We start from the raw sequence: 48,851 nt of genomic DNA on the forward strand, positions 1-48,851 counted from the left end.
TTTAATTTCCATACGAATCTCAAAAGTGATCATAAGCTCCCCTGTATTCAGAGGAGCAGATTAACCCCTGGATCAATTTTCAACCGCTGGGGTGGATCAGTTTTGCACCGTTGGTAACAGGCACGGGTAAAAGCACCATATCACGTGCCATTTTGCACAGTGTTTCTCGTGATGTCGCTGGTCTTAACAGTCTGCTACCTTTTAAGTTTCGAGCAGCGAATCCCGACGAATTTCAGCCCAGTGTAACGGGTACAGAGCAAATTCAGGATGTAATGTGCTTTGATGAAAAGTACGTATCTCAGTTCACATTTCAGCCAGATGAACTGATTAGTAACAGCTTTGACATCTTTATCAAAACAGAAGCCTACAACCAAACGGAGCGAGAGATCGACTCGATGGTAATGGCAATCCGGCAGGAATTCAGTGGTAATGATGAGCTTGAGCTATTTATTACACATCTTCAGGAGCTTAGTGGTGCGTTCAAGCTGACAAGCAAGGGCTTATCTAAAGCCTCTACGGGGATGAAGGGGTTGGCAGGGGGTAACAAGCTTCAGCATATTCCCTCCGGGCTAGAGCCTTATCAGCCATTTATTCAGAGTCCTCGTAATGTAGAGTGGATCGAGTGGCAGACCAAAGGGTATGAAAATTTCTGCTCACTCTCTGAGGGATGCTGTCCTTTCTGCACAGGTGATTCTCACGAAAAAGCAGAACAAATTAGCAAAGTAAGCGCTGAATATGACAAAGCAGTGATCAAAAATCTGGTTGGTATCATCACAGTACTTGATAAATTAGGCGAGTATTTTTCCGAAGCCGCACGCTCCCGTCTGAGGGAAATAACGACGTTACAGGGAGGATTGGAGAAGAAGCATGAAGACTATCTTGTTACCGTAAAGCAGCAGACAGAAAATCTTCTGGCCATGCTCTTAACATTAAAAACCCTGAACAGTTTTACTTTTAACGACGCCGGAAATATTCGTGCCTCTTTAGCCTCTTTTCGTTTGGATGTGAAGTATTTTTCCGAGCTGCAATCTGATAAAACTCTTGCAACAATTGGGCGACTGAACGCCTCGTTAGATAGCCTCATTTCCCAGGCTGGTTTGCTGCAGGGGCAAATCAACAAGCAGCGCGCTGGCATGCAGCGGCTCATTCAGAAACACAAGAAGGATATCAACACTTTTCTGGCATATGCGGGTTACCGCTATCAGGTAGATATATCTGGCGATGGAGAACAGTGCCGTCTTAAGCTTCGCCATGTCGACTATACCGACTATCTCAGTGGAGGTAGCCAACATTTGAGCTACGGCGAGCGTAATGCCTTTTCGATCGTTCTTTTTATGTACGAATGCCTGGCTCGTAAGCCCAACCTGATTATTCTCGATGATCCTATCTCTTCGTTTGATAAAAACAAAAAATTTGCCATCCTAGAAATGTTGTTCCGCCGTGACTCATCTGAGTGTTTGAAAAACCAGACGGTACTGATGCTTACACATGACGTTGAGCCAATCATCGATACTCTGAAGTCGGTGAAGAAGTTGTTTAGTAACCAGGTTACTGCATCCTATTTACGTTATAGCACTGGCACGATAACTGAATTACCTATCCGCGAAAGCGATATTCTGACGTTTGCCCAAATCTGCAAAGTGGTTCTCGAATCCGACTGTGATGACCTGATCAAGCTCATTTATCTTCGCAGGCATTATGAAATCATGGACAATCGAGGTGATGTTTATCAGGTACTTTCTAACTTGTTTCACCGCCGAGAGGAACCAATCGACACACGCCTACCTCTGATTGAAGGAACAGGGTACCCGATGATGGACCCGGAGAGCTTCCTTAATGGATGCTGTTTAATCACTAAAAATATTTTTGGTTTTGATTACCCCCATATGCTGAGCTTGCTGAATGATCCTGACAAAATTCTGTCGTTATATCGAAGCTGCACGAATGGCTATGAAAAACTTCAGGTGTTCCGACTACTGGAACCTGAGGCCGATAACCGTGTCATTCGCAAGTTTGTGAATGAAACCTATCATATTGAAAACGAGTTTATCTGCCAACTAGACCCCACACGATTCGATCTTATCCCGGAATACGTTATTGTTGAATGTGACAGGCTGCTCCTTAATATCGGGGCGTCGAACGATGATGCTGAACTGGAAACGGCCTGAACGTATGGTCTAGATGTAACTCTTCTTAGCAGTGAAGGTGAGTAGTAATACTCACCTACCTGGATCTCCAATTCAATTGAGCCTGCTGATAAGCAGGCCTTTTTGGCGAGACACAGAAGCCTCTAAAGTTGGGACATGCGAGACATGGCGCTTTTTATGCCGCCAGATAGTATCTTTCTGGTCCAGTAATGACAAAAAGCTGATTTCCGTTAACAATAACCCTGTTTAGATATCCAGATAAAAACATTTCCTCTGGGTCAAATGAGTGATACAGTTTCACCCATAAGACCCAATGGAGGCAATATGTCTGAATTTGAATTACTGGCGCAGGATCTGCTTGAGAAAGCAGAGGCGGAAGAACAACTGCGACAGGAAAATGATAAAAAGCTGCTCGGGCAGGTGCTGGAAATCTATGACCAGAAGTACGTGGCTGAACTGCTTAGAAAAGTTGGTAAAAATGAGTGGAGTCGCGAGACTCTTAATCGCTGGATTAATGGTAAGTGCTCACCTAAGTCGCTGACGTTAGCCGAAGAGGAACTTCTACGAAAAATGCTTCCGGAAGCGCCTGCACATCACCCTGACTATGCCTTCCGGTTTATTGACCTGTTTGCTGGCATTGGAGGTATACGGAAGGGCTTCGAAACCATCGGTGGCCAGTGCGTTTTTACCAGTGAATGGAATAAAGAGGCTGTGCGCACATATAAAGCTAACTGGTTTAACGATGCTCAGGAACACACTTTCAATCTCGATATTCGGGAAGTCACGCTCAGTGATAAACCTGAAGTACCTGAAAACGATGCCTATGCTTACATTAATGAGCATGTGCCGGATCATGATGTACTTCTGGCAGGTTTCCCCTGTCAACCGTTCAGCCTTGCGGGTGTAAGCAAGAAAAACTCGCTCGGGCGCGCGCATGGTTTCGAATGTGAGGCTCAGGGAACGCTTTTCTTCGATGTGGCGCGTATTATCCGCGCAAAAAAACCTGCCATCTTTGTTCTTGAAAACGTTAAAAACCTGAAGAGCCATGACAAGGGTAAAACCTTTAAAGTCATCATGGATACCCTCGACGAACTGGGCTATGAAGTTGCGGATGCAGCTGAGATGGGCAAAAACGATCCTAAAGTTATCGACGGAAAGCACTTTTTACCTCAGCACCGAGAACGTATCGTTTTGGTCGGTTTCCGTCGTGATCTGAATATTCACCAGGGCTTTACCCTGCGCGATATTAGTCGTTTTTATCCGGAACAGCGTCCGTCATTTGGCGAACTGCTGGAACCCGTGGTTGACAGCAAATATATACTGACGCCGAAACTCTGGGAGTATCTCTATAACTACGCCAAAAAGCACGCAGCTAAGGGTAACGGATTCGGTTTTGGCCTCGTTAATCCTGAAAATAAAGAAAGCATTGCCCGTACGCTTTCTGCTCGCTATCACAAAGACGGGTCTGAAATTCTGATAGACCGTGGCTGGGATATGGCCACAGGTGAAACAGACTTCGCGAACGAAGAAAATCAGGCGCATCGGCCCCGCAGGCTGACTCCACGAGAGTGCGCGCGCCTTATGGGTTTTGAAAAAGTAGATGGCAGGCCTTTTCGCATTCCTGTGTCAGACACTCAGTCGTACAGGCAGTTCGGTAACTCCGTAGTGGTGCCCGTGTTTGAAGCCGTAGCCAAACTGCTTGAACCTTATATCCTGAAAGCGGTTTATGCCGATTCGTGCAAGGTTGAACGAATCTGATCGCTCCTCCCGGTATTTATGCCGGGAGATTATCTATGGAATATCTGCGTAAAGCCCTGTCAGCTCAGCAATAAACGCACCTAGCGTCATTAGCTCAGATCTCACCGCCTCCGGGTATTTTTTGTGCAGAGATGATGGCACGACCAGTCTGACACCCGACTCCCGCATCTCCCGATATTGAGCCAGAGAAACTCCCTCCTGGAGTGTAAACAGATGCACCTGATGAATTTTATCGGCCTCATTCAGTATCTGACGCCAGCGATCCTTACAGGTAGTCTTGACTGCCAGCATGCGCAGATTTTCTACGGGAAACTCAGTATCGTGGTAAGCCCCTGCGGAAGGGAAAAGGAAATCGGGTTTTTTATTACCTTCTGTGACGGCCTGCGTCGCAAAGTGTCGCAGGCCGTGCTCAATGAATAGATGCTCCAGGTGCAGTTCCAGCGACTTCCCGGCTCTGGATTTACGGCGATTGCTGACAGAATTGGCCAGCGCAATAAATTCATCCACAGAGCCAAATCCTTTCCGGATGATATCCAGAACATGCAGTTCCTCAACCAACAGAAATATGTCGTACTCCACGCGCCGGCGGTCAAGAAGTTGCTCATCCGGATCAAGGGAATTTTTCACATAATGGCTGGCTGCATACTGAATAATTTCACTTCCCGACGGAAAGCGCAGGTGCCAGTCTTCAGGTAGAATATATTTATGATTTACTGGCGCTTGCTGTAGAGATAGTCCGCCAAGAATCTGTCCTGCGGGGCCGGATATAAGCGCTCCGGGTATAACTTCACCAATAGCGGTCTCAATGACGTCCTCTTCATCAGTGCTGGCGCATACCCAAATATTTACTTCCTTACAGTCCCCCCCTTGCTCATCAAGCTTGAAAGCCAGGAGCGTCAGAGCCCCTGTATTTTCAGGATCCTGAAGTGGACTGCCTCTACCCCAGCGGGTAATCCTTTTTTCATTCCGGGTTTTACCAAAATGACGGCTGTTATAATAAATTGCCCGGGCTTCGCTGTCAGGGCAATCATGCGATGACACATGTGCGGTGAGAAAAACCGAAGGGTTCAGTTCACGGGTATGGTTGATAGACGGAAACAGTTTTTCAACGATACCTGAAGGGATATAAAGCCCTACCTGGTGACCACCTGTTGCGCCGGTATCGTTGGCGGAAAGGCGTTTGATGTAGACGAAGTAATTCTCACATGCGATCTCAAGTAGCCAGTTGTGGAAAACCGACATAAGCATCCCCTGTTACCCTGAAACTCTACTCACCATTTTTTCATAATTATATACAAACAGCCAGAAAGGCTGTTACAGGCGATTTGATCTGCAACCTATTGGTTAATATGCTCTGATGTGCGCAATCTTCGTTTTTTGCTCATATTGGTTCATTTTATCCTCCGGACTTACCGGTTAATTTTGCAAGAGCCTGTTCTACTTTTTTAATATCCTGCTCTACAATGGCTTTCTCATCAGGCGTGAGCGGGACCTCTTCGAGATAACGCCTGATAGATGTTTTACTCTCCAGCATCTGTCCGCGCGCACTGTCTTTCAGCAGATTAAAATCGCAACCAATGCAGGCCATTCTGTGCGGGCAACTGCTCCAGAATGGATTCATGCAGAAGGACTCACCAAGGTCATAATAGGTTGCCGGATCAGTGGGCGAGACCGCTTCCGGATCGTGATCGACCAGTACGCTTATCATATGGGCTATCCGATCGGCCTTCACAAATGACGCTGCCAGCTGTGTAGGGCGGATGCGAATGTAATGCAGGGTTGACTGTGGTGATGAATGACCTGACCACTGCATCAGTTCATACAGCGACATGCCCTGTGGTACGCTGGCAAGCGCAGTCAGGGCTGAAGCCCGTCCACGGTGGCTGGTTATGACGCCTCCGCTGTCTTCAACCGGCAGCCCCGCTCTAGCGCAGAGGACTGGGATGACCGTCCGGTTAATCACATCGCTGCCTGCCGGCTTGCCGCGATACTGGAAGAGATAACGGACTTTTTCTCCGGTGCGATCATCATTCAGTTTTGCCTGATCCACGGGACGGACGTTCAACCATATGTCTACATATTTTTTTACAATGACAGAGACGGGTTTAACAAATGCTTTCGATGTCTTTCCTGCCGGGACGTTTAGATAACATAGTGTTCCGGCAGGAACGACACTACCATCCTCCCTGATAATGTCTTCTGACTGAGGCGTGACGCATTCCGTAGTCAGGCGCAGGAGTTCATTCTGTCGTAAACCTGCATGGGTCCAGATAACAGCCATTGCCTGAAGCATGGAAAGGGGATAGTGAATTTCACTGAGCAGGTCTTCGTGGCGCAGGTTCAGACTGGCCCAGATGAGTTTGAGCCAGACGGGATCATCTATCACTCTCGGATTTACACCACGGCGAAAAAGTGGGGTATCCGGCGTGAAAAGGTGACGGAGGAAACGTTGCTCCGAACTGTGTCAGATTCACCACGACGCAAACCGGATATATCGCACCGGAAGGTGAACAGCGCTATAACATGGTTATTCCCGGTAATTACTTTGAAGCAGAGGTCAGTGCCGATGCTGCCGGAATTATTGCGACCCTGATGATCATGAACTGGTTGTCCTGGCAGGTTGCAGATATGGGGCCTGAATATTCGAAAGTCTGTAAACACCTCGTCGCTTGTCAGGATGCACTGAAAGACTACATCAGTATCATAAAACACCCTGAAGCAGATTTAATTTATCGGGCTATTGATTGACGACATAAATACTGGATGAATAAAAAGACCTCCTGTTGAGGTCTTTTTACTGTTTTGCAAGAGTCTGCGCTGCATTTTTATTATTCTTTATCGCCCGATATGTTACCTCAATTTTTCTGGCATAGACATATCTTCTCTGCGCCTGTTCTTCTGTTTTCCTGAAACCTGCATTATAAGCGCCCACGGCCTGCCAGCTGACTCCCCACTTTTTGAATGCAATTGCAAGATAGTAAGCCCCGGTGTAGATATTCATACACGGATCGGAAATAAGGTGCTCCGGTTTTATTCCATAACGAGCCAGTTCGTTAAAGTGCTGGGAGTCCACCTGCATAAGTCCGGAGCCAAAGCCCGAAACAGGATTGTAGCCTTTAACGTCTGTGCGGAAGTTCGATTCATTCCAGGAGATTGCCCGAAGCAGATCCGGATCTATATGATAATCCCTTCCTGCCAGATCAAAACAATCAGCAGCGTTCAACATTCCAGAAAAAGCCAACATTAAAAACGTAAGAGCAATCCGTTTCATTTCTTCCCTCCGGGCACCATGCCGGAAATACGTTAACCCATCCCATGCCCAGACTCAACTAATATGCACTCCTCACCACCAAAAGCACCACACCCCACGCAAAATTAAAATTTTGCTGATTGGCTCTTTAAATCATGCAGTTAGAGAAAAAGTAATGTGAAATAATTTATTTTAATGTGTGTAAACGACTCGGTAGTGAGTTTTATTCGACTCGGGAAAAACTCTACTCAGAGTCATTTGTGACTATTTTTAATAAATCCATTGAGTTATGACTACGGCGAGTCTATATTCGAGTCGTGAATTTTTACAGTGTGTGTCGGCATGCAAGTCGTCTGTTTTCTGGCAGAGTGTCTGTGCCGAGTCGTGCATTTTTAGCTTTTCAAAATATTCTGTTGTACAGAAGTTTTGGAAATATAAATAAGGAGAAAATTATGGCCAGAGTTCAGGTCTATGTAAGCGATGAAGTGTCAGAGAAAATAAGAGTAATCGCTGAAAAACGTCGCGCTGAAGGAGCGAGAGATAAAGATGTAAGTTTTTCAAGCATTGCATCAATGCTGGTCGAACTTGGTCTTCGGGTCTATGAAGCGCAAATGGAAAGAAAAGAGTCTTCCTTTAATCAGGCGCTCTATAATAAAACTATCCTTGAAAATGTAATGAAAACTCAATTTATTGTCAGCAAGCTGCTGGCGATGGAGTCGCTAAGTCCACATCTCGCAGGAAATGAAAAATTTGATTTCAGGGATATGGTTACGTGTATACGTGAAGATGTGCAACAGATTGTTGAAAAATTCTTCCCACAGGAGGAAGAGTCTCAAGATAATTAGCTGAAAATGTTTGATAAATAGGATTTAGATCTGCTGTTTTTGAGTGACTTTGTCGTCAGTAATTGATATATTTTATGCAGACATAAGTAAAATTTGATGCCCGCCATTCAATTTGGTGGGTCGCCGGTACACCGGGCTAGACCCCCGGGTGTACCGACTATACACAGAAACCTTCAGAGGAGGCTTCAATGCACCCGCGCGATCCTAGAGATCTCTCCGAACCAAGTCAATCATTAGATGATATTGTGAAGCGTTTTGATGCGCTTTATAAGTGCTCGCCTTTGCCTTTTTGCATTCGAGATCAATCCAGAAACACCATATATAAAAACGATGCATATTTAGATTTCTTCCACCCATTATCTAAGTGTTTTTCAGGTGTCAGTTTTGATCCTGATGAAGTTGAGCTTGATTTGTCGACAATTGAGTTAGAGGCCTTTGTTATGGGGCCGGACACAGCTATTTGTAGAACTTTTAATTTGAATGGTGAGTTTTACCAGTTACGTGTTGAAATTCGCATTCTAAATAAAGAATTATATGCTTTCTGGTTTATTAATTACTTCCCGGATTATCAAGCTTTATTCAATACTTCGAATAGGATAAAAAATGATGACTTTGATTTTGATATTTTCCTTTCGGGGTTGACAAATAAGAAAATGATTACGTTGTGTTTTTCAATTCTTGGCTTTCAACTTCATACAATGGCGCAATATTTAGGTGTTTCTGAAAAAGCAATTTCAAGCAGACTTTCTAGTGTGAAGAATGAACTTGCAAAATATTTTACTGATTATGATGACTTCAGATTCTACTGCATGAGAATGGACGTATACAGAAAGGTGAGAATGGTTGTCCTTAAAGTTTTGAATGTTAAATTTATGTAAAAAATATAGTGGAATTTTTCGCGTATTGAATAAATTGTATTCAATGTGTCACTATCCTGACGCAGGAATATGTTGAGAGGGAAAACATGATTAGACGTCACAGGCTTCGTGGCCCAACGGTAACTATGTCGATCTACCTTGACCCACAAACCGATCTTCTTATTTTGAAGGCGAAGGACAGAAGTGGTCGTTCTAAATCAGCTGAAGCGCTGATTCGGTTACGTGACCACCTGGAAAAATTCCCTGATTTCTATAACTCTGAAATGGCGGAGGTGATCCCAAACAATCTTGAACCCAAGTCACAAAACTAGTTTTTTAGGATTTTTATTTCAACAAATCTATCCGGTGTAATTAAAGGATTAATGAATATGACTGATGTGTCTGTTATTAACGCTGTACCCGCGACCTCTGCAAAGAAAAAATTCAGCAAAGTCGCGTTACTCAAAGCGCTGAAGTTTGCCCTGCCTGTCGCAGCCCTTGCTGCGTTTTTCCCTGAAACGGTTCTGGCCTCGACTGCGGGTAAAGATCTCATGTCCAGCGGCGATGCAACCGTTAAAGGTACATTTGGTAAAGATTCCAGCGTGGTTAAGTGGGTTATTCTTGCCGAAGTCCTGGTAGGGGCCGTGATGTATATGACGACCAAGAACCTCAAGTTCCTGGCGGGCTTTGCGATCCTGTCCGTATTCGTCACGGTAGGTATGTCTGTCGCAGGATACTGATATCCAGCGACAGCCGTTCAGAGCCACTTCCGACTATTAAATTCCGGTTTAATTCTGAATGCCCTTCACGAGCATTCACGGGAGGGCTTTGCCTGTAATCCGGCTGGCAGGTATTTCCATACTGCCAGCTGTACCGGAGACGGAACATATATGGCAGATGAATCTCTCAAAAAATATCGATTTCCCGAAACCCTGACGAATCAGAGCCGCTGGTTTGGCCTTCCTGTGGATGAACTTATTCCGGCCATTATCTGCCTGGGGTGGGGATTCTGGACCCAGCATTATATTCCCGGAATTATCGCTGCCGTACTGGCCTATCTCGGAATTAAAAAGCTCAAGAAAGGGCGGGGCAGTTCATGGCTGCGGGACCTGGTCTACTGGTATATGCCGACCTCACTGCTGAGGGGGATTTTTCATGATGTACCCGACTCATGCTACCGCCAGTGGATTAAATAGACAGGAATAATCAGATGGAACACGGAGCACGATTAAGTACACAGCGGGTTATTGCCATCGGCTTTATTGCCATGGGGGTGGTTATTCTGGGAAGTATCACCACCAATGTTATTCAGGCCGTCAACAACTACCGTCTTCAGAATGAGCAGAAGTCTATCGTCACGCCAATGCTTTTCAACGCGCCGTTTGCCGTGTCGCAGAACCAGGCGGATGCCTCCTACCTGCAGCAGATGGCCCTGTCGCTTATCGCCCTTCGCCTGAATGTTACCCCGGAAACCGTTGATGCCTCTCATGAGCAGCTGCTGGCCTATGTCAAACCCGCAGCGCAGAACGAGCTGAAAATCCGGCTTGCTGAGGATGCGAAGCGCATTAAGGACAACAACGTTAACTCGTCTTTCTATATGACCAGCGTGAAGGTTTATCCGGCAAGCAGCCGCGTGGACGTGCGGGGCCAGCTGAAGACCTGGATAGGCGACTCGAAACCGTATCCCGAGCTGAAACAGTACGTTCTCAAGTTCGAGCGTGAGGACGGCATCAGCTGGCTCAGTCACTTCGGAGAAATCACCGATGAACAAAAATAGTCGCCGTGCGCTGCTGGCGTTGCTGATGCTCGCTTCCGGTCAGACGGTCGCCGCACCCGCTGCGCTTTCTGCCACGATTGTTCCGCTGACGAACGGCGGACAGGCCAGTATCGCGGTCAGCAACACCGACCCGAACCTTTTTACGGTCGCAGGTGACCGCGTGACGGCCCTGACCAGCCTCGACGGTGAGCTGACGCGGCAGGAGCAGACGGCAAGCGGCGGTGTGATTGTCAGCACCCTCAACAAAAAGCCCTTCACGTTCATTCTGGAAACCGAACGCGGCCTCAACTTCTCGGTACAGGCCGTGCCGCGAGCGGGCGCGGGGCGAACCATCCAGCTGATCAGCGAGCTGTCCGGCACGGGCGAAGCGGCGCGCACCTGGGAAGAGTCTTCCCCCTACGAGGCCACGCTGGTTTCCCTGAGCCAGCATCTGCTGGGCGGGCAGCTTCCGTCCGGCTGGCAGGCTATCCCCGTTACGCATGAAGCCCTCAACGCGCCCGCCGGACTTTCTGCAGTCCCCGAGCGCGTCTGGGTGGGTAATCACCTTAAGGTGGTGCGCTATCGCGTCACCAACAATACCGGGATGGCCCGCAACATCGCGGAAAGCGACTTCTGGCAGAGCGGCATTCGCGGCGTGCTGTTTGGTGAAGCCTCGCGTCAGCTGATGGCGGGCGGCGCCCTGCAGGTCTTCATTATCAGCAGCGGAGGTGCGGCTGATGGCCAGCATTAATTCAGTGGTGAAGCGCAAGCAGTTTATCTGGCTGGGTATCGTGCTGGCGACCGTGGGCGTGGTGGGCGGCGGCGGCTGGTATCTGGCGGATGCACGCTACGAGGGCAGCAGCGATGCGGCAGCCGCCGGCGAGCCTGCGCCCGATATGACCGGCGTGGTGGACAGCACCTTTGACCAGAAGGTGCAGCAGCATGCCACGACCGAGATGCAGGCTACGGCCTCCGAGATGCAGAAGCAGTATGCCGAAATGCGCCGCGAGCTTGAGCTGCTCAGCAAGGGGCAGGCAGGCTATCAGCACCAGATTGACAAACTCAGTCAGGATAATGCGGCGCTTTCCGCTCAGGTCAGCGCGCTGGGGGCGAAACCCGTCACCGCATCGGGTGAGCCGGCCCCGCAGCCGCCAGCGCCTGCGCCGGGGCCTGAAGGTGAGCCGCAGCCGACCGGTTTCCCGCCGCAGACGGGGGCCGTCCCGCCGCCGACCGCGTTCTATCCGGGTAACGGCGTCACGCCGCCGGCGCAGGTACAGTACCAGCCCATCCCCGTGCCCAACCAGCTGCGCCGTCAGTCTTTTGCCCGCAGCGACGAGAGCAAAGGTCCGTCCCTGCCGTACATCCCGTCGGGCAGCTTCGCCAAATCGATGCTGATTGAGGGGGCTGACGCCAACGCCTCCGTGACCGGTAACGAGTCCACGGTGCCGATGCAGCTGCGCATTACCGGACACGTTGAGATGCCCAACAGCAAAAGCTACGACCTCACCGGCTGCTTTATCGGTCTTGAGGCCTGGGGCGACGTGTCCAGCGAGCGCGCCATCGTACGCACCCGCAACATCAGCTGCCTGAAGCACGGCGTCACTATCGACCAGCCCATTGCCGGACACGTGAGCTTCCGGGGTAAAAACGGCATCAAGGGTGAGGTGGTGATGCGAAACGGCAAAATCCTCGGCTGGGCATGGGGCGCGGGTTTTGTTGACGGCATCGGTCAGGGCGTGCAGACCGCGTCCCAGCCCTCGGTCGGACTCGGCGCCACGGCATCCCTCGGCGCGGGTGACGTGATGAAGATGGGGATTGGCGGAGGTGCCTCCAAAGCCGCTCAGACCCTCAGCGACTACTACATCAAACGCGCAGAGCAGTACCACCCCGTCATCCCGATTGGGGCGGGTAACGAAGTGACCGTTGTCTTTCAGGACGGTTTTCAGCTGAAAACCATTGAAGAGCTGGCGCACGAGAATGACAGAAGCAAAGCGGAGAGCGATGAACGCAGTCCGGTTCCGCCGCCGTCAGTCCCGCAGGGCGGCATGAACGGGTTCAGCACCGACCAGATGCTCAACCAGCTGGGTAGGCTTAACCAGAGCCAGTTTATGCCGAAGGCCGACTCACAGTAACCCCACGTAAAGGAACCGCAAATGAACAAGACAGTGCCTGTTGCGCTCACGCTGGCCAGTCTCCTGACGCTGTCGGGATGTGCCGGTACAACGAGCGATTTTGAGTGTAACGCGACGACATCCGATACCTGCATGACCATTGAGCAGGCCAATGAGAAAGCCAAGCGACTGGAGGAGGCCAGCACGGTAAAGCCGGGTGCGACATCGCTGCCACGCCTGGCTGAGGGAAATTTCCGGACCCGGTCCGTGCAGCCCCTGACGCTGCCGGCTGAACCGGTGCATGCCGTCGCATCCAGGAATACACCGCTGACGGGTACACCGACTCTCCCCCGCCCGCAGCCGCACGCAGTCTCACGGGCGCCGCTCTCCACGGTCACGCCGGTTACTGTGCCGCCGCCAGGGCGCGAGTCCATCGTGGACCCGAGGCCGCTTCGCGTCGGTGAAAAGACGGCCGGGCTGTGGATCGCGCCCTATATCGATACGCAGGACGTTTATCACCAGCCGACGCGGGTGTTTTTTGTTGTGAAACCCTCAGCGTGGGGAACCCCGCGCGTTAACTGAATCCTGAACCGCCACCGCGTGTGGCGCCCATTTTAACAATCTGTCGTTATCACGCGTGCCCTGAAACGTGAAAAGGGATGGGCGGTAGCGTGTCCGGACAGTGTGAGCAGGGAGCGTTGATGGCAGACGAACTCGATCTCCTGCAGGAGCAGGACGAATTGCTGAACCAGCTTCATATACAGGCCGCGAGGCAGTGGTCCTGCCTGGAGGGCAAAAGCCGTAAACGGTGCGAATGCTGTGGCAATCGCATCCCCCTCAGGCGGCAGCAGGCCATCCCGGGCGTACGTACCTGTACGGAATGCCAGCGGGTTCTGGAAATACGACAAAAACAGTATCTGAGGTGACCGATGGGAAGAAGAAAAACCAATGTGATGGTCGTGGGGAAAACTGGTAGCGGTAAGACAGCCATCAGCGTTGATGTTATGCGGACCTTTTTATCAGAACGACAACTCCGCGACTGGCGTGAATTGCGCAAAGACATTCAGAACGATGGCAAAAAACCAGGAGACGAACATCATGACAACCAGGGATAACGGTGGTCCGGGGAAAACCCGTCACCTTAACGATATTACGGCCTGCAGCGAGGCGCAGGGGATGCGTGTCATCTGTGTTAATGCTGTAGAGCGTGACTTCTGGCTTTCAGCGTCTCAGCAGAGCGCTCCCGCCCTCGACGGGAAGGCTGGGATTTCTCAACACATAATGCAACGCCAGCGTGGGCACTGTCTGTTCCTGGGTAAAGCAGGCTCAGGTATGAGCGTAACAAAACAGCAGATGACCCGGTTTTTCCTGGCGAAGTCTGACGTCAGCCGGATTAAAGCGCTGTACAGCGGAGAGGACGGGGAGAGGCTGGCGGAGGCTATCAGAAACAACTGCAGCGTCTGGTTTCCGCTGAATCCCGGAGGTGACGGGAATGATGCTTAAGCTTCTGTCCGTCCTGCTGTATTGCCTTCGATGGCTTGCCTGGGCTTTTCACTATCTGATTGTCTGGCCTGCCGCCACGCTGATGCTGCTGGTTGCCATGCTTTCGTGGATGGAGAACACCACGCCCGGAGAGGCGATGGCGCAGGAAATTATGGCCGTCACGCATAACGTCAGCAGTGGCGAGTTTCGTATTGCGGCCTGCCGCGATGAACCTTTAGACCCCTTTATACCTCCAGCCCCGCAGGGCAAGTCCTCCGGCCTCACGCCGCATGACGCTCCCTCAGCCGTCTGCCATGACCGGGGCAGCGTCGTCACCGATGCAAAAGGGTATGCCGCACATATTGACGGTTCCCTGCGGGTGTTTACGGGATTATGGGCAGTACTGGCCATCATATTTGCAGGGCTGGCCTGGTTTCTGGGGATCAGACCATATTTCCCCCGCTACGTGTTTGTCAAAGTTGCAAGTGACGAGGGGTATATCCGCTGTGCTTCATCCCGTCCGGAGCGGGGGATGGGGGTTCCGGCGATTTTTTCGATGAAAAAGCAGCCCGAAAAACACCAGGGATGCGATGTTTATGCATCTCCTGTGTCCTGCGTGACTTACGACAAAAACGCTAAATTCCCCAAAAAGGAGGATGACCGTGAGTAATCCACTGGATACCGTCACCCGCACGGTCAACTCGCTGCTGACGGCGCTGAAGATGCCCGATGCGTCCTCTGAGGCGAACGATGTCCTCGGGCAGATGCGCTTCCCGCAGTTCAGCCGCGTGCTGCCGTACCGCGACTACGATGCGGAAACCGGCCTCTTCATGAACGAGAAGACGATGGGCTTTATGCTTGAGGCGCAGCCCATCAACGGCGCGAACGAAACTATCGTGTCGTCACTGGAAAACCTGATGCGCACCAAGCTGCCCCGTGAGGTGCCGGTGGCCGTTCACCTGGTGTCCAGCCATCTGGTGGGTCAGGATATCGAGTATGGCCTGCGCGAGCTCTCCTGGACGGGGGAAAAGGCCGATACGTTCAACGCCATCACCCGCGCCTACTATCTCAGGGCCGCAGAAGAAGGGTTCCCGCTGCCCGATCACCTCAACCTGCCGCTGACGCTGCGCAACTACCGGGTGTACATCTCCTGCTGCGTCCCCCGTAAGCGCGGAAGTAAGGCCAGCGTGATGGAGATGGAGAACCAGGTCAAAATCATCCGCGCCTCGCTGCAGGGGGCGCAGATAGCCACCCGCAGCGTGGACGCGGACGCCTTTATCCGCATTGCGGGCGAAATGATTAACCACAACCCGGATGCGCTGTATCCCACCGAACGGGAACTGGACCCGCTCAAGGATCTGAACTACCAGTGCGTGGACGATACCTTTGACCTGAAGGTGAAGGCCGACTACATGACGCTGGGGCTGCGCGGTAACGGTCGCAACAGCACCGCGCGCATCATGAACTTCCAGCTGACCAAAAATCCGGAGCTGGCCTTCCTCTGGAATATGGCCGACAACTACAGCAACCTTCTCAACCCGGAACTGTCCGTTTCGTGCCCGTTTATCCTGACGCTGGTCCTTAGCGTGGAAGACCAGGTGAAGGCGCAGAACGAGGCCAACCTGAAGTTCATGGATCTTGAGAAGAAGTCCAAAACCAGCTACGCCAAGTTCTTCCCGGGCGTGGCGCAGGAGGCAAAAGAGTGGGGCGATCTGCGCCAGCGCCTGTCGTCCGGGCAGTCCTCGCTGGTGAGCTATTTTCTGAACGTGACCCTCTTCTGCCGCGATGACCAGGAAACTGCGCTGAAGGTCGAGCAGGACGTGCTGAACAGCTTCCGTAAAAATGGCTTCGAGCTGATTTCCCCACGCTTTAACCATATGCGCAATTTTCTCGTGAATCTGCCGTTTATGGCGGGCGGCGGCCTCTTTAAGCAGCTGCGCGAGTCCGGCGTGCTGCAGCGCGCCGAAAGCTTTAATGTCGCCAATCTGATGCCGGTGGTGGCGGACAGCCCGCTGGCCACTTCCGGCCTGCTGGCACCGACCTACCGCAACCAGCTGGCGTTTATCGACCTGTTCAGCCGCGGCATGGGTAACACCAACTTCAATATGGCGGTCTGTGGCACCTCCGGCGCGGGGAAAACCGGGCTTATCCAGCCCCTGATACGCAGCGTCATCGACTCCGGCGGCTTCGCCGTGGTGTTCGACATGGGCGACGGCTACAAGTCACTTTGCGAGAACATGGGCGGGGTCTACCTCGACGGCGAGACGCTGAAGTTTAACCCGTTCGCTAACGTCACCGACGATACCATCGATGAGATGGCCGAACGCCTGCGGGACCAGCTGTCCGTGATGGCCAGCCCCAACGGCAACCTGGACGAGGTGCACGAAGGTCTGCTGCTCAAGGCGGTGAAGGCCACCTGGCTTACGAAGAAAAACCAGGCGCGCATTGACGACGTGGTGGACTACCTGATGATGGCCCGCGACAGCGAGGAGTACAGCGGATCGCCAACCATCCGCAGCCGCCTCGATGAGATGGTGGTGTTGCTGACCCAGTACACCCGCGACGGGGTGTACGGCAGTTACTTTAACTCCGACGAACCGTCCCTGAAGGACGAAGCCCGGATGGTGGTGCTTGAGCTCGGCGGACTGGAGGACAGGCCGTCCCTTCTGGTGGCGGTGATGTTCTCGCTCATTCTCTACATTGAGAACCGCATGTACCGCACGCCGCGCAGCCTGAAGAAGCTCAACGTGATAGACGAAGGCTGGCGCCTGCTGGACTTCAAAAATAACAAGGTCGGGGCGTTTATCGAGAAGGGCTACCGTACCGCCCGTCGCCATACCGGGTCGTACATCACCATTACGCAGAACATCGTCGACTTTGACTCGGAAACGGCCTCTAGCGCCGCCCGCGCGGCATGGGGTAACTCGTCCTACAAAATTATCCTCAAGCAGTCGGCTAAAGAGTTCGCCAAGTACAACCAGCTGTACCCGGACCAGTATTCGCAGCTGCAGCGCGACATGATTAAGGGTTTTGGCAGCGCGAAGGACAACTGGTTCAGCAGCTTTATGCTGTCGGTTGAGCACCTGACGTCCTGGCACCGCCTGTTCGTCGATCCGCTCAGCCGGGCAATGTACTCCTCGGACGGTCCGGACTTTGAGTTTCTGCAGCAGCGACGCCGGGAGGGGCTGAGTATTCACGAAGCCGTCTGGGAGCTGGCGTGGAAAAAATCCGGGCCGGAAATGGCCGCGCTGGAGCGCTGGCTTCACGAGCATGAAGGGAAGACCATCTCATGAAAAAACACGTACTCATTAACGCCGCGCTGATTGCCGGCATGCTGGCTGCGAGCGCAGGCGTCATCTGGCTGGTCTGCCAGCTTAACCGTCCTGTGGTTGTGGCCTTCAACATGAAATCCACGGTGGATGCCTTCTTTGACAGCGCCGGTCGCCGTTCGCTGGACGAGGCGCAGACAAAAGCACTCTCAGACCGCTTTAACGCGTCACTGGAGGCCAGCCTCCGGGACTGGCAGATCCGCCATCGTGCCCTCATCCTTGTCGCACCTGCCGTGGTGCAGGGGGCGCCGGATATCACGCGTGAAATCCAGTCTGACGTGGCCCGCCGGATGAAGGAGGGGGCGTGATGCGCGCCCTTGCCCTGGGCCTGACGCTGCTGACCGGCAGCGTGACGGCCGCTGACCTCGGGACGTGGGGCGACCTCTGGCCGGTGGCGGAGCCGGATATGCTGACCGTTATCGAAAGCCGGCTGCAGACGCTGGCGCAGTCCGGCGAGATGGACAAAAAGATGGCGGAGTTTAAGGCACGCGTGGTGCGCAACAGCCAGCGCCCGCCTGCCGTTGAGGGAATAACCCGCGCGGTGCGCTACGAGCGGCGCTGGTTTGACCCGAGCGTGCGGGTGGACAAGGCGCTTGCCGACGACAGGGGCAACGTGTTTGCTCAGGCCGGGCAGGTCTTTAATCCGCTTGATGTGGTGCCGTTTAACGAAACCCTGCTGTTTATCAACGGCGACGATGCGGAGCAGCTCGCGTGGGTACAGCGACAGAAGCCTGACACCCTGATCACCCGCATCATTCTGGTTCAGGGCAACATTCCGCAGACGTCGGAGAAGCTCGACAGCCGCATTTTCTTCGACCAGAACGGGGTGCTGACCGCCCGGTTCGGCATAAGCCAGGTGCCGGCGCGGGTAACGGCGGCACCCAGCGGGAAGCGCCTTCTGGTGGAAATTATTCCGCCCGATATGGAGCAGTATGACGCAGGAGGTGCCCGGTGAAAATGCTGACTGCGTGTCTGTTCGGGCTGCTTCTGTTGGGCAACAGCCCCGTGGCTTCGGCGGACGCCGCCTGCGAAGGGCGTTTCGTCAATCCGATCACCGATATCTGCTGGCGCTGCATGTTTCCTCTGTCGCTCGGCAGCACAAAAGTCACGGGCGGAGATTTACCGGACACGTCCAATCCCGGGAGCCCGATACAGTTTTGTCCAATGCCGCCCCCGGTATTTCAGCGCATCGGCCTGGCAATAGGGTACTGGGAGCCCATGGCCATGACCGATGTGGCGCGTTCTCCAGGCTGCATGGTGAACCTCGGTGGATTCACCATTAACCTGGGGAAAATGGGGATGGGCACCGCAAAAAAGGATGAAAAACAGGTGAACGGCGCGTTCTACCACGTCCACTGGTACAAATATCCGCTGACGTACTGGCTCAACATCATCACCTCCCTCGGGTGCCTGCAGGGCGGCGATCTGGATATCGGATACCTGTCTGAAATCGACCCGACATGGGGGGACAGCGCCCTGACCTCCATTCTGAATCCGGAGGCGGTCATTTTTGCCAACCCCATCGCGCAGGGCGCATGTGCGGCCGACGCGGTGGCCAGTGCAGCAAAAACGTCGGTTGACGCGCTGTTCTGGTGCGCCGGATCGCAGGGGTCAATGTATCCCTTTAACGGCTGGGTGAGCAATGAGTCCAGCCCCCTGCAGTCTTCCGTTCTGGTCAGCGAGCGCATGGCGTTCAAGCTGCACCGTCAGGGGCAGATAATGGAGAGCATCGGGGAGGATAAAAAGGTCTGCTTCGAGTATCCGTCACCCATTATTCCCAAAACGCGCTGGCGCTATCAGATGGTGAATATGTATCCGGACGTGGCGCAGTGCCATCCCTTCGGCCGAACGGTCATGCGCTGGGAAACGGGGCGTAACCCGCCGAATACGAAGAAAAACTACGGCTATCTGCTCTGGCGCAAGCGCAACTGCGTCTTCCTCTGAGAAAAAGGAAACTTCCATGAAAACTCTGTCCGGTCTGACGGCGGCGCTGCTGCTGTCAGCATACTGTTGCACTGCGCTGGCGTCAGGGGCTGATGAGGCGAACCGCGAGTTTATTCGTCAGCAGGAGTCTTTCAGCCAGCAGCTGAGGGGGCAGGACAACGCGCCGCTGCGCCAGATTCTGGAGCAGCAGGTGCGCCAGAACCCTCTTTCAGCAGACGACGCGCGATTTATTGGGGAGCTGAAACAGCGCCAGCGCGAGAACCTGCAGGATAAACCGACGCACGGCGCTCTCTATTTCGTCTCCTTTGCCATCCCGCAGGCGGGGCTTAAGCGCATGCTGACCGAGGCGCGCCGCTACGACATTCCCGCCACCCTGCGGGGCATGGTCAACAACGACATGAAAACGACGGCAACCGCCGTGATGGCGCTTGTTCAGGACGGTTCAGCCAGCGGTGTTGCCATCGATCCCACCCGCTTTCGTGAGTACGGGATCACCAGCGTGCCGTCCCTGGTGGTGTACTGCGAGGCGGGCCACGACGTGATTCGCGGCAATCTTCATCTGAAGCAGGCGCTGGAAAAGGTGGTGGAGAAGGGCGAGTGCAGGGATGAGGCGCAACAGCTGCTTAGTAAAGGAGAGGCCCGATGAAAAGAGCAATACTGATGCCGGTGCTGGCCATTGCCACCACGATGGCGGGCGTAAATGCATTTGCCGATGCTGACGCGCAGTACAGAGCGGGGGCTGATTTTGCCCGTCAGGTACAGGGGCAGGGGGAGAGCAGCCTGAAAAACTTTAACCCCTCAGCGTCTATCCCCAACTATACCGCCTCGCCCGGTGAGAAGAAGTACTATGGCGGCGTGACGGCGACCGGTGATGGTGCGCTGAAAGCGGACGGTACCACGGGCTGGACTACTAATGAGGCCACAAAGGCCGTCACCGACTCGTTTGTTAACAACCCGAAGGAGCCCATTTCACCCGACGCGCCGTTTATTAAGGCCAGCCAGGATGTCCAGTCCCGCGCCGATACCATCATCGGCAAAACGGGGCAGACGCAGTGCGAAGCGCAGAACATCAGCCGCAGCGAGTTCACCAACTATACCTGTGAGCGCGACCTGCTGGTTGAGCAGGCCTGTACGCGCACGGCCAGCATTACCGGCCACTACGAAAACACCACGGTGACGCGCACCTACACGGTGCCCAACAGCGACTTTACCTATACATACGACGGCAACAAGACGGTGAACTTCAGCTTCCGTGCGCCTGCAACCGGTACCGTGCTGAGCGCGTCGGTTGCCGTCCATTTTAATGACAAAAATATGTACTACGGCTTCTCGTGGTGGGGCGTAAATGCGGATTCTGTGGCTAAAAGGGATAACGGATGGGCGCTGCCCGGTGCCGCGGGGGCTGCGCTGACCGCAGGACAGTACTCTCCACAGGGGGCAATGCTCAACAAAAACTGCCTGAGCGGTAAACAATCCCGCTGTCGGGAATATGCTCAGAAGACGCTGTCCTGGATGCAGGGCGGTACGCAGGCCTGGATGACCGCCACCCTGACCATGCAGGTGACGGACAAAAAATGGGTGCCGGACGTGGTCTGGAACGAATCCTGCCCGTTCAGCAAGAGCGAAGGTACGCTCAAAAAGACCGAATGTATTGAGCCGGGGAGCACAAAAACGGTGGTGGTTGACGGGGTGTCATACCCGGTCACGCAGGCTTGCTGGAAGTACAAAGACACGTATATGACCCAGGCTGCTGACAATGGCACCTGCAAAACCTACATGGACAATCCGGCCTGTACGCTTGCCTCACGCACCTGCGCCTTCACAGCAGAAGACGGCAGCGGCTGCCTGCATGAATACGCGACGTACTCCTGTGAAACGCGTACTTCCGGTCAGGTGATGATATGCGGCGGCGACACCTTCTGTCTTGATGGTGACTGTGAGCGGGCGCAGAACGGTAAAAACAACGATTTTGCACCTGTCGTTTCGGCACTCGCCGCGCTGGCCGCTGCGGGCAAGGACGTGGCCGCCATTAACAGCGTTAACGTGCGCGCCTTTACCGGCAGCGCGAAGTTCTGCAAGAAGTTTGCGGCAGGATTCAGCAACTGCTGTAAAGACGGCGGCTGGGGCCAGGACGTCGGGCTTGCCAGGTGCAGCAGCGAGGAGAAAGCGCTGGGCAAGGCCAAAGAGAATAAGCTCACGGTCAGTATCGGTGAGTTCTGTTCAAAAAAAGTGCTCGGCGTCTGTCTCGAGAAAAAGCGCAGCTACTGTCAGTTTGACTCTAAGCTGGCTCAGATAGTGCAGCAGCAGGGACGTAACGGTCAGCTTCACATCGGCTTTGGCAAGGCCAGCAGCCCGGACTGTCGCGGCATCACCCAGACCGAGCTGCAGCAAATTAATTTTGAAGCGCTCGACTTCTCGAACTTTTTCGACGATCTGCAAAAGAACAAGAAAATCCCGGATAACGACACCCTGACGAAGCGCGTCCGCGAGGAAATCGCCGCGCAGCTGAAGAACAAACAGTAAGCCACTCATTACTCACTCAGGACTCTCCATCATGAAAATTAAAGGATTTACTGGACGCCTTATCATCAGCCTGATTGTCGCCTCACCGGTGCTTTACTGGTGCGGGAATATCGTTGATGAAACATCGCGCATCGATGTGTTTTTTATGGCGCTGATGGTTGCGCTTTTCGTGGCGGGAGTTCTGCTGGCGTGGCTGTTAAACCCGCTTTTCAAACGATAACCGACCTGCTTCGGGATAAGGAAGGTTCCAGTGAAAATGAGAAAGACAGCGTTAGCGCTGCTGCTTCTTGGCAGCGTTTTTTCCGCCACAGGAAAAGATGCCGGCTGGCAGTGGTACAACGAATCGCACAGAATGCCGGAGGACGACAAATCCTCTTCAGCACAGCCTCAGCAGGCCTCGCCGGACATCATGGAGAAGCTTGCCACGCTTCAGCAGGCCACGAAGCGCGCCATGTACGAGGCCATTCTGTATCCGGGCGTGGAGAACTTTACCCGCTACTTCCGCCTGCAGAACTACTGGACGCAGCAGGCCGGGCTGTTCTCGATGAGCGCCAAAAAAGCCATGCTCGAGCACCCCGAACTGGACTACAACCTGCAGCACAGCCACTACAACGGTACCGTGCGCAACCAGCTGGCGGCGGACTTTGCCGACCAGCGCCGCGCCATTGAAACGCTGGCTCAGCACTATGGCGTGATGTTCTTCTACCGCGGACAGGACCCGATCGACGGCCAGCTGGTTCAGGTCATTAAAAACTTCCGCGAGACGTATCACCTCAGCGTCATTCCGGTCTCCGTGGACGGTATCGTGAATCCACTCCTGCCGGATACCCGAATGGACGGTGGACAGGCCAGCCGGCTGGGTATTCGTTACTTCCCGGCGCTGATGCTGGTCGATCCTAAAAGCGGGACGGTCAAACCCGTCTCGTATGGCTTTATCAGCCAGGATGACCTGGCGAAGCAGTTCCTCAACGTTTCCACAGATTTTGCCCCCAACTTTTAATACAGGGAGAGTTCGCATGCGCAAATTCCGTTTTCGCCTGCCTGAGTTCGACGTGCCCGGATTATGGGTGCTGAGCCTCGGGATATGGTTTCACATTGTTTCCCGCCTGGTCCGGCGCGAGCCGGAGATGGCCATTCTTCTGGCGCAGATAATCGGCGTCTCGATGGCGCTCTGGGGGGGATACCGCATCATCAACCGCTGGATAGATGCCGCCCGTGAGGCCGAAAAGGCCCGTGATGCCGGAGGATGCCGACATGAACCTTAGACATACCGTGTTTACCGTGGCGCTCATGACCCTCAGTCTGGCCACACAGGCTTCCACGATGGACGAGATCAAATCGTTATGGCATCCACAGGGGGCGCGAGCGTCGGGATCTCTGCCTACATCCCCGGAAGACCCTGAAGCTAAGCCACTTCCGGCGAAGCAGCCGGTCTGGTACCGCCTAAGCAACGGGCGCCAGGTCAATCTGGCCGACTGGAAGGTCGTGCTGTTTATGCAGGGACACTGCCCGTACTGCCACCAGTTTGATCCGGTCCTGAAGTCGCTGTCGGCACGGGTGGGGTTTGGGGTGATGGCCTACACCATCGACGGTCAGGGGGATGCGTCCTTTCCCGATGCGCTGCCCGCGCCGCCGGAGGTAATGAAAACCTTTTTCCCTAACCTGCCCGTGGCCACGCCAACCACCTTTCTCGTCAACGTAAACACCCTTGAAGCCCTGCCCCTGCTGCAGGGCGCGACCGACGAACAGGGCTTTATGGCCCGAATGGATACGGTCCTTCAGATGCGCGGAGTGAAATGATGATAAACCTGTTCAGACACCGCAGTCTTCTGGGCTGCATGCTTCTCGTCTGTTCAACAACCGTTAGTGCGGACGTGAACAGCGACATGAACACCTTCTTTAATAAGCTAGGCTTTGACTCCAATACCAGCCAGCCACAGGTCTGGCAGGGGCAGGCCGCTGGCTACGCCACGGGTGGCTCACTATATGCCCGTACGCAGGTGAAAACCGTCCAGCTTATCTCCATGACGCTGCCCGACATCAACGCCGGCTGCGGCGGTATCGATGCCTATCTGGGCTCCTTCAGCTTTATTAACAGCGATCAGCTGCAGCGTTTCGCCAAGCAGATTATGTCCAATGCGGCCGGATACTTCTTCGATCTGGCGCTGCAGACTACGGTACCGGAAATCAAGACTGCTAAAGACTTCCTGCAGAAGATGGCCAGCGACATTAACAGCATGAACCTCAGCTCCTGCCAGGCGGCGCAGGGGATTGTCGGCGGTCTGTTTCCGCGCACTCAGGTCTCCCAGCAGAAGGTCTGCCAGGACATTGCCGGTGAGAGCAACATGTTTGCCGACTGGGCGGCATCCCGTCAGGGCTGCACGGTGGGGGGAAGCATGGATAAGGTCCGTGATAAGGCCAGTGATAAGGATAAAGAGCGCATAACGAAGAATATCAATGTCATCTGGAATGCGCTCGGAAAGAACCGCATGTTTGACGGGAATAAAGAGCTTAAGGAGTTCATCATGACCCTGACCGGAACAATGGTCTTTGATGAGAAGGGTAATATAACCCCGCTTCCGGCAAGAACGACCGATCGCGACCTTATTCGGGCCATGATGGAGGGGGGGACTGCACGGGTGTATCACTGTAATGACAGCGATAAATGTCTGAAGGTGGTTGCCGATGCTAATGTCACGATCAGCCAGAAAAATGCACTGAAAAATCAGATAAAAGACATCCTTTCCAGCATTCAGAATAAAGCCGTTGCCGATCTAAAGTTAACCGAGAAAGAGAAGGGATTTATCACAAGTACTACCATCCCGGTCTTCAAGTACCTGGTTGATCCCCAGATGCTGGGGGTTTCTAACAGCCTCGTTTATCAGCTAACCGATTACATCGGCTACGACATTCTTCTCCAGTACATCCAGGAGCTGGTCCAGCAGGCCCGTGCAATGGTGGCAACGGGAAACTATGACCAGGCGGTTATCGACAGCATCAATAATAACCTCAACGAAGCCACGCGGCAGATAGCCTCCTTCCAGGCACAGGTGCAGGTACAGCAGGATGCGCTTTTGGTTGTTGACCGCCAGATGAGCTATATGCGCCAGCAGGTCTCGGCACGCATGCTGCAGCGCTACCAGAACAACTATCACTTCGGGGGGGCGCGCTGATGCAGGAAATCTATGTCATCGCGGGCGGCGACTGGCTGACGCAGACGCTGAATGCCATCGTCACGTTCATGTCGACGGAGAACTGGGTTGTTATTCGGCGTATTGCGACGGCTTTCTCTGTGCTGGTTGTAGCCATTTCGTGGATACGACGGCACAACATCATGGATATGCTGGGCTGGGCAGGCGTCATTGTGCTGATGTCGCTGCTGGTCAGTGTTCGCACCTCCGTACAAATAATCGATATCAGTAATCAGACAAAGGTCTATAAAGTCGATAACGTGCCCGTCGGGCTGGCACTGCCTGCATCGCTGACCACCAAAATTGGATATGCCCTTGTTCAGGGGTATGAAATGGTCTTTTCACAGCCCGACAGCATCACCTACAGCAAAACCGGCATGATATTTGGGGCGAATCTGGTTTCACGCAGTACGGACTTTTTATCACAGAACCCAGAGATAACGACGATATTCACGGACTATGTGCAGAACTGCGTGATGGGCGATATTTTCCTGAACGGAAAATATACCATGGAAGATCTAATGAACAGCGCAGACCCGTATACGCTGATTTTCTCAAAGCCGAGTCCGCTGAGGGGGGTATTCAACAACAATAATCAGTTTTTAACCTGTGAAGAAGCCGCTGCGGTAATTAAGCCAAAGCTTGCCCTGGATACTCAGACCGGAGGAAAAACATGGAGTTACTACGTGCGTCAGCTTTTTGGCGGACGTCCGAATCCTGACATCTTGTTCAGCCAGATGATCGGGGACAGCTATAACTATTTCTATGGTGCCGGTCAGAGCGCCGCGTCGATTGTCCGTCAGAATGTGACGATGAACGCTTTGCGAAATGGCATCATGAGCTATGCAGCCCGCAACGGTGACACCTCAAGCCTGCTGAATATCGCCACTACGTCATCGATGGAGAAGCAGCGGCTGGCGCATGCGACGGTCGGTCAGGTGGCATTACGCTCACTACCTATGTCTCAGACGTTGATTGTCGGTCTGACCATCGGAATATTTCCCCTGATGGTGCTGGGCGGGATGTTTAACGCCGTTACCCTTAATGTGCTGAAGGGGTACGTGCTGGCTATCATGTGGGTGCAGAGCTGGCCGCTGCTTTACGCCATCCTCAACAGCTGCATGACCTTCTATGCGAAGGCTAACGGCTCACCAGTGGTTCTCTCGGAGTTGTCGCAGGTGCAGATAAAATACTCAGACCTCGCTACCACGGCTGGCTATCTGTCCATGCTAATCCCCCCGCTTGCATGGGGAATGCTGAAGGGACTGGGGGCGGGGTTCTCAAATCTCTACAGCCATCTGGCCTCTTCCGCTATCAGCCCTGCAGCCACTGCTGCCTCTGGTGCTGTTGATGGTAACTACTCCTACGCCAACATGCAGACCGAGAACGTGAGCGGCAACAGCTGGAACACCAACAGTTCGACCATGTTCGGACAGATGAGTCAGCAACTGGGCAATGGTGCGACGTCCACACAGATGCGTGACGGCAGTACGGTGACAGACTCCACTCAGGCCGCGAGTAAGCTGCCCGTGAGTATTAATTTTGCCCGTCAACTGGCCTCAGCGCAGCAGGAGATGGCGCGCGAGGCCCAGACGCAGTCCCAGAGCGCGATGCAGAGCTTTAGTAGCAGTATGTCAAGCACGTGGCAGACCCTCAGCCAGTTTGGCACCAACCGGGGGAGCAGCGATTCGATGACGCAAGGTGCCGACAGCACGATGAGTGCGCAGGACTCCATGATGGCCAGCAAGATGCGCACTGCGGTGGAGAGCTACGCGAAGGCGCATAATATCAGTAATGATCAGGCGACTCAGGAACTGGCTTCACGAAGTTCTCGTGCTTCCGCTGGTCTTTATGGCGATGCAAGTGCACATGGTGGTATAGGGATTAAAGCTTTCGGTACAGGCGGTGGTGTTAGTTTCAGGGCAAGTGCTAAAGCCGGCGTCGACTTTGATGATTTAGACTCTCATCAGGCAAGCAGCAGCACGCGAGCGAGCCAGGATGCGCGTCATGATATTGATGCAAAATCCACCAAAGACTTCAAGGAGGCCAGCGATTACTTTACCAGCCGCAAGATAAATGAATCAGGCAGTCATACGGATAACAACGCCGCATCACGTGCGGACCAGTTGTCTGCATCACTGAGTTCTGCAAAACAAAGCCTTGAACAGTACTCGACCAGTCAGGCACGCAGCAAGGAATATGCTGAAATGGCATCCCGAACCGAAACCATGAGCGGGCAGGTTAACGAAGATCTCAACCAGCAGTTTGCCCAATACGTTCGTAAACAGGCACCGCATGATGCCGATTCTTTGCTAACGGATACCGGTTCACCAGAGGTTGCAGCGAAACGAAGAGAACTGGCCTGGTCATTTGTACAAAGTCAGGTTCAGCCTTCGGTGGATAATGCGTATTCGGATGCGAAAGATGGGCTTGGTCAAAGTATGGACAATGTGTCTGCGGGGGGCGGGCGTCAGGAGGTGTTATCTGACCATGCGGCGCATAAGGCTTCCATTGAAAGTGCAACGTCAGACGCAGGTATTAAAGGGAATGTGAAAGGCTCGGTAGACGGTATGATGACTGAGACGCGAAATAATATCTCAGGAACACAAAGTGAAATAAAGGGAGCTTCAGCGTCCGTCGATAATCAGTATTCAGCACTGGAGCGCCATCACCAGTCCGAAGCGAATAATCAGGGTGCTAAGTACAATCACGAGAAAGCATCACAAAACGCTATTCCGGGAGCTGACAGTCCTGAAGAACTTCTGGAAAAAGCAAAGAAACTGGAGAATAATCACAAGAAATGATCAGGGAGATTATCGGATATGAAAGAGCTGATGCGAATTATGTGGGTTCTGCTTATACAGTATATCGCCTGCTCGCTTGCAGGGTGGGCAACATCCGTCATGCTCCTGATACTAGCGTTGTTGATTATGTGGCAGGGTATATTTGCATATATTAATTATCGAGTTCGCAAGCAGAAGTGTTTGTATAGCCAGAAAGATGTATCGCCAGTAATGTACATGGTTCTTTCTGTCCCCGCGATCAGCTTCCCTGTGTTGGCCCTATTTATATTTTTCGGGCTCTCGATCTACAGGGTCTGTGTAATAAGTGGTGTAACTGTTGGAGATGAATCTCTAAAAGATCAGTTTTATTTTGACCGTGCGTTTCAAAGTGATCCATTTCCTTATGAATCAGGACTACACGATTCTGCGGGAGCTGGATTGAATCCAGCTACAGGATTGCCAATGTGCGGGCTAGTTGATACTTCTGGTAATTTTTATGGGTGTTCATCTGAATCATACAGACGCTCGGACAGTTAGATACCCTTAATTATTTTAGATTATGGGCAATCGCCAAGCTATGAATGGATATAATAAACAAAGGAAATAACGTTAATGAAAAAGATGATGATGGTGGCTCTGGTCAGTTCCACGCTGGCCCTTTCAGGGTGTGGTGCGATGAGCACAGCAATTAAGAAACGTAACCTCGAGGTCAAAACGCAGATGAGCGAAACGGTCTGGCTTGAACCATCAAGCGAGCGTACCGTTTTCCTGCAGATCAAAAACACGTCTGATAAAGACATGAGCGGTCTCCAGTCTAAAATTACCGAAGCTGTTAAAGCCAAAGGCTACCAGGTCGTGACCTCGCCGGATAAAGCCTACTACTGGATTCAGGCGAACGTACTTAAGGCCGACAAAATGGACCTTCGTGAGTCACAAAGCTGGCTCAGCCGTGGCTACGAAGGTGCAGCGGCAGGGGCCGCGCTGGGTGCCGGTATTACCGCCTATAATTCCAGCTCTGCCGGAGCCACTCTGGGCGTAGGACTTGCTGCCGGCCTTGTTGGCATGGCCGCTGATGCGATGGTCGAAGACATCAACTACACCATGATCACGGATGTGCAGATTGCCGAGCGTACCAAAGCGACCGTGACCACGGACAACATCGCCGCCCTTCGCCAGGGAACCTCCGGCGCCAAAATTCAGACCAGCACCGAGCAGGGGAACCAGCATAAATATCAGACCCGTGTGGTATCAAATGCGAACAAGGTTAATCTGAAATTCCCCGAAGCCCAGCCTGTGCTTGAAGATCAGCTGGCTAAATCTATCGCGAACATTCTTTAATTAATACCAGGGGCGGTTTCTTCCGCCCTTTTCTCTGGATCACTCAGTCCGAATAGCATCTGTTCTCCTCATTCTCTGTTGATATAAGAAAAACGCTGAGCGGTGGCGCAAATCCTTTGTGCTGCCGGGAAGGGTTGCCGGCAGGGCCGGTGAATAAAGAAATTAATATGTCAGTATTTGCATTAGTAGTGAGTATCGAAAGTGATTATCCGAATGCTTTATTTGCTGTTCCATTTTCAGTTCTGTTAATACTGCTGTGGATATTTTTTCGTAAGTGACCTCTTATTTGCCAGGCCAGTAAGTAGCCGTTCCTGAATGTAGCCTTATCATAACCGTCTAAACCCCATTTATACCGGACCCATACATCATGAGTTTTAATGCAAAGGATATGACCCAGGGCGGTCAGATCGCGAGCATGCGCATCCGTATGTTCAGTCAGATCGCCAATATCATCGTGTACTGTCTCGTCATTCTCTTCGGCATAATTGTCGCGATTACGCTGTCGGTTAAACTGACCTGGCAGACGTTCGTGAACGGCATGGTTTATTACTGGTGTCAGACGCTGGCCCCCATGCGCGATATTTTCAAATCCCAGCCTGTCTATACCATCCGTTATTACGGCCATGAGCTGAAGTACAACGCGCAGCAAATACTGCAGGACAAATATATCCAGTGGTGCGCCGACCAGGTCTGGACGGCCTTTATTCTTGCCGCCATCATCGCGGCCGTGGTGTGCGTTATTACCTTCTTTGTCACCACCTGGATTCTGGGCCATCAGGGTAAGCATCAGAGTGAGGACGAGATAACGGGAGGGCGCCAGCTGACTGATGACCCGAGAGCGGTGGCGAAAATGCTCAGGCGCGACGGTCTCGCATCCGACATCAAAATCGGTGAGCTGCCGCTTATTAAGGACTCGGAGATCCAGAACTTCTGTCTGCACGGTACCGTCGGGGCCGGTAAATCAGAAGTTATCCGCCGTCTGATGAACTACGCCCGCCAGCGTGGCGATATGGTCATCGTGTATGACCGCTCCTGTGAGTTCGTCAAAAGCTACTATGATCCGGCCACAGATAAAATCCTTAACCCGCTGGATGCGCGCTGCGCTGCATGGGACCTGTGGCGGGAGTGCCTGACGCAGCCTGACTTCGACAACGTTTCCAACACGCTTATTCCTATGGGCACGAAGGAAGACCCCTTCTGGCAGGGGTCGGGACGTACCATCTTTGCCGAAGCCGCTTATCTGATGCGCAACGACAAGGACCGCAGCTACAGCAAGCTGGTCGACACGCTGCTTTCCATCAAGATTGAGAAGCTGCGCTCGTACCTGAAAAACTCCCCGGCGGCGAACCTGGTGGAAGAGAAAATCGAGAAAACGGCCATCTCCATCCGCGCCGTGCTGACCAACTACGTCAAGGCCATCCGCTACCTGCAGGGCATCGAAAATAACGGCGAGTCATTCACCATACGCGACTGGATGCGCGGCGTTCGTGAGGATGGTAAAAACGGCTGGCTCTTTATCTCCTCCAATGCTGACACCCACGCTTCCCTCAAGCCGGTTATCTCCATGTGGTTGTCCATCGCCATTCGCGGGCTGCTGGCGATGGGTGAAAACCGTAACCGCCGCGTGTGGATCTTCGCCGACGAGCTGCCGACCCTGCACAAGCTGCCGGACCTGGTTGAGATCCTGCCGGAGGCGCGTAAGTTTGGCGGCTGCTACGTCATTGGCATTCAGTCCTACGCCCAGCTGGAAGATATTTACGGGCAGAAGCCGGCGGAAACGCTGTTCGACGTGCTGAACACCCGTGCCTTCTTCCGCTCTCCGTCGCGCAATATCGCCGAGTTCGCCGCTGGCGAAATCGGTGAAAAAGAAATCCTCAAGGCGTCCGAGCAGTATTCCTACGGTGTGGACCCGGTACGCGACGGTACCTCGGTCGGCAAGGACATGGAGCGCGTCACCCTGGTGAGTTACTCCGACGTCCAGACGTTGCCGGATCTCTCCTGCTACGTCACGCTTCCCGGACCTTATCCTGCCGTGAAAATGGCGCTGAAGTATCAGCAGCGTCCAAAGGTGGCACCGGAATTCATTCCGCGCACCATCGACGGGAAAGCGGAGGAACGCCTGAATGCCGCGCTGGCTGCACGTGAACATGAATCCCGCAGCATCGCCATGCTCTTTGAACCGGATGCCGATGTTGTCGCGCCAGAGGGCGGTGCGGAGAATGCTGGTCAGCCACAGCAGCCACAGCAGCCACAGCAGCCACAGCAGCCACAGCAGCCACAGCAGCCACAGCAGCCACAGCAGCCACAGCAGCCACAGCAGCCACAGCAACTGACGCCAGCGCCCCGCGCTGCAGACACCGCATCCGCTACGGCATCCGTAGCGGGTGCCGCAGGCACTGGCGGCGTGGAGCCTGAGCTGAAGACAAAGGCGGAAGAGGCTGAACAGCTGCCGCCTGGCATCAGTGAAAGCGGTGAGGTGGTGGATATGGCGGCATGGGAGGCGTGGCAGGCGGAGCAGGACGAACTGTCTCCTCAGGAGAGGCAGCGTCGTGAAGAAGTGAACATCAACGTTCACCGGGCGCCTGAAAAAGATCTTGAGCCGGGAGGATACATCTGATGATGAGCATCGGATCGGTAAAATCCGCCGGCAGTGCGGGCAATTATTACACCGACAAGGACAACTACTACGTTATCGGCAGTATGGGCGAGCGCTGGGCCGGAAAAGGGGCTGAAGCGCTGGGGCTCAGCGGCGGGGTGGACCAGAAGGTCTTTACGAAGGTTCTGGAGGGACGCCTGCCGGACGGCAGCGACCTCAGCCGGACTCAGGACGGGGCGAACAAACACCGTCCGGGCTACGACTTCACCTTCTCTGCGCCCAAAAGTGTCTCCGTGATGGCCATGCTGGGAGGCGACAAGCGTCTTATTGAGGCACACAACCGCGCGGTGGAGACCGCCATTAAGCAGATAGAGGCAATGGCCTCCACGCGGGTTATGACGGAGGGCAGGAGCGAGACGCAGCTGACCGGCAACCTGGTGATGGCGCTGTTTAACCACGATACCAGCCGCGACCAGGAGCCGCAGCTGCACACCCACGCGGTGGTGGCCAATGCCACTCAGCATGGCGATGAGTGGCGAACGCTCAGCAGCGACAAAGTGGGTAAAACCGGGTTTATTGAGAATATCTACGCCAACCAGATTGCCTTTGGCCGCCTGTATCGTGCCGCGCTGAAGGATGACGTCGCGGCGATGGGCTATGAGACTGAGACGGTTGGCAAACACGGCATGTGGGAGCTGAAGGGCGTACCGACGGAGCCGTATTCCAGCCGCAGCAGGACCATCAGCGAGGCGGTCGGGGATGACGCGTCCCTGAAGTCCCGCGACGTGGCGGCGCTCGATACCCGCCAGTCGAAGCAGAAGGTTGACCCCGAACAGCGCATGGCCGAGTGGATGCAGACCCTGAAAGAGACGGGGTTTGACATTAAAGCCTACCGTGAGGCGGCAGACCTGCGGGTTGTGCAGGGGAATATTCCCGCAACGACGCCTGAAGCCATTGATATTAACAGCAGCGTCGGGCAGGCCATCGCGATGCTGAGCGACCGGCGGGCGCGGTTCACGTATTCCGAACTGCTGGCCACCACCCTCGGGCAGCTGCCCGCGCGGTCGGGCATGGTGGAGATGGCGCGTGACGGCATCGATGCGGCGATAAAAAATGAGCAGCTCATCCCGCTGGATAAAGAGAAGGGGCTGTTTACCTCGAACATCCACGTGCTGGACGAGCTGTCGGTGTCGGCGATGACCCGCGATTTACAGCGGACGGGGCAGGCTGATATTTTTCCGGATAAAAGCGTGCCCCGCAGCCGGTCATACAGCGATGCCGTGAGCGTTCTGGCCCAGGACCGTCCGCCCGTGGCGATCATTTCGGGTCAGGGCGGGGCGGCCGGTCAGCGTGAGCGCGTGGCGGAACTGACGATGATGGCGCGCGAGCAGGGGCGTGACGTGCAGATTATCGCCGCCGACAGGCGTTCGCGCAGCGCCCTTATGCAGGATGAGCGCCTCAGCGGCGAGCATATCACCGACAGGCGGGGGCTGACGGAGGGCATGGCCTTTACGCCCGGCAGCACGCTGATTGTGGACCAGGGGGAGAAGCTGACCCTGAAAGAAACGCTCACGCTGCTCGACGGCGCGCTGCGCCATAACGTCCAGCTGCTGATAGCCGACAGCGGCCAGCGCACCGGGACCGGCAGCGCCCTCACCGTCATGAAGGAAGCGGGAGTGAGCACGATCGTGTGGCAGGGCGGTGAGAAGACGCAGGTCTCGGTTATCAGCGAGCCTGACCGGCGGCAGCGGTATGACCGCCTGGCCGCTGACTTTGCCCGAAGCGTCCGCGCAGGTGAACACAGCGTGGCGCAGGTCTCCGGCCCGCGCGAGCAGGCGGTGCTGGCAGGCGCTGTCCGCGAGGCGCTTAAGGCGGAAAAGGTGCTGGGCGAGCGGGAGGTCAGTATCACCACGCTGGAGCCGGTCTGGCTCGACAGCCGCCATCAGCAGGTGCGCGACCACTACCGGGAGGGGATGGTCATGGAGCGCTGGAATGCCGAAGCACGCAGCCGGGAACGCTTTGTCATTGACCGCGTGACGGGCCGCAACAACAGCCTGACGCTGCGCAACGCCCAGGGTGAGACGCGGGTGACCCGCCTGTCTGAACTCAACAGCAGCTGGTCGCTGTACCGCACCGGCACGCTGCAGGTGGCCGAAGGCGACCGTCTGGCAGTGCTGGGTCAGGCGCAGGGGACGCGGCTCAGGGGAGGCGATACGGTGACCGTTAAGGCGCTCGGGGAGGCGGGGCTCGTCGTCAGCCTGCCGGGGCGTAAGGCTGACGTGGTCCTGCCCGCCGGCGACAGCCCGTTTACCGCCGCGAAGGTGGGGCAGGGCTGGGTGGAGTCGCCGGGCCGCTCGGTGAGCGACAGCGCCACGGTCTTTGCCTCGCTGTCGCAGCGCGAGCTGGATAACACCACGCTGAACAAACTGGCGCTCAGCGGCAGGGCGGTGCAGCTCTATTCCGCGCAGACGGCGCAGAAAACGACGGAGAAGCTGTCGCGTCAGTCTGCCTGGAGCGTCGTGTCTGAACAGATTAAGGATGCGGCGGGGCATGACAGGCTCGATGATGCCCTGGCGCACCAGAAGGCCGGGCTGCACACGCCGGAGCAGCAGGCCATCCACCTGGCCATTCCGGTGCTGGAGGGGAACGGCCTGGCGTTCACGAAGCCGCAGCTGATGGCCGCCGCGAAAGAATTTGAGCAGGACAGCCTCAGCCTGCAGGTCATCGAAAAGGAGGCGGACCGGCAGATACGCAGCGGCGCCCTGCTGTCGGTGCCGGTATCGCCTGGAAACGGCCTGCAGCTGCTGGTCTCACGCCAGTCGTACAATGCGGAGAAAAGTATCCTCCGCCACGTCCTTGAGGGAAAGGAGGCCGTCACCCCGCTGATGGATAATGTTCCGGACGCGCAGCTGGCGGGCCTGACCGACGGGCAGCGGAACGCCACGCGCATGATACTGGAATCTCCCGACCGCTTTACCCTGGTACAAGGCTACGCGGGGGTGGGTAAGACCACCCAGTTCCGGGCGGTCATGTCGGCCATCGGCACGCTGCCGGAACGGGCGCAGCCGCGGGTTATCGGCGTGGCCCCCACCCACCGGGCGGTGAGCGAGATGCGCGACGCGGGCGTACCCGAAACGCAGACGCTGGCGGCCTTTATTCACGACACGCAGCAGCAGCTGCGCGGCGGCGAACGACCGGACTTCAGCAACGTCCTGTTTCTCGTGGATGAAAGCTCAATGGTCGGTAACGCCGACATGGCGAAGGCGTACAGCCTGATTGCCGGGGGCGGGGGGCGCGCGGTCTCCAGCGGGGATACCGACCAGCTGCAGTCCATTGCCCCGGGCCAGCCCTTCCGCCTGCTGCAGAAGCGCAGCGCCATTGACGTGGCGGTGATGCAGGAGATTGTCCGCCAGACGCCGGAACTAAAACCTGCCGTCTACAGCCTGATTAGCCGCGATATCGGCAGCGCCCTGACGACCATTGAGAGCGTGGCGCCGGCACAGGTGCCGCGCAGGGCGGATGCCTGGCAGCCGGACAGCTCCGTCATGGAGTTCAGCCGCGAACGGGAGGAGGCCATTGCGAAAGCCGTGGCGGCCGGCGACCTGATGCCCGGCGGGCAGCCCGCGACGCTGCTGGAGGCCATCGTGAAGGACTACACGGGGCGCACGTCAGAGGCGCAGGCGCAGACCATCGTTATCACCGCCCTGAACGCCGACCGCCGCCAGGTGAATGCGATGATTCATGACGCCCGTCAGGGTGCCGGTGAGGTGGGCGAAAAAGAGGTCACGCTGCCGGTCCTTACGCCAGCCAATATCCGCGACGGGGAGCTGAGGCGCATGGCAACGTGGGAGGCGTCCCGCGACAGCCTGGTCCTGCTGGACAGCACGTATTACAGCATTGAGGCGCTGGACGGGGACGCTCACCTGGTGACGCTGAAGGATGCGCAGGGTAACACCCGCAACCTGTCGCCCGCGCAGGCGGCGACAGAGGGCGTCACGCTCTACCGTCAGGACACGATTGCCGTGTCGGAAGGCGACCGGATGCGCTTTTCGAAAAGCGACAACGAGCGGGGCTTCGTGGCCAACAGCGTCTGGTCGGTCAGTGAGATAAAAGGTGACAGCGTCACGCTGTCGGACGGGAAACAGACCCGTACGCTCACGCCGTCAGCCGAGCAGGCAGAGCAGCACATCGACCTGGCCTATGCCGTTACCGTTGAAGGCTCACAGGGGGCGAGCGAACCCTTCTCCATCTCCCTGCAGGGTACGGACGGCGGACGTAAGCGGATGGTGAGCTTCGAGTCAGCCTACGTGGCGCTGAGCCGCATGAAGCAGCACGCGCAGGTCTATACCGACAACCGGGATAAGTGGGTGGCCGCGATGGAAAAATCGCAGGCGAAAAGTACGGCGCATGACATTCTGGAGCCGCGCGGCGACCGCGCCGTCGCGAATGCCGCCCGCCTGACGGCGACGGCAAAAGCACTGGGTGAGGTGCCTGCCGGTCGCGCCGCGCTGCGCCAGGCCGGGCTGCAGCCTGAGGGCTCAATGGCGAAATTTATCTCGCCGGGGCGGAAATACCCGCAGCCGCACGTGGCGCTCCCGGCCTTCGACCGCAACGGCAGGCAGGCGGGCGTCTGGCTGAGTGCCCTGACGTCCGGAGACGGACAGCTTAAGGGGCTCGGCGGTGAAGGTCGGCTGATGGGCAGCGGGGACGCGGCGTTTGCGGGTCTGCAGGCCAGCCGTAACGGCGAGTCGCTGCTGGCGCGGGATATGGAAGAGGGCGTGCGGCTCGCGAGGGAGAATCCGCAGAGCGGCGTGGTGGTGCGGCTCGAAGGCGAGGCGCGACCGTGGAACCCCGGCGCCATTACCGGCGGCCGGGTCTGGGCCGACGGCCTGCCCGACGGCACCGGTACGCAGCCCGCAGAAACGGTTCCGCCGGAGGTGCTGGCACAGCACGCCCGGGAGGCTGAGGTGCAGCGGGAGCTGGAAAAGCGTGCTGAAGAGGCGGTCCGCGAGATGGCCCGCAGCGGCGACAGGCCGGCCGGAGGGGCTGACGTCGCCGTCCGGGATGTGGTGCGGGATATGGCGCGGATAAAAGAAACGCCGGCATCTCCCCTCACGCTGCCGGATGCGCCGGAAGAACGCCGCCGGGATGAGGCGGTGTCTCAGGTGGTGCGTGAGAACGTGCAGCGGGACCGCCTGCAGCATATGGAGCGTGAGGTGGTCCGCGTCCCTGAACGTGAAAAGACCCTGGGAGGCGACTGATATGCGCGCTGAAAACCATCCGCTGTTCCCTCTTGTGGTGGTGGCCGACTGCTGGCTGCAGCGTCTGCTTGTGTGGACGCCGGGGCAGACCGACCTTATCAAGACCGTGGCGCTGCTGCTGATGGTGGCCGACCACATCAGCATGCTGTGCGGACTGGATAATGACTGGCTGCGTCTTGCTGGTCGGGGAGCGTTTCCGCTCTTTGGCCTGGTCTGGGCCATGAACCTCGCCCGCCATCCGCAGATTCAGCAGCGCGCCCTGAACCGGCTCTGGATATGGGCGGGTGTGGCGCAGGGTGGCTGGATACTGGCCGGGCTTCGCCCGGACCTGGGCAATATCCTGTTTGCCTTTGCGGTTAGTGGACAGGCGCTGGCGCTGATGCAGCAGCACGGGCCGCGCGCGTGGCCGCTGTCCCTGATGCTGGTTCTGGTCTGGATGCCGTTTTCGGCGGGAAGCTACGGGCTGGCGGGGGTAGTCATGCTGATGCTGGCTTGCGGCGTCTGTATGACGGCCCGGCGCACCACGCGCACGGGACTGGCGCTGTGTCTGGCGCTGGCCATACTCGCGCTGAATGCCGCGGACAGCGCCGCCTTTGCCATTGCGGGTCTGGTAATACCCGGCGTTACCCTGACGGTGCTGAGCCGGACCTGTTACCGCGTGCCGCGGTTCTGGCCACGCGAATTTTTCCCGCTGTTCTACGCGGTGCACCTGGCCGTCATCGGACTGATGGTGATGTGATATCTGCCGTGTCAGAATAAGGTCACTCAGGGGAATACACGTGAAACAGATTTATCCGGAGGCAGGATGAAAGAGCAGGGGCGCCCCACGCTGACGCTGCGCCGCAAAGCGGAGCCAGAAGGTCAGCGTGCCGTTAACAACAGTGAACCGGACGGTGCGGGGCCGGGCCGGGTCACGCGTAAAAAGACCGTGGTGGTGAACACGACGCCTGCCTGGAAGGTCAGGAAGCAGGCGGTGGATGAGAGCGCGAAAAAGGCGCAGGCGGACGAGAAGGCCGCCAGAAAAGCAGAGAAAGCCCGGCAGTGGGCTGAGCGACAGGCACAGGAGCGGGAGGCCATGCGGGCGGCCAGGCGCAAGCCTGCCCCGGAACCGGTGTACCGGAAGGTCATGCCGCTTGCGGACGCGCTCGCGCTCCTGGAGCGTTGCTGGCCGGCCCTGGTGACGGACGGCCAGCCGCAGCTCCTGGCGGTCAACATCCGGGAGGCGATGGTGAATGACATTCGCCGGCGCGGGCTGGAGGTTTCCGTGAAGACGCTGAAGCGCTGCCTTGCCGCAGTGACCCGCTCGGATGCGTATCTGGGCGCCATGACGGTGGGCGCGTGGCGTAAAAATCTTGCCGGTGAACCGGTCGCACCGGTGAGTGCGGAGGAGGCGGCTTATGCCGTGGAGCGCAGGGCTCTGGAGCACGCTAAACGACAGCGCAGGGCGGCCAGGGATGTATCCGCGTCTGTGCACGGAACGAACTGATAACAACAGAGAAGAGAAAAACACAGGATGAATATGAATAAAACCCTTTCAGTCATGCTTGCCGCAGGCCTTCTGGTCTCCGGCGTGGCGGGGGCAGCAGAGAAACCTGCCGCTGCCTTTACCCCGGAGCAGGAAGCCCGCATTGGTGAAATCGCGAAAGACTACCTGCTGGCCCATCCGGAGGTGCTGGTTGAGGTCAGCCAGAAGCTGCAGGCCCAACAGCAGGAGAAGCAGCAGCAGGCGATGACGGCCGCCGTGGTTCAGAATCAGGCGGCGCTGCTGAACGATAAAGGCACGCCGTCATATGGGCCGGCCGACGCAAAAGTCACTGTCGTCGAGTTTTTCGATTACCAGTGCATCTATTGTGCCCGCCTGGCGCCGGAGCTGGAGAAGGTAATAAAAGCGAACCCGGACGTGCGCTTTGTGTTCAAGGAATTCCCGATATTTGGCCAGCGCTGGCCGGCGTCGCTCAGCGCGGCGAAAACCGGGCTCCAGGTCTGGAAGCAGAAGGGGGCCGATGCTTACCTTAACTATCACAACGCGATTTACGCCACCGGCCACAACGAGGGTAAGCTGACCGATGCTGATATCAGCGCGGCCGCAAAAGCCGTGAAGTTCGATGCGAAGACAGCCCCAGATGTTCAGGGGACCCTGGATGGCATAAACACACTTGCGCAGCAGCTGGGCTTCAGCGGTACGCCAGCCCTGGTGGTTCTCCCGTCAACTGGTGCCAGCGCTGATAACGTGACGGTTATCCCTGGATACACCAGCGCGGAGGCCCTGCAGCAGGCCATCAGTCATGCTGCCGGCGATACCAAAAAATAATCAGGAGTCCGCCACCTGATACCGCTAAAAGAGACTGACGCCTTCGCCGTGCTCAGTTGTCCAACCCCGGAGAAGGGTAAAAGCAAGTTTTCCCCGTCTCCGGCGTTTCTGGTTAACACATCCGAACAGTATTTCTGAGGTTATTTAATGCGTAAGTTCACCTTTCGCCAGCTGGCCATGTCCGGTCTGGTATGCCTTTCGCTGAGCTGTATTCAGCCCGCAGCAGCTGCTCCCTCCGTTCAGGTCGGCTTTTCACCTGAAGGCAGCGCGTTGCAGCTGGTCCTTAAGACTATTGAGTCAGCACAGCACGAAATTCGGCTGATGGGCTACTCATTTACGTCTCCGGAGGTGGTTAGTGCGCTTGTCAGGGCAAAACGCCGTGGTGTGGACGTAAGAATAGTGCTCGATGAAAAGGGTAACCGGAGCAAAGCCAGCCAGGCGGCGATGAACATCGTGGTAAACGCGGGAATTCCGCTGCGCACCAACGGTCGCTACGTCATCATGCATGACAAAGTCATTATTGTTGATAATCATACCGTTGAGGCTGGTAGCTTTAACTACACTCGCTCTGCTGCATCGCGGAATAGCGAGAATGTGCTGGTTATTAATGAGGTGCCGGAAGTGGCACAAACCTACCTTCAGCACTGGCAGTCGCGCTGGGACGGAGGAACGGACTGGCATTCTTCATACTAAGTCGCATCGTCATTTGATCCGCAATCTACATCTATCCTGGTGAACCATGCGCCAACATGGCTCACACTTACGCGTAAAGTTAAGTCGCTGATTTCAGATATCTGTAGTATTCTCTGCAAACGATCCAAGTTTGATCCTTGAGGAGGCAGCGATGTCACAAGCCGAAAATGCAGTTAATTCCTCATCGAATGGAAAACGAACGTACCGTAAAGGTCACCCGCTGAGTGCTTCAGAGCGGCAACAAAGTTTTGTTGCCCGTAAGCGTGAAACGCACAAAGAAATCAAGATCCTTGTGCCCAATGAGCTCAAGAGTAAATTTCAGGAAATGTGTGCTGAGAGTGGCCTCAGCCAAGCAGAACTGTTTAGTCGTTTAGTTGATAAAGCCGAGTGAACTGGCGTTATGGGCTGACATTCTTGTTTGCTAGGATACGTAGTGCTAGATTACTGATCGTTTGACAGAATTATTTGGCTGGCCACGCCGTAAGTGGCAGGGAACTGGTTCTGATGAGGTGTCTACCCGGAACCAGAAAAGCAAAAACCCCGATAATCTCTCTAATCTTGGCGGGTCAGGAGATTAACGGGGCCTACTTAAACTGTATAGAAGCTGTTGCTCTATGCAGGGAGTATAGTTTTATGCTCAGAAAACTGCAATACCTTCTGTGCTTCTCGCTCCTCCTGCGCAACATAAGCGCGGGATGGGGTGACTGAAAAGCACAACCCGCAACACTGGAGCCAGCTGGATACGGAAGACCAAATCCGTTTCTGGCAGGGCGTTGATGGTGGCTATGCTAATTCTTTTCTTGTTTCTCCCGAGAAGAAGCGCACTCGTCGCCGTCGCGGTGAGCACTCCACTAAACCCAAATGCGAAAATCCTCTCTGGTTCCGTCCTGCCCGCTATAAGGCGCTCGGTGGCCAGCTGGGCCGCGCCTATAACAGTCTTGTCCGTAAGGACCCTGAAACCGGCGAATACAGCCTGCGTATGCATATGTCCCTTCATCCGTTTTATGTCCAGAAGCGGCGGCAGGCAGGTCGAAAATACGCCTTCAGGCCTGAAAAACAGCGTCTGCTCGATGCGCTTTGGCCGGTGCTCATTAGCTTCTGTGATGCAGGCAAGCACACGGTCGGAATGTGCATCTCCAGGCTGGCCAGAGAACTCAGCCCAAAGGATGCAAAAGGGAATGTCATTGCCGGCACGGAAGTCACCGTATCACGCCTTTCAAATCTTATTGCCGAGCAAGTACGCTTCGGCGTGCTTGGTGTTTCAGAACAGACTTCCTGGGACAAAGAGTCCCGTAAGCGCCTGCCTAAATATGTGTGGATCACTCTTACGGGCTGGCAGCTCCTGGGTGTGGACATGGACAAGCTGATTGAGCAGCAGGCCCGCAAACTCAGGGAGTGTGAGGAGCGATGTGCGCTTATCCGGGACGGCATTATCCGTGAGGATGAGGAGATTTCAGTGCATGCGGCGAGAAAGCGCTGGTACGCGCAGCGCACGCTTGAAGCACTCAGATATCGCCGGAAGAAGGGCGCAGCGCGCAAGCGCGCCAACAGACTGGCCAGACTGCCCAAAGACCAGCAGATTCACGAGATGGCGGAATTCCTGCGCAAAACCCTGCCGGCAGATGAACTCTACTGGTGTTCTGACGACCGCCTGCAGAAGCTGGCCGTCGATCACCTGTATCAGCTCCAGCTCTCGCTGACGGCCCCGCCGCCTCACTAGCGACAACCGATAACTGATTTCTTTCGCCAGCCCCTTTCGGGGCTTCTGGCGCTGGTTCCGGTTCGCGATTTTCATCCCCGAGCGCCGCCCTGACGTCAGTTCTGGCCATATCCGGCCGCATAATCCTACTCAGCCGTCGCATTTTCTCTCCGGCCGCCACGATATCCACAAAAATCCGCAAACAGATAATGGTCAGAATCAACAAACGTATATCAGGAAACCCGCAATACAGTCTTAACCCCCTTTTATTAATCCCCTGAAAATAAATCAGGGCAGTTATCTGTCCCTGAGAAATCTGTGCACAACGTAATAATGCCCGCCCTTGCAGCGGACTAACGTCCGCGCCGGTTCGAAAAACCAGAAGTAGCACCCTCCGCTACGCGTCGGGCATCTCTGATGCCTGTAGTTACAACATACAAAAGACTTTGATTACCTCACCGTGCACAGCGGCAACACCAGAGCCGGGACTCACCACTGAAAAGCGGCCGCGCCCGGGCCGAAGGCCCGGAACACCGTCGCTTTTAATGATGGATGTTGTAACTAGAATTCTGAGTGGCTGTGAGTAGTGTCGCTGGAGGTTTTGAGTATACGCCCGTAAGCGGACCTGACGGCCCGCTAACGCGGAGATACGCCCCGACTGCGGCTACGCCTTGTCGTGACCACTCCGACGGCGCAGAGATGCTTCTACATCGCGATTAGCGGGTTATGGCTTTGCAGAGAAGGGGGGGGATGATAGCGATCCTCTATCGATCATCCGGCTGCGCCGGGCTACGGCGCCACTAACCATCAAAGCCACATTCAGCTCTAGCTGGCGCCTTTATGCCGCGATGCGGCATCAGTAAGTTCTGCTGGACAGCGTACCCATTTTTTGTTGTCAAAAATCGTTTCGGGAATATGCTTTCAGAAAAAGATAAACGAGGCGATAAAATGGACACGTTGCTTTTACCCGGCCAGAATCCCCGAGCCTGGGCGGAAACCATGATCGACCTGGAGGCCAGGAAACTGGTTGATACGGCCAACACGGTAGCGGCTATGCATCTTCAGGATGGTTTTACTCGAATTCAGTTTGTGGATGAGATCAGGGCATTCATCATGGCCCAGTTTGAGGCCGCGCGTCGGGCAAAAACGGATGATGACTGTTTGGCCTGCCTGCAGGCATTACGCGCAGAGAACACCAGTCTGCTCGAACAGTCCCGTTCGCTCAAAACCGGCTATGCAAAACTTTATGCCGAGGTGAAGGTTGTCCGGGACGAGAACAAAATTGTGGGTTACATCATTTCAGCGGTCGACGTCGTGGTGGCCGGGGCGGCCATCTTTGGTGGGATCGTCATGATGTCCTCGGTGACGCCGGTGGGTGTTGTGGCCGGCGCGGTGATTGTCGTAAATGGCTTCAACACGATTTCACGGGAAGCCGCGCGCAATCTCCTTGGTGATAAACAAACGGAGGGGATATTTGCTGACGGATCGATGGAGTTCGCTGAATTTATGGGCTTCAGCCGGCAGCAGGGTCTGGGGACCTTTAAGGCTGTCACTCTCTTCAGCGAAGTCTACGGCGCTTATGGCCTGAGGCTTAAACCAGAAGCACAACGGCTGTGGTACTGGACCAGGCCCGATTTCTTCAGGAAAGTATCCGGCACGCCCCGTCCCGCGATGGCGCTGAAAATTGCGGGATGGGGGGTTAAAGCCAAAGTGGCGCTTGATTTACTGACTATCGAGCCTTCCGGGACATAGTCTTCTGCAGGCGGAATGCTTTCCAGCCAAGCGCAGGTGGAAAGGTCACCCAGGCAATGATCAGGACTACAAGGGAACTCATGCCCCCGGAAAGAATGTGTGTCCGGCTGCCGGCAATGAGGGTGACCAGCATAACCAGAACCAGCGCGAAAGTGATCCATATCGACACCCGGAAGCGCCGTGAAAGCGCATCGATGAGGTCTTGTATGGTGCCTCCGCCTGCTGAAAGTCGGCCCTGTAAATTGTCCACTTCACTCTTGCTGAAACCTGCCTCAAGCAGGTCTTTCTCACTGATAACCATGACGTCCTCCCTAATCAGGCGAAAGTATACTGCATCAGAACACTAATCCCCATGTGGGCAGCATTGTAGTGGTCAACAAAAACTGGCCACAGCTTTAGAGTTTTTCCAGAACAATCGTTCTGATTCATTCGGCGTCAAGCCACCATTATATTGATGGGGTCTGAGCTGGCTGTAATATCCTGTGATGTAATTCGTTATTGCCGTGCAGGCTTCGCTAAAATTCACGTAGCCATTATCCGGTACGCGCTCTGCCGGCGCTCAATTCTGAAAGCATGCACCGGCGTGCATGGTTATTCATCCGGGCAGAAGTTATCTGCGCCGTTCTGCGCGTTTCCGGGCGGGAAAGTGCGGGGTTTTGCGGCTCAGGCGGCGAAAACGCGCAGAGGGCGCTTCGGCGGTGCCTGGAACGGATGTTATGGTAAATTGGTGCCGTTTGAAAAATTGAATTTATCCTATGCTAGGCTTTGTTATTAGGCATTCATTGAAGTTTATTTATTGGTTTCTTTGCATGTTATTTAAAGTGTTGGTGTGATTTTTACGAAGATAAATACTGTTGATTATTTGTTTTAATTAGGAATTGACGACGTTTTATTTTAACTTATCGTTGGTTGGTTTATTGGAAGTAATTACAGGGGGGAATTACTTCCAAATAAAAATATTCAATACAATCTTGATATAACAGCCCCACTTTGGACCTTATCACCTTTGAAGCCTCCAGCTCCTCTGGACTCAACATTAGACGCACCCGAGATGTTTGAGTTTTTAACTGAAGGGGAATATAAATAAATTGTCCAACTTTCGCTATTAAGTGCAGCACCAGAAAAACTAATCTGCGTAACTCCAGGGATGTCGTTCACTGAGCCACCATTTAGTATGCCTAGAGATTGAGAGTCAATTGAAACCTTACCATCCGGAGATATAGTCAAAATATCACCTCTCTGTAATCGATATTTTTCTGAAGGGGTACCAGAACTAATGTAATTTCCTTTGGATGTAACAATATAGGAAACGCTTTCATCTTTTGGTATCCAATCTTCTTTTTTTTTCACCTTGTATAAACATAGAATCACCTCATAATGTTGATTATTATCGAATGCAGTATTTCTTTCTTCATGGCATTGTAAAAACGACACCACCTTCAGTATAGAACATGATTTTTTACACGTTTTAATTTATAAAAAAATCACTCATTTATATGATATTTATAGCTAAATTCCACAAGATGCGGCTGTGCTTACTCTACATTATGCGATCAACTTCACCGTACACTTGGTCGCCATCTGAGAGCCAAAACTTCCCATCCTCCAATCGGATAAAGACTTATCCCGTACTCAAGGCTGGGGTTTGGGGAGTAACAGAACAGTAAACGCCGTTAATAGGTTATTTAAAATGGCCATTAATTTATTAATCAATACAGGCTTTGTTGAATAAATCGAACTTTTGCTGAGTTGAAAGATCAGATCACGCATCTGCCCGACAACACAGACCGTTCCATGGCAAAGCAAAAGTTCAAAATCACCAACTGGCCCACCTACAACAAAGCCCTCATCAATCGTGGCTCCGTCACCTTTTGGTTGGATGATGAGGCTATTCAGGCCTGGTATGAGCCAGCAACGCCTTTATCCCGGGGAAGACCTCGGCGTTATTCTGACCTTGCCATCACTACTGCCCTGGTGATTAAACACGTATTCCGGCTGACCCTGCGGGCTGCTCAGGGTTTTATTGACTCCATTTTTACCCTAATGGACGTTCCGTTGCGCTGCCCGGATTACACCAGTGTCAGCAAACGGGCAAAGTCGGTTAATGTCAGCTTCAAAACACCCACCCGGGGTGAAATCGCGCATCTGGTGATTGATTCCACCGGACTGAAGGTCTTTGGTGAAGGCGAATGGAAAGTCAAAAAACACGGCAAAGAGCGCCGTCGTATCTGGCGAAAGCTGCATCTGGCTGTTGATGGCAAAACACATGAAATCATCTGCGCAGACCTGTCACTGAACAACGTAACGGACTCAGAAGCCTTCCCGGGTCTAATCCGGCAAACTCACAGAAAAATCAAGGCAGCGGCAGCAGACGGGGCTTACGACACCCGGCTATGTCACGATGAACTGCGGCGTAAGAAAATCAGCGCTCTTATCCCACCCCGAAAAGGGGCAGATTACTGGCCCGGTGAGTACGCAGATCGTAATCGTGCAGTAGCGAACCAGCGTCTGAGCGGGAGCAATGCACGGTGGAAATGGGCAACAGATTATAATCGTCGATCGATAGCAGAAACGGCGATGTACAGAGTAAAGCAACTGTTCGGAGGTTCACTGACGCTACGGGACTATGATGCCCAGGTTGCAGAGGCTTTGGCCATGGTGCGTGCGCTGAACAAAATAACAAAGACAGGGATGCCAGAAAGCGTGCGTATTGCCTGACAGCAGCAAACAGCTATAGGTATGTTTACCCCAAATCTGATTTATTCAACAAAGCCTCTCCTAACCATCAAGGCTTCGTGAACAGACAGAAACTGCAACATTGGCTCAGAGCGCTTTAACCATATCGGCGTGCTGGCACCGAAATATAAATTTAGGGTTTAATGGGTGTTGCCTATTCTACTTAATGTAACTTTATTACCCTTTAGGGTATACAAAAGCCTCATTGCGCCCCTGCCTTTTTGGCCATGAAAACCCGGTAAATCGGCTGACCAAAATGATTGATTATCTTCATCATGAATTGTTAACTTATGCAATTTCCCTTTCCCGTCTGCTAATTTATCTATAGTGCTGATGAGTATTTTCATGTCTTTTTGATTTGGTAGTTGATGCTGTTCCAGAAAATTATCTTTATTTACTATTTCATAGCTCCGAGTATGGCTCTTTGGGGCAACGGATTGACTCAGCGGTTCATTTGATAATTCAATTTTTTCCTTCAAAGCTTTTTTCTGTTTCACTTGCACAGGATTCTGAAATTCTGCATTGTCAATATGGGAGGGTGATGATTCACTGCCTCCCTCTCTCCTGGTTCCAATTCTTATGTAAGGGATCTTGTTTTCATGAAGTAATGTTCCCGGGGCGTCACTGTCAAGATATCCTTTCACATCATTAACTTTTCCTTCTGGAACCAAATAGCCATAGTAGTTACCATCGGGAGCAATTTCCGCACCAAATACCGGACGTATTTTTGTTTGGCGATAATCCCGCTCATATATTTCATGAATAAAATTTTTTATTTTGTTTTTTTCATCACCAGTCTTACCATGTTGTTCAGATTTACTGGTGCTCCAGTTATTCAGCTGGCGATTAAAATCTTTTTCTTTCTGCAACTGTTTTTTTCCCCGAATCTGGCGCTGAAACCTGACAGTTATCATCGCTACCGTCACCACAAGCACGATAGCCGCAACAATATATGTCGCATTTTCTGACATCTCGCCGTTTCGATCATAAAAGATTACCGGATTATTTCTGCAGAACCGGAACAGATTGCCGCCGTCAATCAGCCCGCCCGGGTCCGCGGAGAGCCAGCGGCCGCTCTCTGCCTGATAATAGCGCCAGCCGTAGTACAGCAGCCCCGTCGCATCCCGCTCCTTCCCGCTGTAGCGCCGGGTGCGGTCTGTTGTTTCTTCTGCCTCCTCGTCCGCCCCCGCGCTGCCCCCGTACGGGTAATACTCTTCCCGCGCGGTCACATGACCGTCGCTGTCTGTCTCCCCGCTCACGCTCCCCAGGTGGTCCGCAAAGCCGTAGCGCAGGTGCACTTCCTCCTTCAGCCCGTCGTGGATAACCCTCACCCCGCCGGCCTCCGTCACGCGGATATCCAGCTGCACGCGGCTTCCCAGCACGCGACTGCGCGTTTCACACCCGCCGGCGTACGTGGTGACTGACGTTTGTGTCCCGCCCGCAACTTTTGTCACCCTGACCTTGCGCACCCGCGTGCCGGGGTCCGCGTAGCGGTAGCTCTCTGCATCATCCTGCTCATCCGCCTCCCGGCTTACGGGCGTCACGCGGCTCAGCTGGCCGTCCGCGAGCCAGGCCAGTAACCGCCCGTCGTCCAGCGCTTTCCTCAGCCCGCCCGCCAGGTACGCCCCGTGCGGGTCCGCAGACGGTGGCTGCCCGCTCTCCTGCGCCACACCCCGGTTGCTTCGCGACGACACCGCCGTGACCTGTGTCCAGCCGCTCACCCCGGTGTGTGTCTGCTTTATCCGGTTATCCCCGTCGTCGTACTGATATGTCTCTTCGTACGGGCTCCACTCTCCGCCCGCCGACGGGTCAATATGCTCCCGGGGCAGAGGGCCCCGGCGCTGTGCGCGCATCACCCGTTCCCGCCCGGTGGCGGAGACCAGGCGGGACAGCGTGTCGTACCCGTACTTCCGCAGCCCCGTGGCCTGCTGATTGTTGTGCCACGCCGGGTCGGTCCCCTTATCTTCCAGCGTCAGAATATTGCCCGCCGGGTCATAACCGTAGTGCAGGTCGCTGATTAGCAGCGCGCCGGCCGGGTGACTCGCCGGACGCCGGACCGAGTGTCGGGTCAGGTACTGCGTGCGGGCGTCGTATTCGTATTCTTCGGTGATACCGTTGCCGGCCGTCTGTGACAGCACCACGCCGTCGGCGCGGTACAGGATATCCCTCAGCGTCACAACCTCTTCAGACGGCGTGCCGGGCTTCGGTGTATAACGCACACGGGTCTCACGGACCGAACCGTTGACGTCATACGCGGTCAGCGTGGTCACCCCTGCGGCGTTGGTCTGCGACAGCGCGGCGCCGGTGGCGTCGTATGTCCCGCTGACGGTCAGCGGCGCCTCCGTCCCGGGCGGAGAGGCGGCTGACCAGTCGGGCGCCGGCGCGCCGGCGGGGAGCAGCCGTTGCTCACTTTTCAGGGGCTGCCCGGTCAGGGCCACGCTCAGCGTCTCCGTGAGTCCGGCGTTGTCATAGCGCACCGCTGCGGTACC

Annotated in this window: 45 protein-coding genes and 3 pseudogenes; 41 read left to right on the forward strand and 7 right to left on the reverse strand. The window is 54.9% G+C overall.

Going from position 1 to position 48,851, the window contains the following annotated elements:
* Positions 1-521 precede the first annotated feature (521 nt).
* Positions 522-2,168: an AAA family ATPase gene (locus ACTJJI_RS24760; RefSeq protein WP_440656017.1), complete on the forward strand. Its 1,647-nt coding sequence runs from the start codon at positions 522-524 to the stop codon at positions 2,166-2,168.
* A 303-nt stretch (positions 2,169-2,471) separates the two neighbouring features.
* A complete protein-coding gene (locus ACTJJI_RS24765) occupies positions 2,472-3,905 on the forward strand; it encodes a DNA cytosine methyltransferase (protein ID WP_039025476.1) in 1,434 nt (477 codons plus the stop codon).
* Between the two features lie 33 nt (positions 3,906-3,938).
* Here the strand turns inward: ACTJJI_RS24765 and ACTJJI_RS24770 are convergent, their stop codons facing one another.
* Together ACTJJI_RS24770 and ACTJJI_RS24775 are read right to left on the reverse strand one after the other, a co-directional pair.
* A complete protein-coding gene (locus ACTJJI_RS24770) occupies positions 3,939-5,147 on the reverse strand; it encodes a type II site-specific deoxyribonuclease (protein WP_440655969.1) in 1,209 nt (402 codons plus the stop codon).
* 154 nt (positions 5,148-5,301) lie between these two features.
* Positions 5,302-6,345 (reverse strand): annotated as a pseudogene (locus tag ACTJJI_RS24775) (tyrosine-type recombinase/integrase); the annotation flags it as partial.
* On the opposite strand from ACTJJI_RS24775, the pseudogene ACTJJI_RS24780 reads away from it, so the two are divergent.
* Positions 6,336-6,653 (forward strand): annotated as a pseudogene (locus ACTJJI_RS24780) (antirestriction protein); the annotation flags it as partial. The pseudogenes ACTJJI_RS24775 and ACTJJI_RS24780 overlap by 10 nt on opposite strands.
* Before the next feature lie 46 nt (positions 6,654-6,699).
* Here ACTJJI_RS24780 and ACTJJI_RS24785 read toward each other — a convergent pair.
* Positions 6,700-7,176: a transglycosylase SLT domain-containing protein gene (locus ACTJJI_RS24785; protein ID WP_410375451.1), complete on the reverse strand. Its 477-nt coding sequence runs from the start codon at positions 7,174-7,176 to the stop codon at positions 6,700-6,702.
* 431 nt (positions 7,177-7,607) lie between these two features.
* On the opposite strand from ACTJJI_RS24785, the gene traM reads away from it, so the two are divergent.
* The 37 genes from traM to ACTJJI_RS24970 all read left to right on the forward strand — a co-directional run bounded on the left by traM (position 7,608) and on the right by ACTJJI_RS24970 (position 43,626).
* Entirely contained in the window at positions 7,608-8,000 is a 393-nt protein-coding gene (gene traM / locus ACTJJI_RS24790) for a conjugal transfer relaxosome DNA-binding protein TraM (protein WP_008324167.1), read from the forward strand.
* 188 nt (positions 8,001-8,188) lie between these two features.
* The gene (locus ACTJJI_RS24795; protein ID WP_063132066.1) at positions 8,189-8,878 is read left to right on the forward strand and encodes a hypothetical protein; all 690 of its coding nucleotides are present in this window, start codon (positions 8,189-8,191) and stop codon (positions 8,876-8,878) included.
* 86 nt (positions 8,879-8,964) lie between these two features.
* Entirely contained in the window at positions 8,965-9,189 is a 225-nt protein-coding gene (locus tag ACTJJI_RS24800; protein ID WP_008324165.1) for a TraY domain-containing protein, read from the forward strand.
* Positions 9,190-9,246: 57 nt separating this feature from the next.
* The gene (gene traA, locus ACTJJI_RS24805; protein ID WP_045379450.1) at positions 9,247-9,597 is read left to right on the forward strand and encodes a type IV conjugative transfer system pilin TraA; all 351 of its coding nucleotides are present in this window, start codon (positions 9,247-9,249) and stop codon (positions 9,595-9,597) included.
* Between the two features lie 150 nt (positions 9,598-9,747).
* Positions 9,748-10,053 (forward strand): type IV conjugative transfer system protein TraL, encoded by a 306-nt coding sequence (gene traL / locus ACTJJI_RS24810; protein WP_045911931.1) that lies wholly within the window; start codon positions 9,748-9,750, stop codon positions 10,051-10,053.
* 14 nt (positions 10,054-10,067) lie between these two features.
* Positions 10,068-10,634, forward strand: coding sequence for a type IV conjugative transfer system protein TraE (gene traE, locus ACTJJI_RS24815; protein WP_025759824.1), 567 nt, complete (start codon positions 10,068-10,070; stop codon positions 10,632-10,634).
* The gene (gene traK / locus ACTJJI_RS24820; RefSeq protein WP_440655974.1) at positions 10,621-11,364 is read left to right on the forward strand and encodes a type-F conjugative transfer system secretin TraK; all 744 of its coding nucleotides are present in this window, start codon (positions 10,621-10,623) and stop codon (positions 11,362-11,364) included. The genes traE and traK overlap by 14 nt, the downstream gene beginning before the upstream one ends.
* A complete protein-coding gene (traB, locus tag ACTJJI_RS24825; protein WP_440655976.1) occupies positions 11,351-12,745 on the forward strand; it encodes an F-type conjugal transfer pilus assembly protein TraB in 1,395 nt (464 codons plus the stop codon). The genes traK and traB overlap by 14 nt, the downstream gene beginning before the upstream one ends.
* A 21-nt stretch (positions 12,746-12,766) precedes the next feature.
* Positions 12,767-13,306, forward strand: coding sequence for a type IV conjugative transfer system lipoprotein TraV (gene traV / locus ACTJJI_RS24830; RefSeq protein WP_440655978.1), 540 nt, complete (start codon positions 12,767-12,769; stop codon positions 13,304-13,306).
* Between the two features lie 119 nt (positions 13,307-13,425).
* Entirely contained in the window at positions 13,426-13,650 is a 225-nt protein-coding gene (locus ACTJJI_RS24835; protein WP_440655980.1) for a TraR/DksA C4-type zinc finger protein, read from the forward strand.
* Between the two features lie 3 nt (positions 13,651-13,653).
* Positions 13,654-13,839 (forward strand): hypothetical protein, encoded by a 186-nt coding sequence (locus tag ACTJJI_RS24840; RefSeq protein WP_016674194.1) that lies wholly within the window; start codon positions 13,654-13,656, stop codon positions 13,837-13,839.
* Entirely contained in the window at positions 13,823-14,227 is a 405-nt protein-coding gene (locus ACTJJI_RS24845) for a hypothetical protein (protein WP_440655983.1), read from the forward strand. Before ACTJJI_RS24840 ends, ACTJJI_RS24845 begins: the two co-directional genes overlap by 17 nt.
* Complete coding sequence (locus ACTJJI_RS24850) at positions 14,217-14,876, forward strand: conjugal transfer protein TraP (RefSeq protein ID WP_440655985.1); 660 nt, start codon at positions 14,217-14,219, stop codon at positions 14,874-14,876. The genes ACTJJI_RS24845 and ACTJJI_RS24850 overlap by 11 nt, the downstream gene beginning before the upstream one ends.
* Positions 14,863-17,499: a type IV secretion system protein TraC gene (traC, locus tag ACTJJI_RS24855; protein WP_369064387.1), complete on the forward strand. Its 2,637-nt coding sequence runs from the start codon at positions 14,863-14,865 to the stop codon at positions 17,497-17,499. The genes ACTJJI_RS24850 and traC overlap by 14 nt, the downstream gene beginning before the upstream one ends.
* Positions 17,496-17,843, forward strand: a complete 348-nt coding sequence (gene trbI / locus ACTJJI_RS24860) for a type-F conjugative transfer system protein TrbI (RefSeq protein ID WP_440655987.1) — start codon at positions 17,496-17,498, stop codon at positions 17,841-17,843. The genes traC and trbI overlap by 4 nt, the downstream gene beginning before the upstream one ends.
* Positions 17,843-18,490, forward strand: coding sequence for a type-F conjugative transfer system protein TraW (gene traW, locus ACTJJI_RS24865; RefSeq protein ID WP_440655989.1), 648 nt, complete (start codon positions 17,843-17,845; stop codon positions 18,488-18,490). Before trbI ends, traW begins: the two co-directional genes overlap by 1 nt.
* Positions 18,491-18,492: 2 nt before the next feature.
* A complete protein-coding gene (traU, locus tag ACTJJI_RS24870; protein WP_060446848.1) occupies positions 18,493-19,479 on the forward strand; it encodes a conjugal transfer pilus assembly protein TraU in 987 nt (328 codons plus the stop codon).
* A 16-nt stretch (positions 19,480-19,495) separates the two neighbouring features.
* Positions 19,496-20,125 (forward strand): type-F conjugative transfer system pilin assembly protein TrbC, encoded by a 630-nt coding sequence (gene trbC / locus ACTJJI_RS24875; protein WP_049047529.1) that lies wholly within the window; start codon positions 19,496-19,498, stop codon positions 20,123-20,125.
* The gene (gene traN / locus ACTJJI_RS24880; protein ID WP_060446833.1) at positions 20,122-22,002 is read left to right on the forward strand and encodes a type-F conjugative transfer system mating-pair stabilization protein TraN; all 1,881 of its coding nucleotides are present in this window, start codon (positions 20,122-20,124) and stop codon (positions 22,000-22,002) included. The genes trbC and traN overlap by 4 nt, the downstream gene beginning before the upstream one ends.
* Before the next feature lie 31 nt (positions 22,003-22,033).
* Positions 22,034-22,222, forward strand: a complete 189-nt coding sequence (gene trbE / locus ACTJJI_RS24885; RefSeq protein WP_025759809.1) for a conjugal transfer protein TrbE — start codon at positions 22,034-22,036, stop codon at positions 22,220-22,222.
* Between the two features lie 36 nt (positions 22,223-22,258).
* The gene (gene traF, locus ACTJJI_RS24890; RefSeq protein ID WP_440656019.1) at positions 22,259-23,002 is read left to right on the forward strand and encodes a type-F conjugative transfer system pilin assembly protein TraF; all 744 of its coding nucleotides are present in this window, start codon (positions 22,259-22,261) and stop codon (positions 23,000-23,002) included.
* 16 nt (positions 23,003-23,018) lie between these two features.
* Positions 23,019-23,267, forward strand: coding sequence for a type-F conjugative transfer system pilin chaperone TraQ (gene traQ / locus ACTJJI_RS24895; RefSeq protein ID WP_008324126.1), 249 nt, complete (start codon positions 23,019-23,021; stop codon positions 23,265-23,267).
* Positions 23,257-23,802 (forward strand): type-F conjugative transfer system pilin assembly thiol-disulfide isomerase TrbB, encoded by a 546-nt coding sequence (gene trbB / locus ACTJJI_RS24900; protein ID WP_060446834.1) that lies wholly within the window; start codon positions 23,257-23,259, stop codon positions 23,800-23,802. The genes traQ and trbB overlap by 11 nt, the downstream gene beginning before the upstream one ends.
* The gene (gene traH / locus ACTJJI_RS24905) at positions 23,802-25,175 is read left to right on the forward strand and encodes a conjugal transfer pilus assembly protein TraH (RefSeq protein ID WP_045379406.1); all 1,374 of its coding nucleotides are present in this window, start codon (positions 23,802-23,804) and stop codon (positions 25,173-25,175) included. The genes trbB and traH overlap by 1 nt, the downstream gene beginning before the upstream one ends.
* On the forward strand, positions 25,175-27,997 hold the full coding sequence (gene traG / locus ACTJJI_RS24910) for a conjugal transfer mating-pair stabilization protein TraG (protein WP_440655993.1): 2,823 nt from the start codon (positions 25,175-25,177) through the stop codon (positions 27,995-27,997). Before traH ends, traG begins: the two co-directional genes overlap by 1 nt.
* An 18-nt stretch (positions 27,998-28,015) precedes the next feature.
* A complete protein-coding gene (locus ACTJJI_RS24915; RefSeq protein ID WP_063132060.1) occupies positions 28,016-28,513 on the forward strand; it encodes a hypothetical protein in 498 nt (165 codons plus the stop codon).
* A gap of 75 nt (positions 28,514-28,588) precedes the next feature.
* The gene (gene traT, locus ACTJJI_RS24920) at positions 28,589-29,314 is read left to right on the forward strand and encodes a conjugal transfer complement resistance protein TraT (protein ID WP_060446836.1); all 726 of its coding nucleotides are present in this window, start codon (positions 28,589-28,591) and stop codon (positions 29,312-29,314) included.
* Between the two features lie 367 nt (positions 29,315-29,681).
* Complete coding sequence (gene traD / locus ACTJJI_RS24925) at positions 29,682-31,931, forward strand: type IV conjugative transfer system coupling protein TraD (RefSeq protein ID WP_440655995.1); 2,250 nt, start codon at positions 29,682-29,684, stop codon at positions 31,929-31,931.
* On the forward strand, positions 31,931-37,171 hold the full coding sequence (gene traI, locus ACTJJI_RS24930; RefSeq protein ID WP_440655997.1) for a conjugative transfer relaxase/helicase TraI: 5,241 nt from the start codon (positions 31,931-31,933) through the stop codon (positions 37,169-37,171). The genes traD and traI overlap by 1 nt, the downstream gene beginning before the upstream one ends.
* Position 37,172: 1 nt before the next feature.
* The gene (gene traX / locus ACTJJI_RS24935) at positions 37,173-37,910 is read left to right on the forward strand and encodes a type-F conjugative transfer system pilin acetylase TraX (protein WP_436910387.1); all 738 of its coding nucleotides are present in this window, start codon (positions 37,173-37,175) and stop codon (positions 37,908-37,910) included.
* A gap of 66 nt (positions 37,911-37,976) precedes the next feature.
* Positions 37,977-38,657: a fertility inhibition protein FinO gene (locus ACTJJI_RS24940; protein WP_440655999.1), complete on the forward strand. Its 681-nt coding sequence runs from the start codon at positions 37,977-37,979 to the stop codon at positions 38,655-38,657.
* 33 nt (positions 38,658-38,690) lie between these two features.
* Positions 38,691-39,482: a DsbA family protein gene (locus ACTJJI_RS24945; RefSeq protein WP_440656001.1), complete on the forward strand. Its 792-nt coding sequence runs from the start codon at positions 38,691-38,693 to the stop codon at positions 39,480-39,482.
* A gap of 147 nt (positions 39,483-39,629) precedes the next feature.
* The gene (locus ACTJJI_RS24950; protein WP_440656003.1) at positions 39,630-40,175 is read left to right on the forward strand and encodes a phospholipase D family protein; all 546 of its coding nucleotides are present in this window, start codon (positions 39,630-39,632) and stop codon (positions 40,173-40,175) included.
* Between the two features lie 151 nt (positions 40,176-40,326).
* Entirely contained in the window at positions 40,327-40,566 is a 240-nt protein-coding gene (repA, locus tag ACTJJI_RS24955) for a replication regulatory protein RepA (protein ID WP_440656005.1), read from the forward strand.
* 242 nt (positions 40,567-40,808) lie between these two features.
* A complete protein-coding gene (gene tap, locus ACTJJI_RS24960) occupies positions 40,809-40,883 on the forward strand; it encodes a RepA leader peptide Tap (RefSeq protein WP_440656022.1) in 75 nt (24 codons plus the stop codon).
* Positions 40,876-41,895 carry a plasmid replication initiator RepA gene (gene repA, locus ACTJJI_RS24965; protein ID WP_440656007.1) on the forward strand — a complete coding sequence of 340 codons (1,020 nt, stop codon included), beginning with the start codon at positions 40,876-40,878 and terminating at the stop codon, positions 41,893-41,895. The genes tap and repA (ACTJJI_RS24965) overlap by 8 nt, the downstream gene beginning before the upstream one ends.
* A gap of 927 nt (positions 41,896-42,822) precedes the next feature.
* Positions 42,823-43,626 (forward strand): DUF4225 domain-containing protein, encoded by an 804-nt coding sequence (locus ACTJJI_RS24970; RefSeq protein WP_440656009.1) that lies wholly within the window; start codon positions 42,823-42,825, stop codon positions 43,624-43,626.
* Here ACTJJI_RS24970 and ACTJJI_RS24975 read toward each other — a convergent pair.
* From ACTJJI_RS24975 to ACTJJI_RS24985, 3 genes and pseudogenes are all read right to left on the reverse strand, one after another.
* Entirely contained in the window at positions 43,604-43,927 is a 324-nt protein-coding gene (locus ACTJJI_RS24975; RefSeq protein ID WP_440656011.1) for a hypothetical protein, read from the reverse strand. The genes ACTJJI_RS24970 and ACTJJI_RS24975 overlap by 23 nt on opposite strands.
* A gap of 72 nt (positions 43,928-43,999) precedes the next feature.
* Positions 44,000-44,176: pseudogene (locus ACTJJI_RS24980) on the reverse strand (IS3 family transposase); the annotation flags it as partial.
* A 410-nt stretch (positions 44,177-44,586) separates the two neighbouring features.
* Entirely contained in the window at positions 44,587-45,060 is a 474-nt protein-coding gene (locus ACTJJI_RS24985; RefSeq protein WP_440656013.1) for a hypothetical protein, read from the reverse strand.
* Between the two features lie 360 nt (positions 45,061-45,420).
* Here ACTJJI_RS24985 and ACTJJI_RS24990 point away from each other — a divergent pair, with 360 nt between their 5' ends.
* A complete protein-coding gene (locus ACTJJI_RS24990; RefSeq protein ID WP_440656024.1) occupies positions 45,421-46,344 on the forward strand; it encodes an IS5 family transposase in 924 nt (307 codons plus the stop codon).
* A gap of 158 nt (positions 46,345-46,502) precedes the next feature.
* On the opposite strand, the gene ACTJJI_RS24995 is transcribed toward ACTJJI_RS24990, so the two are convergent.
* On the reverse strand, positions 46,503-48,851 hold a 2,349-nt coding region (locus tag ACTJJI_RS24995; RefSeq protein ID WP_440656015.1), incomplete at its 5' end, for an RHS repeat domain-containing protein.

The sequence above is a fragment of the Enterobacter sp. 22466 genome (genome assembly GCF_052044775.1).
GTDB lineage: Bacteria > Pseudomonadota > Gammaproteobacteria > Enterobacterales > Enterobacteriaceae > Enterobacter > Enterobacter dissolvens.

Bases quoted from the DNA above. Each gene is read 5' to 3' on its own strand.
- traD (WP_440655995.1), top strand. From the start codon at position 29,682: ATGAGTTTTAATGCAAAGGATATGACCCAGGGCGGTCAGATCGCGAGC.
- traF (WP_440656019.1), top strand. From the start codon at position 22,259: ATGAGAAAGACAGCGTTAGCGCTGCTGCTTCTTGGCAGCGTTTTTTCC.
- ACTJJI_RS24940 (WP_440655999.1), top strand. From the start codon at position 37,977: ATGAAAGAGCAGGGGCGCCCCACGCTGACGCTGCGCCGCAAAGCGGAG.
- traM (WP_008324167.1), top strand. From the start codon at position 7,608: ATGGCCAGAGTTCAGGTCTATGTAAGCGATGAAGTGTCAGAGAAAATA.
- traU (WP_060446848.1), top strand. From the start codon at position 18,493: ATGCTGACTGCGTGTCTGTTCGGGCTGCTTCTGTTGGGCAACAGCCCC.
- traB (WP_440655976.1), top strand. From the start codon at position 11,351: ATGGCCAGCATTAATTCAGTGGTGAAGCGCAAGCAGTTTATCTGGCTG.
- traQ (WP_008324126.1), top strand. From the start codon at position 23,019: ATGCGCAAATTCCGTTTTCGCCTGCCTGAGTTCGACGTGCCCGGATTA.
- traA (WP_045379450.1), top strand. From the start codon at position 9,247: ATGACTGATGTGTCTGTTATTAACGCTGTACCCGCGACCTCTGCAAAG.
- ACTJJI_RS24840 (WP_016674194.1), top strand. From the start codon at position 13,654: ATGGGAAGAAGAAAAACCAATGTGATGGTCGTGGGGAAAACTGGTAGC.
- traN (WP_060446833.1), top strand. From the start codon at position 20,122: ATGAAAAGAGCAATACTGATGCCGGTGCTGGCCATTGCCACCACGATG.
- traG (WP_440655993.1), top strand. From the start codon at position 25,175: ATGCAGGAAATCTATGTCATCGCGGGCGGCGACTGGCTGACGCAGACG.
- ACTJJI_RS24845 (WP_440655983.1), top strand. From the start codon at position 13,823: ATGACAACCAGGGATAACGGTGGTCCGGGGAAAACCCGTCACCTTAAC.
- traX (WP_436910387.1), top strand. From the start codon at position 37,173: ATGCGCGCTGAAAACCATCCGCTGTTCCCTCTTGTGGTGGTGGCCGAC.
- ACTJJI_RS24950 (WP_440656003.1), top strand. From the start codon at position 39,630: ATGCGTAAGTTCACCTTTCGCCAGCTGGCCATGTCCGGTCTGGTATGC.
- traW (WP_440655989.1), top strand. From the start codon at position 17,843: ATGCGCGCCCTTGCCCTGGGCCTGACGCTGCTGACCGGCAGCGTGACG.
- ACTJJI_RS24945 (WP_440656001.1), top strand. From the start codon at position 38,691: ATGAATAAAACCCTTTCAGTCATGCTTGCCGCAGGCCTTCTGGTCTCC.
- trbE (WP_025759809.1), top strand. From the start codon at position 22,034: ATGAAAATTAAAGGATTTACTGGACGCCTTATCATCAGCCTGATTGTC.
- trbC (WP_049047529.1), top strand. From the start codon at position 19,496: ATGAAAACTCTGTCCGGTCTGACGGCGGCGCTGCTGCTGTCAGCATAC.
- trbI (WP_440655987.1), top strand. From the start codon at position 17,496: ATGAAAAAACACGTACTCATTAACGCCGCGCTGATTGCCGGCATGCTG.
- ACTJJI_RS24785 (WP_410375451.1), bottom strand. From the start codon at position 7,176: ATGAAACGGATTGCTCTTACGTTTTTAATGTTGGCTTTTTCTGGAATG.
- trbB (WP_060446834.1), top strand. From the start codon at position 23,257: ATGAACCTTAGACATACCGTGTTTACCGTGGCGCTCATGACCCTCAGT.
- traT (WP_060446836.1), top strand. From the start codon at position 28,589: ATGAAAAAGATGATGATGGTGGCTCTGGTCAGTTCCACGCTGGCCCTT.
- traH (WP_045379406.1), top strand. From the start codon at position 23,802: ATGATAAACCTGTTCAGACACCGCAGTCTTCTGGGCTGCATGCTTCTC.
- ACTJJI_RS24990 (WP_440656024.1), top strand. From the start codon at position 45,421: ATGGCAAAGCAAAAGTTCAAAATCACCAACTGGCCCACCTACAACAAA.
- ACTJJI_RS24970 (WP_440656009.1), top strand. From the start codon at position 42,823: ATGGACACGTTGCTTTTACCCGGCCAGAATCCCCGAGCCTGGGCGGAA.
- traE (WP_025759824.1), top strand. From the start codon at position 10,068: ATGGAACACGGAGCACGATTAAGTACACAGCGGGTTATTGCCATCGGC.
- repA (WP_440656005.1), top strand. From the start codon at position 40,327: ATGTCACAAGCCGAAAATGCAGTTAATTCCTCATCGAATGGAAAACGA.
- ACTJJI_RS24765 (WP_039025476.1), top strand. From the start codon at position 2,472: ATGTCTGAATTTGAATTACTGGCGCAGGATCTGCTTGAGAAAGCAGAG.
- ACTJJI_RS24850 (WP_440655985.1), top strand. From the start codon at position 14,217: ATGATGCTTAAGCTTCTGTCCGTCCTGCTGTATTGCCTTCGATGGCTT.
- traL (WP_045911931.1), top strand. From the start codon at position 9,748: ATGGCAGATGAATCTCTCAAAAAATATCGATTTCCCGAAACCCTGACG.
- ACTJJI_RS24770 (WP_440655969.1), bottom strand. From the start codon at position 5,147: ATGTCGGTTTTCCACAACTGGCTACTTGAGATCGCATGTGAGAATTAC.
- traI (WP_440655997.1), top strand. From the start codon at position 31,931: ATGATGAGCATCGGATCGGTAAAATCCGCCGGCAGTGCGGGCAATTAT.
- traV (WP_440655978.1), top strand. From the start codon at position 12,767: ATGAACAAGACAGTGCCTGTTGCGCTCACGCTGGCCAGTCTCCTGACG.
- ACTJJI_RS24760 (WP_440656017.1), top strand. From the start codon at position 522: ATGAAGGGGTTGGCAGGGGGTAACAAGCTTCAGCATATTCCCTCCGGG.
- ACTJJI_RS24795 (WP_063132066.1), top strand. From the start codon at position 8,189: ATGCACCCGCGCGATCCTAGAGATCTCTCCGAACCAAGTCAATCATTA.
- ACTJJI_RS24975 (WP_440656011.1), bottom strand. From the start codon at position 43,927: ATGGTTATCAGTGAGAAAGACCTGCTTGAGGCAGGTTTCAGCAAGAGT.
- traC (WP_369064387.1), top strand. From the start codon at position 14,863: ATGACCGTGAGTAATCCACTGGATACCGTCACCCGCACGGTCAACTCG.
- ACTJJI_RS24835 (WP_440655980.1), top strand. From the start codon at position 13,426: ATGGCAGACGAACTCGATCTCCTGCAGGAGCAGGACGAATTGCTGAAC.
- ACTJJI_RS24915 (WP_063132060.1), top strand. From the start codon at position 28,016: ATGAAAGAGCTGATGCGAATTATGTGGGTTCTGCTTATACAGTATATC.
- ACTJJI_RS24800 (WP_008324165.1), top strand. From the start codon at position 8,965: ATGATTAGACGTCACAGGCTTCGTGGCCCAACGGTAACTATGTCGATC.
- traK (WP_440655974.1), top strand. From the start codon at position 10,621: ATGAACAAAAATAGTCGCCGTGCGCTGCTGGCGTTGCTGATGCTCGCT.